The organism is Paraburkholderia sp. SIMBA_054 (genome assembly GCF_046534875.1).
Classification (GTDB): domain Bacteria; phylum Pseudomonadota; class Gammaproteobacteria; order Burkholderiales; family Burkholderiaceae; genus Paraburkholderia; species Paraburkholderia hospita.
The window spans coordinates 56,803-114,473 of the sequence record NZ_JAWRXV010000030.1; the positions used below are offsets into that span (position 1 = coordinate 56,803).

Consider the following 57,671-nt stretch of genomic DNA (forward strand, 5'->3'; position numbering starts at 1 on the left):
CGCAGGAATTCGGCGAACACGCGGTCCTTGTATTCGGCCGCGAAGTTCACCGCTTCGACGTCGATGCCGATCAGATCCGCGACGGAGACGACGTCGATCCAGTCCTGACGCGTCGAACAGTATTCGCTGTCGTCGTCGTCTTCCCAGTTCTTCATGAAGAGGCCGACGACCTCGTAACCCTGTTCCTTCAGCAGCCATGCCGTGACGGACGAATCGACGCCGCCCGACATGCCTACCACCACTTTCTGTTTGCTCATGTGACTCTGCCTGACTGCTCTTTGTCGTGCCGAAGCACGCGTTCTATCGGGAGGGCCCGATCGAATGCGTTTGCACGAAGTCGAGCGGGAAACGCCGGCCTGCGAGGTAATCGTCGATACATTGCATCACGAGCGGCGTGCGATGCCGCTCGGGGCACGCGCGCAATTCGTCAGCGCCCATCCAGACGGTGCGGACGATATCGGGATCGAGCGCGCGGGCCTCTGGAGGTTCGCTAGCCGTCGAGCCGCAATACGTGAAGCGCAGATACGTGACGCCATCCTGCGGGCCGTCGACGGTGTCGGGCCGGCTGAAATGCGTCATGTAGACGCCAACCAGCGCCGCGGGCACGAAGGCATGCGCCGTCTCTTCGAGCGTTTCGCGGATGACGGCTTGCGTCAACGTCTCGCCCGCTTCCAGATGCCCAGCGGGCTGGTTCAGTCGCAGCCCGGCGGGCGTATGTTCTTCGACCAGCAGGAAACGCCCATCGCGTTCGACGACGGCCGCCACCGTGACATGCGGAGCCCAGGTTTCCGGTTTCATGGGACGGCATTTTACCGTTTATGGCCTGGGCTTGCCGGCGCCTGCGAAGAATGGACCGCCTCGCTCTAGCACATATCGATGCAAAAGGCACGGAAAGACACAAGGATCGTGTTCCTGAATACCGGGATCGTTACCAATTTCGATCCGCCCCTAGGTTTCGGTTAAAGTGGACCTCGTGGCTGAAGCCCCAGCCGTGCGTAGCCGTTGCACTTGCCTTTTGCATTGCCGGCGTTGCCCTTCGTCGGCGATTCCAGATTTTCATAACAGGATGGTCGAGGAGGATTCACGATGCACATCGGAGTGCCAGCCGAGACGCGGCCGTACGAAACACGCGTCGCCGCGACGCCCGAGACGGTCAAGAAGTACGTGTCGCAGGGCCACAGGGTTACCGTACAGAGCGGCGCAGGGACGGCCGCGAGCTATCTGGACGACGCGTACGCAGCTGCGGGCGCAGAACTCGTCGATGCGCCGACCGCGTTCGGCGCAGAGATCGTTCTCAAGGTTCAAAGCCCCACCGATTCAGAACTCCCGCTTCTTAAACGCGGTGCGGTGCTGGTCGGCATGCTGGAGCCGTTTAATGCTGAGAACGCATCAAAGCTTGCAGCCGCAGGCATAACTGCGTTCGCGCTCGAAGCCGCGCCACGCACGACGCGTGCGCAAAGCCTCGACGTACTGTCGTCTCAAGCCAACATTGCGGGCTACAAAGCGGTATTGCTCGCCGCCGATCTTTACCCGCGCTTCATGCCGATGCTGATGACGGCAGCAGGCACCGTGAAAGCGGCGCGCGTGCTGATTCTCGGCGCGGGCGTCGCCGGTTTGCAGGCGATCGCGACCGCGAAACGCCTTGGCGCCGTGATCGAAGCGTCGGACGTTCGTCCTGCCGTGAAGGAGCAGATCGAATCGCTGGGCGGCAAATTCCTCGATGTGCCTTACGAAACCGATGAGGAACGCGAAGCGGCCGTTGGCGTCGGCGGCTACGCGCGGCCGATGCCGCCCTCGTGGCTCGCGCGCCAGTCCGCGCTGGTTCACGAGCGGGCGAAGCAGGCCGACATCGTGATCTCCACGGCGCTGATTCCCGGGCGTGCCGCGCCGACCTTGATCTCCGTCGAAACCGTGCAGGCGATGAAACCAGGCACGGTACTCGTCGACCTCGCTGCGGGACGCGGCCCCGAGTATGAAGGGCAGCGTGGCGGCAACTGTCCGCTGACGGAAGCCGACAAGGTCGTCGTCAAGCATGGCGTGACGATCGCGGGGTATACGAATCTCGCTTCGATGGTCGCGTCGGACGCTTCGGCACTGTACGCACGCAATCTGCTCGACTTCATGAAGCTGATCATCACGAAGGAAGGCACGCTCAATATCGATCTCGCAGACGACATCGTCGCGGCCACGCTGGTGGCACGCGACGGCGAAGTCGCGCGCAAGGCATAGCGCACTAACGTGCATGGGACCAGAGTAAGGCGCTAAAGCGCCAACTCGGGTCGACAGAGGAGAAAGGGAATGGAAGTCATCAACCATACCGTGATCAACCTGATCATTTTCGTGCTGGCGATCTACGTCGGCTACCACGTCGTCTGGAACGTGACACCGGCGCTGCATACGCCGCTGATGGCCGTGACCAACGCGATTTCGGCCATTGTCATTGTCGGCGCGATGCTCGCGGCGGGCCTCACGGTCGGCGGCACGGGCAAGTTCTTCGGCACGGTTGCCGTCGCGCTTGCAGCGGTGAATGTGTTCGGCGGGTTCCTCGTCACGAGGCGAATGCTGGAGATGTTCAAGAAGAAGGAGCCGAAGAAGATCACGGCGCCGGGCGGTTTGAAGGAGGGTGCGTAAATGAGCCTCAACGTCGTTACGCTCCTTTATCTGATCGCCTCCGTCTGCTTCATCCAGGCGCTCAAGGGGCTGTCCAATCCGAAGACCGCGCGCACGGGCAACATGTTCGGCATGATCGGCATGGCGATCGCCATTCTGACGACCGTCGCGCTGATCTCGAAGCAGGCGGCCGTGCTCGGCTCGAATCTGTCGCTGGGTCTTTCGCTGGTGTTCGTTGCGCTGGTTGTCGGTGGCGGGATCGGCGCGTTCGTCGCCGCGCGCGTCGAGATGACGAAGATGCCTGAACTGGTCGCGGCGATGCACTCGCTGATCGGTATGGCGGCCGTGTGTATCGCGTACGCGGTGGTGTCGGAACCGGCTGCGTTCGGCCTCGGCGCCGAGGAAGGCATTCCGGGCTTCCTGCCGTACGGCAACCGGATCGAGCTGTTCATTGGCACGTTCGTCGGCGCGATTACGTTTAGCGGTTCGGTGATCGCGTTCGGCAAGCTGTCGGGCAAGTACAAGTTCCGGCTCTTCCAGGGCGCGCCTGTCGTTTATCCCGGTCAGCATCTGATCAACCTGCTGCTCGCAATCGCGATGGTCGGCTTCGGCGTGATCTTCTTCCTCACGCAATCGTGGCTGCCGTTCATCATCATGACGTTGATCGCGTTTGCACTGGGCGTGCTGATCATCATCCCGATCGGCGGCGCGGACATGCCTGTCGTCGTGTCGATGCTGAACTCGTACTCGGGCTGGGCGGCGGCGGGCATCGGCTTCTCGCTGAACAACGCGATGCTGATCATTGCCGGGTCGCTGGTGGGTTCGTCGGGTGCGATTCTGTCGTACATCATGTGCAAGGCGATGAACCGCTCGTTCTTCAACGTGATTCTGGGCGGCTTCGGCGGTGAAGCGAGCGCGGCGACGGTGGGTGGCTCGGCGGAACAGCGGCCTGTGAAGTCGGGGTCGGCGGAAGATGCGTCGTTCATGCTTGGCAATGCCGAAACCGTTGTCATCGTGCCGGGGTATGGTCTTGCCGTGGCGCGCGCTCAACATGCGCTGAAGGAGCTGACCGATGTGCTGATCGAGAAGGGCGTGGATGTGAAGTATGCGATTCACCCTGTTGCTGGGCGTATGCCTGGGCATATGAATGTGCTGTTGGCGGAAGCCGAAGTGCCGTATGAGATCGTCCATGAGATGGAGGACATCAATGGCGAGTTTGGCCAGGTCGATGTGGTGCTCGTGCTTGGTGCGAATGACGTTGTCAATCCTGCGGCCAAGACCGATCCGAAGTCGCCGATCGCTGGTATGCCCATTATTGAGGCCTATAAGGCCCGGACTGTCATCGTGAATAAGCGATCGATGGCGGCGGGGTATGCCGGGCTTGATAATGACCTGTTCTATATGGACAAGACCATGATGGTGTTTGGGGATGCGAAGAAGGTGATTGAGGATATGGTCAAGTCCGTCGATTGAGGTTGGGCTTCACGCGGAGGCGCTTTGTTTTTTTGCGCCTTCGCGGCGCGGGCGTTTCTGGTCTTGGGTGCGTTCGCGGTTTGCTTGGTGGTTCTGGCTTTTTCGCGGGCATCCGCGCTACGGTGTTTGCCGTTCAGGCGTCGCCCCGCACAGGGGCGACGCTTGAAGCACGAAGGCATAACGCGGATGCCAGCGCAAAGGCCAAAACACCAAACGGAGGCGCATGAAGCACGAAGGCAAAGTGCGGAATGCCCGCACAAAAGCCAGAAACACCAACCAAATTGCGAACGCAACCGAAACCACAAACCAGAACGCCCGCGCCGCAAAAGGCGCCACGCAACTGCCACTGCAAAGACAGAGCACCGAAAGGCATCGACCGCGCCGCGAAGGCCCTTACCGAGGCCTCACCCCAATACTCCGCATAAAATCCGCAAGCCGCCTCCCCTCGACATCAGGAAATGGCTCCAGCACATCAAGCTGGTCAATATTCGTAAGCGCGAAATGTCGAAAATCCCCCCGCAATTCGCACCACGCGCCAAGCGTAAACCTCGCCCCCCAGTAAGCGAGTGCAAGCGGCCACACACGCCGCTGTGTCGCGGCGCCGTTCTTGTCTAGATACGCAAAGCTGACAACACGCCGCGAATCAATCGCGCGATGCAGCGTATCGACAATCACCGACACATTCCCATCGACATGAAACGACGGCGCAAAGAACGCCAGCCTATCAATAGTGGCCCGCTTGTCAGCGGGCATAGCCGAAGCAATCTTCGCCAGCGCTCCGCGCGCACCCGCCGCCATACTCTCGCCGCCCCATGATTCGAGCATCCGCGCGCCGGCAGCGAGCGCCGTCAGTTCTTCGGCCGTGAAGGTGAGCGGCGGCAAACTCGCGCTGCGGCTCAAGCGATAACCAATGCCCGGTTCCCCTTCAATCGGCACGCCCGACAACTGCAAATCCTGCACATCGCGATACACGGTGCGCAGCGACACGTGCAGCCAATCGGCAAGTTGCTGCGCGGTCGTGAGCCGCCGGCCGCGCAACAGTTCGGCGATCTGGAACAGGCGGTCGGCGCGACGCGTCATCGTGGGGGTCTCCCGGAAATAGACGGGGAATCTCCCGCGATGATAGCGCCGCACGACGCACTCCCGCCGCGTTGCGCGTCACTTCACTCGTTGGTCTTCGAATGCAGGCCGATACGATTGCCTTCGGTGTCGGTGAAAAAGCCAATCCAACCGATATCGTGCGGCAACTGCACGGCGGGGCCTTCGACCTTGCCGCCAGCGCGCTTCACGCGTTCGAGCGTCGCGTTGACGGTCGGGCGCGCGTCCAGATATACGAGCGAACCCGTCTGCGACGGTTCGAGCGTCGGGCTCTGCACGATGCAGCCGCCCGTCGACGGCTCGTCGTAACTGAAGACGGCCATTGGCATGCCGAAATCTTCGCGGCGTAGTTTCGTATCGAGCGCGGCCTCGTAGAAGCGGACGGCGCGTTCGAAATCGACGGAAGGAATCTCGAACCAGGCAATAGCGCGATTGATTTGTGCTGACATGACGTTCTCCTGTTGATGGCGGTGAGCCGTGTGTGTCGCCGGATGGCGTAGGAGAAGTGTGCGGGCGGGCTACTGACAGCGTTCTGTCAGTAGCGTTGAGGAAATCAGAAACGCGAACAACAAAAAAGCGGGCGTTGAGCCCGCTTCTCTTGCGACCGGCAATCGAAAAACTCGCCGCTTACTCCTTCGGCCCATCCGCCGCCGGCCTTTGCCTGACGCTGCCCGCAATCAGATCAAAGCGGAACAGCCGGCATTCGAGCGCGCCATTGAACAACGGCGTCTTTGTTGACTCCCGCAACCGCATTTGCCCCGGCAGCTTCCGATCCGACGTCAGCACAAACGCATGCCACCCGGTAAAGCGCTTCTTCAGCGCATCCCCGAACGACTGGAAGAACTCCGTCATGTCGGGCGCTTCTTCGCTCTCCACGCGACGGAAGCCGCCTTCTTCGCGCCCAGTATTGCGAATCTCGCCCCGTGGACCTCGCACTTCGATCCGCTCGCCGTAAGGCGGATTCGCAACGAGAATGCCCGCTTCGCCCGCAGGCGGCATCATGTTGCGCGCATCGATCTGCTTCAACGGCAGCGCCGGAAAACCAGCACGTTCGAAGTTCGCGCGCGCCTTCTGGAGCATATTGTCGGAAATATCGCTGCCAAAGATCAGCAGATCGCCGCGGCCCGTGCGTGCCGCACGCTTCGCGTCCTGCGCGGCGACTTTCAGCGTCTGCCATGCCGACACGTCGTACTGCTTGAACTTCTCGAAGCCGAAGCGCCGTTCGACGCCCGGCGCAATGTTCAGCGCGACCTGAGCCGCTTCCGCGAGGAACGTGCCGCTGCCGCACATCGGGTCATACAAAGGCGTGCCGGGCGTCCAGCCCGTCAGCCGCAGGATGCCCGCCGCGAGATTCTCGCGCAGCGGCGCCGCGCCCTTGTCCAGGCGCCAGCCGCGCTTGAAGAGCGGCTCGCCGGAGGTGTCGAGATAAAGCGTGCAGTCGGTGGCCGTCAGGAACGCGAACACGCGTGCGTCGGGCGAGCCCGTGTCGATGCTCGGACGCGCGCCCGTCTTGTCGCGCAGACGGTCGCAAATGGCGTCCTTCACGCGCAGCGTCGCGAATTCGAGGCTGCGCAGCGGCGACTTGATCGCGGTGACGTCTACGCGCAGCGTCTCGTTTGCCGAGAACCACTGCTCCCAGCTCTGCTCGAGCGCGAGGCCGTAAATGTCCTGCTCGTTGCGATACGGACGATGCGCGATCTTCAGCAGCACACGGCTCGCGATCCGCGAATGCAGGTTGGCGGCCATGCCGGCTGCCCAGCCGCCCTTGAAGTGCACGCCGCCGGGCACCTGCGCGCCAGCCGCGAACGGCGCACCGTTCAGATGACGCGCGGCGATCTCGGCGAGTTCGGCGGCGAGCGCGGCTTCGAGGCCGCGCGGGCAGGGAATGAAAAATTCGAAGGACATGGAGATTGCCGCATGGCGTTGATTAAGGCGACATTGTACGCGGTCGCCTCGCCGTGCCTCGCGGCAAGTATCGCGCACGGGCGCGATGCGCTACCCGCGCGGGCCTACGTCCGTCAGCCCTTCGTTGCCGTATTCGAGGCTGACGGCGCGGTTGACGGGGCAGCGGACGGCCCCGAGGTCGATGCCGGACACGTCACAGCCGCGCCGCGCGCCGGGGCCGCCGCGAGATTGCGCACGGCCGCCGCGATCTCCGTCGCAATCCGCTGGACCGCACGCCGATGCCCTTCGGCAAGCGCATCGTAGCCGCCCGAAACAGGCTCGCTGACCACACTGCGGCAAGTCAGCACGGCCTGCGTGCGCACGGCGCGCACGCTCCACACCGCGTCGATCTGCGCGCGCGAGCCGGGCCACGACTCGAAGCGCTGCACGTTCACGCTGACGCGATAGACGGGCACACGGTCGGGATACGGCGAGCCATACACGTCGATCGTGCCCAACTGCTGCGTCAGCGAACTGGACAACGCGCGGCGGATCTCGTCGCCCGGCAGCGACGCCCAGCGTTCCTGTTCGAGCACCTGCACCTGGGTCGGTCCCGTTTGCACGACGAACTGGTTTTTCGCCACTTGCGGCGGCACGTCGACGGGTGGCACTTCGATCAGGAACGCCGGGTTGCTCGCGGTACGCACGGCATCCGGTGACGGGTCGCCTGCGGAGAGCGTGTAGAAGTGGCTCGGCGGCGACGAACAAGCGGCCAGCGCGGCAATCAGCAGGGCAGAAAGCGCGGCGGCGCGCATCGTTCGGGGGACGCGTGCAAACGTCATGGCTTGTCTCCTGATTTACCGCGCAGCAACGATTCGGGATGGCGTTCGAGGTAGTCCGACAGCGCATTCAGCGACTGCAGCGTGCGCGTCAGTTCCTGCAGCGCCTGATGCACATCGGATTGCAGCGGCGAGTCCTGCTGCAGCGTCGCTTCCGCCGAGCCGAACGTTTGTTTCGCGGCCGCAAGCGTGTCGCGCGTCTGAGGCAGCACTTCCTTGTCGAGCTGCGTGAACAGGTGGTCGGCGTTCTTCAGGGCGGCGTTCAGGTTGTTGCCGATCTGATCGAACGGCACCTGATCGAGTTTCTTCGCGATATCGGCGATCTGCAGTTGCAGTTCGTCGAGCGAGTTCGGGATCGTCGGCAGCTCGATCGGGTCGCGCGTGATATCCACGGTTGCCTTCGGCGCTTTCGGGAACAGGTCGATCGCCACATACAACTGGCCCGTCAGCAGGTTGCCCGTGCGCAGCTGGCCGCGCAGGCCGTGATTGACGAGCGCGAGCAGCATTTTCTGGCTTGCTTCCGTGCCGGATTCGGGCACGGGCTGGCCGCGCGAGCGGCGGCGCAGGCGGTCAGGATAGAGATCCATCGTGACGGGCATGTTGAAGTTCTTCGTCTGCGGATCGTATTCGACGCCGATGTTCGTCACCTGGCCGAGCACGATGCCGCGGAAATCGACGGGCGCGCCGACGGACAGCCCGCGCAGCGACTGGTTGAAGTTCATCACGACGCGCACCGGTTCGCCGTCGGGCTCACGCATCGCGTCGGCTTCGTCGGAGCCGAGGCGGAACGTCATGTTGTTCGGCGCCTGCACGCCGACGGCCTGGCCCGGCGGCGACTGGAACGCCAGCCCGCCGACGATCACCGTCGCCAGCGACTGCGTGTTCAGCTTGAAGCCGCCCGAATCGAGCCGCACGTCGACGCCGCTCGCATGCCACCAGCGCGAGTTCGTGCCGACGTACTGGTCGAACGGCGCGCTGACGAACACCTGCACCGTGACGCCCGTGCCGTCCTTGTCGAGCGAGAAGCCCGTCACCTGGCCGACCTGCACGCGCCGGTAGAACACGGGCGAGCCGATATCGATTGAGCCGAGCGATTCGCCGCGCAGCGTGAACTGATGGCCTTTCTGGTCGGCGGTGACGGCGGGCGGCGATTCGAGGCCGACGAACTGCGTCTGGGTTTCCGTCGAGCGTCCACCGTCCACGCCGATGTACGCGCCCGACAGCAATGTGCCGAGCCCCGACACGCCGCTTGCGCCGACGCGCGGACGCACGACCCAGAAACGGCTGTCCTTCACCGCGAAGTCTTCGGCTTCCTTCGTCAACTGTACTTCGACGTTCACGCGCGAGTGGTTCTTCGCGAGCTTGATTGCCTTCACGAAGCCGATGTCGACGTCCTTGTACTTGACCTTGGTCTTGCCGGGCTCGAGCCCTTCCGCGCTGATGAAGCTGATGTTGATGGTCGGCCCTTTTTCGAGCACCGACTTCACGACCAGCCCGACGCCGATCAGCGCCGCGATCAGCGGAATCACCCAGACGAGCGAAGGCAGCCAACCCCGTTTAGTGACGATCTCGGGCTCGGGCACGGGGTCGTTCTTCGGCGGGCCGGAAGGTGGCGTCGGCGCTTGAGGGCTATTCATGTTTCGGGTCCTGAGGTTTTACGGCTTTTCGGCTTGTTTGGGGCGGCGTCGCCAGGGTCTTTGTCCACGTCGTCCCAGATCAGGCGTGGATCGAATTGCATCGAGGCGATCATTGTCAGAATCACGACCGAGCCGAACGCGAGCGCGCCCGGTCCCGCCGTGATGACGGCCAGCGACTTGAAGCGCACCAGCGCGACCGTCAGCGTGATGACGAAGATGTCGAGCATCGACCAGCGTCCGATGCGCTCGACGATCCGGTACAGCTTGGTGCGTTCGAGCGGCCGCCATCGCGAGTGGCGTTGCGCGGTGATGGTCAGCAGCGCCAGCACCGTGAGCTTGAGCATCGGCACGAGAATGCTCGCGACGAACACGATGATCGCCAGCGGCCAGTCGCCCGATGTCCAGAAGTAGACGACACCGCTCATGATCGTGTCGTCCTCCGTGCCGACCAGCGAGGTCGTGTGCAGCACGGGCAGCAGGTTCGCGGGAATGTAGAGCACGGCGGCTGCGATCAGCAGCGCCCAGGTGCGCATCAGGCTATCGGGGTTGCGACGGTGCAGGATCGCGCCGCAGCGCGTGCAGCGCTGCTCTTTGGTGCGTAAGCGCGGCTGCACGCGCGAGCACGCGTGACAGGCGACCAGACCGGCGCGCGAGGCCGTGGTGTATTTCATCGGCCCGTCATCCCCGGTGCGGTGCGGTCGAACCGTCGACGTCCGGTGCGCCTGCCGCGCGATCGTCTCGACCGTCGGGCGTGCCGCCATCCATGTCGCCGCCCGCTTCGTCTTCGCGTGCATGCCGTTCGCGCCGCGCCTGCAGCACGCCGAGTGTTTCGGCAACATCCCACAGCGTGCGCGGGTCGAACGTGACGACCACGACGAACATCAGCGTGAGCGCGCCGAACGCGAACATCGCGGCTTCCGGAATCACGCGCGCGAGGCTCACCATCTTCACGATCGTCACCAGCACGCCGAGCATGAAGACTTCAATCATTCCCCACGGGCGCACGAATTGAATCGCGCGCAGCACCTGGTTGAAGAGCGGCGGCAGATAGCCCGCGCGGATCGACAGCAGCAGATAGAGCAGTGCGAGCAGTTCGGTGAGCGGAAAGAGCGTGGTCGAGCAGAACACGATGATGGCGACGATCTGCATGTTTTCGTCCCACAGCGCGACAATGGCGCCGAGCAGACTCGTCTGCGACGTGATGCCGTTGGTCTCCAGCTCGACGATGGGGAAGCCCTGCGCGATCAGGAACGTGATCAGCGCGGCGACCGTCATCGCCGTAATGCCGTCCAGCCGACCCGATGCGCTCCAGTACAGCATCGCGCCGCACCGCTGGCAGCGCGCAATCCGCCCGCGTCCAAGGCGCGGCTTCTGGAACAGCGCGTCGCATTCGTGACAGGCAATCAGGTGGTCATGTTCCATGCAGGCAATCGGGAAACGATGTTGTTGTCGTGGTTGCGGTCGGTGTCTTACAGATTGTTGCCGCGCAAGTGACTCGCACGTCACGGCCCGGGGGCAATAGTATCAAAGCTCGCTATGGTGACGCCGTACAGGTGGGCGCTTGCGGCCGGGAAGGCGGATGCAGCGATCGGCGGCCCGTCGCAGGCTTTGTCCGACAGATGCGGTGCGCATCGGTTCACGCGGAAATAGCAAGTTCCGCGCCGCGCGTAATGGTGTCGGCCAGTTACCGCCGCTTGCGGTACGATGAGCGCCGCGCAGACCGTTGGCGCCGATGCCGGACGCGAGCGGAATAATGGCATCGCCCGGGTCGTTTAACTTTCATGTTGGCGTCGGATCTGTCATGGCACATACCTCTTCGTTTCATTCGTTTTCCGCGCGCGGTTCGTCATACACATCGACGGCCATCGCGCTGCACTGGCTGATCGCGCTGCTGATCGTCTGCGGATTCGCCCTCGGCTGGGTGATGACGGACATCCCCGGTTTCACGCCGACCAAGCTCAAATACTTTTCGTGGCATAAATGGATCGGCGTGACCGTGTTCGCGCTGGTCATCATCCGCATTCTGTGGCGCGCGACGCATGCCACGCCGCCGATGCCCTCGCACATGCCCAAATGGCAGCGCGGCATCGCGCATCTCACGCACTTCCTGTTGTACGTGCTGATGGTTGCGATTCCCGTGTCGGGATATCTGTATAGCTCCGCGGCGAACGTGCCCGTCGTCTATCTCGGGCTCGTGCCGCTGCCGCGCCTGATCGCGCCCGATCCGCATCTGAAGGAAGTGTTGAAGTCCGTTCACATCACGTTGAACTACACGCTGCTAGTGCTGGTCGTGTTGCATGTGCTGGCGGCGCTCAAGCATCAGATTCTCGATCGCGACGGCCTGTTGTCGCGCATGATCCCTTTCCTCAAATAAGGACAAACATGAAGGTATCGTTCTATCGCTACATGCTCGCCGCGTTTGCGGCGGCGTCGCTGACCGCGTCGGGCGGCGCGTTCGCGCAGGTCGACATGGGCAAGAGCACGGTCACGGCGATCTCGAAGCAGATGAACGTGCCTGTCGAAGGCAAGTTCAACAAGTTCACCGCGCAGATTGCGTTCGATCCGGCAAACCCGGCGGCAGGCAGCGCGCAGGTCACGGTCGATTCGTCGAGCTACGATCTCGGCGACGAAAGCTATAACGAGCAGGTGCGCGGCAAGGAATGGTTCGATTCGAAAGCCTTTCCGACGGCCACTTTCGTCTCGAGCGCGATCGCCCCAGCGGGCAACAACCAGTTCAAGGTGACAGGCAAGCTGACGATGAAAGGCAAGTCGCAGACGGTCGTGGTGCCCGTCACGGTGACGAAGCAGGGCGCCGCGCAGGTGTATGACGGTGCTGTGACCGTCAAGCGGTCGCAGTTCGATATCGGCACGGGGGAATGGAAGGACACGTCGGTGGTCGCTGATGACGTGACGATCAAGTTTCATATCGTCGCCGCAGGCAAGTGAACCGTAGCACCCAGACAGAAAGGAGAATGAATTGAAAACGATGCTCTTGGTGGTGGCTGGCGCGCTGGCGTCGTCGATGGTGGCAGGCGCGTATGCCGCCGATACTTATCAGCTCGATCCGACGCATACCTATCCGAGCTTTGAGGCCGACCACATGGGTGGGGTGTCGACGTGGCGCGGCAAGTTCACGAAAAGCTCAGGCACGGTGACGCTTGATCGTGCCGCGAAGACGGGCACGGTGGATGTCACGGTGGATACGTCTTCGATCCAGACGGGGAATACGAAGCTCGACGAGCATCTGCATTCCGGCGATTTTTTCGATGTGGCGAAGTATCCGACAGCGACCTTCAAAGGGACGGCGATCAAGTTTGATGGCGATACGCCTGTTGCTGTTGATGGTCAGTTCACACTGAAAGGCGTCACGAAGCCGTTGAATCTGAAGATCGAATCGTTCAAGTGTATTCAGCATCCTGTGCTCAAGCGTGAGGTGTGCGGTGTCGAGGCGACGGGGGAGTTTAGTCGCGCTGACTATGGGATGGACTTTGGTACTAAATATGGATTTAGCATGAAGACTGTGCTGCATATTCAGGCTGAAGGGATCAAGCAATAACGGTTTCGGTTTTTTGGCTTTTGCTGCGCAAGCGGTTTGGTGTTTGAGGCTTGGCGCTGGCATCTGCGGTTTGACTTCGTGGCGCGGCTGGTTTGGTTTGCTTGTGGTTTCGCTGGCATCCGCGCTACGGTGTTTGCCATTCAAGCGTCGCCCCTGTGCGGGGCGGCACCTACTTTTCTTTGCCGCCGCAAAGAAAAGTAGGCAAAAGAAAGCGGCTAACACCGCCAACATTTCTCCCTGCCTGAGGACCCCCAACCGGTCCGACACTTCACACGGCAACCTTCCTGTTCGCCTTCGTTGCCAACGCTCTTGCGGTGCGCATCACCCGCTTCACGCGCCCGCAATCCGGCATGCCGTGCCAGATAGTCCAACGCCGCCCAGGTGGCAAACTGTGTGTAGGCCGTCGTACTGCACGCATCTCACTCCAGACCGATAGCGCACGCGTCCCACCATGTAAGAGCGCTAAGCTATACGCTGCGACAACCTACACACAGTTTGCCACCTGGGCGGCATACACCATTCGCTGCCGCTGGCCCGGGTACGGGTATTCGAAGCGGGTGAGGCGTTCATTCAAGCGTTGGCAACGAGCACCAGCCAGGGCACTGCCGTGTGAAGCATGGGGACGTTGGGGGCCCGTGGATAAGAACACGGGCTGGCGGTGTTAGCCGCTTTCTTTTGCCTACTTTTCTTTGCGGCGGCAAAGAAAAGTAGGTGCCGCCCCGCACAGGGGCAACGCTTGAAGCACGAAGGCACATCGCGGATGCCAGCAAAAACCCAGGCAAACCACATCGCGCATGCAATCCCAACCCCATTGCGAACCGCAAAAAACTCCGAGTGCCCTGGCACTTCTCCCCCCTCGTGCAGACTTAATTTTTCCGGTACATATGAACGAATACGCCGGATCGGTTGCGCGCGCATCGAACCGGCAAAATGAAAGGACCGGGCGTCCAACGCCAATCGCCACAATAACGACTACCCGCGCGCACCTGGAGATCCACAATGAGTTCAACACTAGCCGCGAGCACCGCGCAAACCCGCCCCGATACATGGCGCACGGTGGTCGCCGCGTCGATCGGCAACGCGCTGGAATGGTTCGACCTCGTCGTCTACGGCTTCTTCGCTGTCGTCATTTCGAAGCTGTTCTTTCCCGCCGGCAACGACACAGTGTCGCTACTGCTGACGCTCGGCACCTTCGGCGTGTCGTTCTTCATGCGCCCGCTCGGCGCGATCGTGCTCGGCGCCTATGCCGACCGGGCAGGGCGCAAGGCCGCGCTCACGCTCTCGATCCTGCTGATGATGGTGGGCACGCTTATCATCGCGGTCTTGCCGACGTACCAGTCGATCGGTCTCGCGGCCCCGCTGATTCTCGTCGTCGCGCGGCTGATGCAGGGCTTCTCGGCGGGCGGCGAATTCGGCAGCGCAACGGCCTTTCTCGCCGAGCATGTGCCGGGGCGGCGCGGCTATTTCGCCAGCTGGCAGATCGCGAGCCAAGGCCTGACGACGCTGCTCGCCGCACTGTTCGGCATGGTGCTGACAGGCAAGTTGTCGCCGGAACAGATGGCATCCTGGGGCTGGCGTGTGCCGTTCTTCTTCGGCCTGCTGATCGGGCCTGTCGCGTGGTACATCCGCACGCAGCTCGACGAGACCCCCGAGTTCCTCGCCGCCGAAACCACTACCACGCCGATCCGCGATACCTTCGCGAGCCAGAAACTGCGGCTCTTTATCGGCATGGGTATCGTCGTGCTCGGCACGGTATCGACGTATCTCGTGCTGTTCATGCCGACCTTCGCGATCAAGCAGCTGGGTCTCGCGCCATCGGTCGCATTCGCGGCGATTGCGCTGGTGGGCGTGATCCAGCTGGTGTGCTCGCCGATCGTCGGGCATCTGTCCGACCGTCACGGACGCGTACGCATCATGCTCGTGCCCGCCGTGCTGCTGTTCCTGCTGATCTGTCCGGCGTTCAGCTATCTCGTCGCGCATCCGACCTTCGGCACGCTGATCGCCATGCAGATCGTGTTCGGCTTCCTGATGACCGCGTACTTCGGCTCATTGCCGGGGCTGCTGTCGGAAATCTTCCCGGTGCAGACGCGCACGACGGGTATGTCGCTCGCCTATAACATCGCGGTGACGATTTTCGGCGGCTTCGGGCCGTTCATCATTGCGTGGCTGATCCAGGCGACGGGCTCGAAAATCGCACCGAGCTTCTATCTGATGTTCGCCGCCGTGTTGAGCGTGATCGCGCTGATTGCGGCGCGTCGCAAGTTGGGCTTTCGGTGAACCGGGTTACGCGTTAGCGCAGACGCCGTAAACGACAAAGGCCGGTTCATCATCGAACCGGCCTTTTGCTTTCACCTTGCTTCCGAAGTATCAGACGCTTTCGATCAAACCTGCGCGCCCGCGTTCGGATCGCTCGGATCGTGGCGTTCCTTCTTGTCCTTGATCAGGTCTTCACGCTTGACGCCCAACCACATGGCCAGCGCCGCCGCGACGAACACCGACGAGTAGATACCGAACAGAATACCAACCGTCAGCGCGAGTGCGAAGTAGTGCAGCGTCGGGCCGCCGAACAGAAACATCGACAGCACCATCATCTGCGTACAGCCGTGCGTGATGATCGTACGCGACATCGTGCTCGTGATTGCGTGGTTGATGACTTCGATCACGCTCATCTTGCGTTCGCGGCGGAAGGTTTCGCGAATCCGGTCGAAGATAACCACGGACTCGTTCACCGAGTAGCCGAGCACCGCGAGCACGGCAGCCAGCACCGACAGAGAGAACTCCCATTGGAAGAACGCGAAGAAGCCGAGAATGATCACGACGTCGTGCAAGTTTGCGATCACGCCTGCGACCGCGTACTTCCACTCGAAGCGGAACGACAGATAGATCACGATGCCCGCGACCACGCACGCGAGCGCGAGCAGGCCGTCGGTGGCGAGTTCCTTGCCGACCTGCGGGCCGACGAACTCGACGCGCTGCAGCTTCGCGTTCGAATCCTGGCCCGCCAGCGCGGACATCACCTGGTCGCTCTGTTGCGCCGAGCTCAGGCCTCGCTTCAACGGCAGACGGATCAGCACGTCGCGCGAGGTGCCGAAGTTCTGCACCTGAGCGTCGGCGTAGCCGATTTTCGACAGCGTTTCGCGCACCGGTTCAAGCGGCACGGCGCCCGGATACTGCACTTCGATCACGGTGCCGCCCGTGAATTCCACGGACAGATGCAGCCCGCGATGCAGCAGGAAAAACACGGCGGCGATGAACGTCAGCAGCGAGATCGCGTTGAAGATCAACGCGCGCTGCATGAACGGAATGTCTTTACGGATGCGGAAAAATTCCATGTTCTCTTCTCCGGGACTCAGCGGGATGAACCCGGTTTGTTCGTGCCACCCGGCGCGTTGCGGTTGCGCAGCGTCGGCTTGGCAGCCTGGGCTTTCGCGGCACCGGCGGGCGTCTTGGCCTTCGGCGCCGTCGCTGCGGCGATCGCGCGAGCCGTGTCGGTTTCCGTGTCCGCGTTGTCGAGATAAGCCGTTGCGCCCTCGGCGGCAGCGGGCTTCCACACCTGGCCGATCGCGAGCGATTGCAGTTTCTTCTTGCCGCCGTACCACACGTTCACAAGACCGCGCGAGAAGAACACGGCCGAGAACATCGACGTCATGATGCCGATACAGTGCACGACGGCAAAGCCGCGCACGGGGCCCGAGCCGAACGCGAGCAGCGCAAGACCGGCGATCAGCGTCGTCACGTTCGAGTCGAGAATCGTCGCCCATGCATGCGCGTAGCCGTTCTGGATGGCCAGTTGCGGCGGCGCGCCGTTGCGCAGTTCTTCACGCACGCGCTCGTTGATCAGCACGTTCGCGTCGATCGCCATACCGAGCGCGAGCGCGATAGCGGCAATGCCCGGCAATGTCAGCGTGGCCTGCAGCATCGACAGAATCGCGATCAGCAGCAGCAGGTTCACCGACAGCGCGATCATCGAGATCAAACCGAACAGCATGTAGTACGCGATCATGAAGACGGCGATTGCCGCAAAGCCCCACACCACCGAGTGGAAGCCCTTCTTGATGTTGTCCGCGCCGAGGCTCGGGCCGATCGTGCGTTCTTCGATGATGTCCATCGGCGCCGCGAGCGAACCGGCGCGCAGCAGCAGCGCGAGATCGGTTGCGGCTTGCGGCGTGGGCTGGCCGGTGATCTGGAAGCGGTCGCCCAGTTCCGACTGGATCGTCGCGACCGTCAGCACTTCGCCCTTGCCCTTTTCGAACAGCACCATCGCCATCGGCTTGCCGATGTTGTCGCGCGACACGCTGCGCACCGCGCGCCCGCCGGCGGAATCGAGACGGATGTTGACGGACGGACGCTGATGCTCGTCGAAACCCGCCGATGCGTCGATGATGCGGTCGCCCGTGAAGATCACGGACTTGCGCAGCAGCACGGGCGCGGCGTTGCCTTGCGTGAAGAGTTCGTCGCCCGCCGGAACCGGGTCGCCCGGGTTCGGATGCAGGCCGTTCGGGTCAGCAAGGCGCGCTTCGAGCGTCGCCGTGCGGCCGATGATGTCCTTCGCCTTCGCCGTGTCCTGCACGCCCGGCAGTTCGACGACGATGCGGTCGGAGCCTTGCTGCTGGATCACCGGCTCGGCCACGCCGAGTTCGTTGACGCGGTTATGCAGCGTCGTGATGTTCTGCTTGAGCGCCGCGTCCTCGACCGTCTTCTGCACGGCCGGCGTGAACGTGCCCACCACCTGGAAGCCGCCTGCCGGGTTCGGCTGCGTCGCCCACTGGAGCTCGGAGACGGCCGTCGTCAGTTGCTTGCGCGCATTGTCCGCGACGTCCTGGTCCGCCAGATTGATGACCACCGACTGGTTGACGCGGTTCACGCCGCCATCGCGGATGCCCTTGTCGCGCAACAGCGTGCGCGCATCCGATGCGTCCGAATCCAGCTTCTTGTTCAGCGCGCCTGCCATGTCGACCTGCAGCAGGAAGTGCACGCCGCCGCGCAGATCGAGACCGAGGTACATGGGCAGTGCGTGCAGGGCGGTCAGCCAGCGCGGCGACGCACTCTGCAGATTCAGCGCGACGATGTACTGCGGATCGCTCGGGTCGCTATTGAGCGACTTTTGCAGCAGGTCCTTCACGCGCAGCTGCGTGTCGGTGTCCTTCAGACGCACGCGGATGTTCGCGTTCTGCGAGGAATTGTCGAACGTGACGTCGTCCGGCTTGATCTGGCTGGATGCGAGCGCCGCTTCGACCTGCGACAGCGTGGTCGAATCGAGCTTCACCGTTGCCTTGCCGCTCGACACCTGCACCGCCGGCGCTTCGCCGAAGAAATTGGGCAGCGTGTACACGAGGCCGATGACGAGCGCCACCAGCATCACGACATACTTCCAGAGGGGATAACGATTCATGGGGTGGTCCAACGGGAGGTTGGCTTGAAAGCGATGCGTCCGGCGATGAGCGCGGCGGGCAGAAGCATGCGTGGTTTGCTTCGATCGACGCGAGGCCGCGCCGGACGCGAGAGAGCAGGCCTTACAGCGACTTCAGGGTGCCCTTCGGCAGAATGGTCGTCACCGACGACTTCTGCACGGTGATTTCCGTACCTTCTGCGATTTCGACGCCAACGTAGGCTTCGCCGACCTTGGTCACCTTGCCGACGATGCCGCCGTTCGTCACGACTTCGTCGCCCTTCGCCATGGCGGAGAGCATGTTGCGGTGTTCTTTCTGGCGCTTCATTTGCGGGCGAATCATGATGAAGTACAGCACCGCGAACATCAGAATCAGCGGCAGGAAGCTCATCAGGCTCGATTCGGCGCCACCAGCTGCACTGCCTTGCGCGAAGGCATCGGTAATGAACGACACGTTGGTCTCTCCGTTATAACAATCAAAAAAATCAGCCGGTTATTCTACCACCGGCCATTTGCTGGACGGCACCCGGAACGGGTTTTCCTGACGGCTTGTCAAGGGGGTTGCCGATATTCCGAAAGTTAATTGTAATGTCTGATGCGCTATGTGGGAGAACGGTTTTTACGCGCCCTCTGACGCCGCGTTTAACTTTGCTCAGTTCCGCGCGCCCGGTTTTCGTGAAACAGCTTCCTGAAGGCGTCGAACATCTGCGCGTCGATGGCGTCGCGCATCTCCTGCATCAGTTCGAGGTAGTAGTGCAGATTGTGGATCGTGTTCAGCTGCGCGCCGAGAATCTCGCCGACGCGATGCAGGTGGTGCAGATAGCCGCGCGTGAAATTGCGGCACGTGTAGCAGCCGCATTGCTCGTCGAGCGGGCGCACCGAATTCTTGTGCGTAGCGTTGCGGATCTTGATGTCGCCGAAACGCGTGAAGAGCCAGCCGTTGCGCGCGTTGCGGGTAGGCATCACGCAGTCGAACATGTCGACGCCAGCCGAAACGCCCGCCACGAGGTCTTCCGGCGTGCCGACGCCCATCAGGTAGTGCGGCTTGTCGGCGGGCAGCTTCGGGCCGATATGGTTCAGCACGCGCATCATGTCTTCTTTCGGCTCGCCGACGGACAGGCCGCCAATCGCCAGACCGTGGAAGCCGATCTCCGACAGCCCCGCGAGCGATTCGTCGCGCAGGTCTTCGAACATGCCGCCCTGGACGATGCCGAACAACGCATTCGGATTGCCGAGCCGGTTGAATTCGTCGATCGAGCGCGTTGCCCAGCGCATCGACATGCGCATCGAATCGGCGGCGTCCTGGTGCGAGGTCGGCACGCCGTTGGTCGCGTAGGGCGTGCATTCATCGAACTGCATCACGATGTCCGAGTTCAGCACCTTCTGGATCTGCATCGACACTTCCGGCGACAGGAACAGCTTGTCGCCGTTGATCGGCGACGCGAACGTGACGCCGTCTTCGGTGATCTTGCGCAGGTCGCCGAGTGAGAAGACCTGGAAGCCGCCGGAGTCGGTGAGGATCGGCCGCTTCCAGCCCATGAAGCCGTGCAGGCCGCCGTGCGCCGCGATCGTTTCGAGGCCCGGGCGCAGCCACAGATGGAACGTGTTGCCGAGAATGATCTGCGCGTGGATCTCTTCGAGTTCGCGCGGCTGGATCGCCTTGACGGTGCCGTACGTGCCGACGGGCATGAAGATCGGCGTTTCGACCACGCCGTGATTGAGCGTCAGACGGCCGCGGCGCGCCTGGCCGTCGGTTTTGAGCAGCTCGAATTTGAGGCCGTTGTCGGGGCGAACGTGGTCGCCAAGGTAGGCGCCGTGGTCGGCGCGTGCGGTGGTGTTATGACCGTCGGTCATCTTCTGGTACTCCCGTGCAACCGAAGAACAGTCCGGCGCAATTGAAGAACGCCGCCGGAAGGTGTCCGGCGGCGGGTGATGGATTATGCGTTAAGCGCGTCGTCGTGGCGCGTGAGCAGCATTGCGTCGCCGTAGCTGAAAAACCGGTATCGCTCGTCGATCGCATGCCGATACGCCGCGCGGATCGTCTCGATGCCCGCGAACGCCGATACGAGCATCAGCAGCGTCGACTTCGGCAAGTGGAAATTCGTCACCAGCCGGTCGACCACGCGGAAGCGGTAGCCCGGCGTGATGAAGATATCCGTCTCGGCGCTGGTCGCGGCGAGCGGCCTTCCGGCGGTGTCAGCGTCACGTGCGGCGGCTTCGAGCGCGCGCATCGACGTCGTGCCGACCGCGATCACGCGGTTGCCGCGCGCCTTGGTCGCCGCGATTTTATCGACCAGCGATTGCGGCAACTGATACCACTCGCTATGCATCTTGTGTTCGTCGATATTCTCGACGCGCACCGGCTGGAACGTGCCCGCGCCGACGTGCAGCGTCAGCGTCGCGCGCTCGACGCCTTTTGCGTCGAGGCGCGCGAAGATCGAATCGTCGAAATGCAGGCCGGCCGTGGGCGCAGCGACGGCGCCCGGATTCTGAGCGTAGACCGTCTGGTAGCGCGTTTCATCGAACGCGTCGGGGTCGTGCTCGATATACGGCGGCAATGGCAGGCGGCCGAATTGCTCGATCAGCGTCAGGCAGTCGTCGGGAAAATGCAGCGTGTAGAACGGCTCGACGCGTTCGCCGACGGTGACGTCGAACGCATCGGCGAGGCGCAGCGTCGTGCCCGCGGCCGGGCTCTTGCTGGCGCGGATCTGCGCCAGCGCGGTGCGCTCGCCCGTCAGACGCTCGATCAGCACTTCGATCTTGCCGCCACTGGCCTTCTGGCCGATGAAGCGCGCCTTCAGAACCTTGGTATCGTTGAAGACGAGCAGATCGCCGGACTCGAAGCAGTCGGGCAGATCGGCAAAACGGCAATCGGCGAGCGTCGCGGGCGAGGTTTGCCCGTTCACTTCGAGCAGGCGGCTCGCGCTGCGCTGGGGCAACGCGACTTGCGCGATCAACTCGGGCGGCAGGTCGAAATCGAAATCGGAAAGCGTGAACATGCGGACTGGCTTGATGCGGTACTTGACGGGATTGCCCCCGGACGAACGCGCGGCTGATTCAACAGCGTCTACGACAGCGCCCGTCGAGCGGCTATGATTGCGGGACATTGCCGCAGCGGCCCTGCGTGCGCGCATCACTCGCGCGCACTGGCCGTAAAACTTCTGAAGCCGATATTGTACTTGCGAAGCGACTCATGCCTTTGTCCGACACCCGTTCACCTCTCGAAACCGACGACGACAGCGCCCCGAAGAAGCGCCGCGCCGCCCGGAGCAAGGCGGATGCGGATGTGACTCGGGAGCCCGGCGTGCCTGCTGCGGAAGGCGCGGAAGGCACGAAAAAGCCCGCCGCGAAAAAACCCACGCTCGCCAAAACCGCCGACAAGCTCGCCAAGCTGGGCCTCACGCGCGATATCGATCTGGTGCTGCATCTGCCGATGCGCTACGAGGACGAAACTTCGCTCACGCCGATCGGCGAATTGCTGCCGGGCGGCATCGCGCAGACGGAAGGCGTGGTGTACGACAACGAGATCGCGTACCGGCCGCGCCGTCAGTTGCTGGTGAAAATGCGCGACGACGCGGGTGACGAACTGATCCTGCGCTTCCTCAATTTCTACGGCTCGCAGGTCAAGCAGATGTCGATCGGCGTGCGGCTGCGCGTGCGCGGCGACGTGCGCGGCGGCTTCTTCGGGATGGAGATGGTGCATCCGGCCGTGCGCGTCGTCGATGAAGACACGCCGCTGCCACAGGCGCTCACGCCCGTTTACCCAAGCACGGCGGGCGTTTCGCAGGCGTATCTGCGCAAGGCGATCGATAACGCGCTGGCGCGCACGTCGCTGCCCGAACTGCTGCCGGAACCCGTCGAGCGGCAATATCTGAAGCCGCTCGATGTTCCGCAACTGATGGACGCTGTGCGCACGCTGCATCATCCGAATTCGCATTCGGACGAGACGGCGCTGATCGACGGCACGCATCCCGCGTGGACGCGCATCAAGTTCGAGGAACTGCTCGCGCAGCAGCTGTCGCTCAAGCGCGCGCACGAGGAGCGCCGCACGCGCGCCGCGCCCGCGATGCCGCGCCGCGCCGCCACGGATGATGCGTCTCTGGTCTCGCGTCTGCTGCAGACGCTGCCGTTCGCGCTGACCAACGCGCAGCAGCGCGTCTGCGCGGAAATCGCGCAGGACCTGACGCAGCCGCATCCGATGCAGCGCCTGTTGCAGGGCGACGTCGGCAGCGGCAAGACGGTCGTCGCGGCGCTGGCCGCCGCGCAGGCCATCGACGCCGGTTATCAGGCCGCGATGATGGCGCCGACCGAAATCCTCGCCGAGCAGCACGCGCGCAAACTGCGCGGCTGGCTGGAGCCGCTCGGCGTGTCGGTCGCGTGGCTCGCGGGCAGTCTGAAGACGAAGGAAAAGCGCAGCGCGATCGAAGCCGCCGCACTCGGCACCGCGCAACTCGTGATCGGCACGCACGCGATCATTCAGGACGCGGTCGAATTCGCGCGGCTCGGCCTCGTGATCGTCGACGAACAGCATCGCTTCGGTGTCGAGCAGCGGCTTGCGCTGCGCGCGAAGGCGCACAACGCCGCCGACGGCGCGCGCGACTTCCAGCCGCATCAGTTGATGATGTCGGCGACGCCGATTCCGCGCACGCTCGCGATGACTTATTACGCGGACCTCGACGTGTCGACGATCGACGAACTACCGCCCGGCCGCACGCCGATCTTGACCAAGCTCGTCTCCGATGCGCGGCGCGAAGAAGTGATCGGCCGCGTGCGCGAGGCGGCACTGACGGGCCGCCAGGTGTACTGGGTGTGTCCGCTAATCGAGGAAAGCGAGACGCTGCAATTGCAGACGGCCGTCGAAACGTACGAGACGCTCGTCGCCACGCTGCCGGAACTGAAGGTCGGGCTGGTCCATGGGCGCCTCACGCCCGTCGAGAAAGCCACCGTCATGGACGCTTTCAGCCGCAACGAAGTGCAGTTGCTGGTCGCGACGACGGTGATCGAAGTGGGCGTCGATGTGCCGAATGCGTCGCTGATGGTGATCGAGCACGCGGAGCGCTTCGGCCTTGCGCAGCTGCATCAGTTGCGCGGGCGGGTGGGGCGCGGCAGCGCGGCGTCCGTGTGCGTGCTGATGTACGCCGGACCGCTGTCGATGACAGCCCGCGCGCGGCTGCAAACCATGCGCGAAACCACCGATGGCTTCGAAATCGCCCGTCGCGACCTCGAAATTCGCGGTCCGGGCGAGTTTCTCGGCGCACGGCAGTCGGGCGCCGCGATGTTGCGTTTCGCCGATCTGGAGAACGACGGCTGGCTAATCGAGCCAGCGCGCGAGGCGGCGGGGACGCTGCTCGCGCAATATCCGAACGTCGTCACGCAGCATCTTTTGCGCTGGCTGAACACGCGCGAACAGTATCTGAAAGCGTGATGAAGGCCGCGGGTGGAAGCGCTTGCGCGCCGCACAACGGCTGAAATCCGGCTAGAAGGTTGGCGAATTGGCCCCATAGGTGTATAACAGAAACCTATCGAATCCATCGCCCTGATTGGTCCCCAATGACCCTCACCGAACTGAAATATATCGTCGCGGTTGCGCGAGAGCGCCACTTCGGCCGCGCGGCAGAAGCGTGTTTTGTGAGCCAGCCGACGTTGTCCGTCGCAATCAAGAAGCTCGAAGACGAGCTGACCGTGCAGATTTTCGAGCGCGGCACGAGCGAAGTCAGCGTCACGCCGATTGGCGAGCAGATCGTCACGCAGGCGCAACGCGTGCTCGAACAGACGCTCGCCATCAAGGAAATCGCCAAGCAGGGCAAGGACCCGCTGCTTGGGCCGCTGCGGCTGGGCGTGATCTATACGATTGGACCGTACCTGTTGCCCACTCTGGTCAAACAGATGATCAAGCGCGTCCCACAGATGCCGCTGATGCTGCAGGAAAATTACACGCTCAAGCTGATCGAGCTGCTGAAGCAAGGCGAGATCGACGTCGCGATCATGGCGCTGCCGTTTCCGGAAACGGGCCTGATGCTGCGCCCGCTGTACGACGAGCCGTTCGTCGTCGCGCTGCCGTCGGGCCACGCGTGGGAGTTGCGCAGCAAGATCGATCCGAGCGATCTCAAGCAGGAAACCATGCTGCTGCTCGGCAGCGGCCATTGCTTCCGCGATCACGTGCTCGGCGTGTGCCCGGAACTGATGCGCTTCTCGCAGAACGCGGACGGCATCCAGAAGACCTTCGAAGGGTCGTCGCTGGAAACGATCCGGCATATGGTCGCGAGCGGCGTGGGCATTACCGTGCTGCCGCGTATGTCGGTGCACGAGGTGAAGCCGCACGCGGGCGGCGTCGATTCCGGGCTGCTCAGCTACGTGCCGTTCGACGAGCCGGTGCCGGACCGCCGCGTCGTGCTGGCCTGGCGCAAGAGTTTCACGCGGATGCCCGCCATCGACGCGATCTGCGACGCCATCGCGGCCTGCGATCTGCCGGGCGTGAGGAAGCTGGATTTGCCCGCTGCCGTCAACTAATTAACGGCCTTTGCCGCGACGCACGGGCAGCCGATGCTGCCGCTGCGTCGCCTGCCGCCTTCTGCATGAGGCGGCGCCTATCGAATATATAAAATTAATCAAATCGCTGTTTTCGATAGTTTTCAATAAGATCTCCTCCATGGATCCCAGCGATCCACCACTACAAACGGAGGAAATCATGCAGCCATCCACGTCGTCGCTGTTCAAGTCTGTTTCCCCATCGCCGCAGCAAGCGGCATCGAGCGGTAGCAACGCGTCCGGCTTCAGGACCATCGCGTTCTCGCTGCTCGTCGATCGCGCACTGTCCGCCTGATGGCGCGCCGCACGTCTCGTTCCCATTCGAAGTAGCCAAAACCGAATCAGCAGGACCGCATTCCTTAGGATCACCCGGAGAATAACTATGTCTGAACGCAACCTCACCACCGCCTCGGGCGCACCCGTCGCCGACAACCAGAACTCGCTGACGGCTGGCCCGCGCGGCCCCGTCGCGCTGCAGGACGTGTGGCTGATCGAAAAGCTCGCGCACTTCGACCGCGAAGTGATTCCCGAGCGCCGCGTTCACGCGAAGGGCTCGGGCGCGTTCGGCACGTTCAAGGTGACGCACGACATCTCGCGCTATACGAAGGCGAAGGTGTTTGCGGAAGTCGGCAAGGAAACGCCGCTGTTCATGCGGTTTTCGACTGTGGCGGGCGAGCGTGGTGCCGCCGACGCCGAACGCGACGTGCGCGGCTTCTCGATCAAGTTCTATACGGAGGAGGGCAACTGGGACGTGGTCGGCAACAACACGCCCGTGTTCTTCATCCGCGATCCGTTGAAGTTTCCGGACTTCATCCACACGCAAAAGCGCGATCCGTACACGAACATGCGCAGCGCGACGAATGCGTGGGACTTTTTTGCGCATCATCCGGAGTCGCTGCATCAGGTGACGATCGTGATGAGCGATCGCGGCATTCCGAAGAATTATCGGCAGATGCACGGCTTCGGCTCGCACACGTATTCGTTCATCAATGCCGACAACGAGCGCTTCTGGGTGAAGTTCCACTTCAAGTCAATGCAGGGCATCGAGAACTACACCGACGAAGAGGCCGCGCAAGTGGTCGCGCGCGATCGTGAAAGCGGGCAGCGTGATCTGGTCGGATCGATCGACGAGGGCAACTTCCCGAAGTGGCGTTTTCAGATTCAGGTGATGCCCGAAGCGGACGCGGCGACGTATCGCTACAACCCGTTCGATGTCACGAAGGTCTGGCCGTACAAAGACTATCCGCTGATCGACGTCGGCGTGATCGAATTGAACCGCAACGCGCAGAACTACTTCTCGGATGTCGAGCAGGCAGCATTCACGCCGGCCAACGTGGTGCCGGGCATCGGCTTCTCGCCGGACCGTCTGTTGCAAGGGCGTTTGTTCTCGTACGGCGACACGCAGCGCTATCGCCTCGGCGTGAATCACCATCTGATTCCCGTGAACGCGTCGCGCGCGCCGAATGTGCGCTCGTTCCATCGCGACGGCGGCATGCGAGTGGACGGCAATCTTGGTGGCAACGTGAACTACGAGCCGAACCGTTTCGGCGACCTCGCGCAGGACCGTAACGCGATCGAGCCGCCGCTCGCGGCAGGCAATGTCGATCACTACAACCATCGCGAGGACGACGACTACTACAGCCAGCCGGCCGCGCTGTTCCGGATCTTCGACGACGCGCAGCGTGGGCGTCTGTTCGGCAACATCGCGCGGGCGATCGAAGGCGTGCCCGCCGATATCGTCGCGCGCCAGGTCGAGCACTTCCGCAAGATCGACCCGGCGTATGCCGATGGCGTGATCGCGGCAATCGAGGCGCTCGCAAAAGCGAACGCGAAGTAACGTATCAGTTCGTGGACGGTGGCAAGGTGCTGTCGTCCACGCGGAGAAAGATCATGGTTCAGATGGTGATGAACGCAGTCGGTTTTCAGGCAGGCAACGCGGGTGACACCCCCAGCGTCGCGCAACAGGTGAACGGCCCTGTGCTTTTCCGGAAGCTCGTGGGTTTCGCGATCCTCGGCAGTGGCTATGTGACGATCGTCGCGAGTCTCGTGCACGCAGTTCACGGATGACGAATCGCGCATGGCCATGCGTGGTCTGGAAGGCATGAGCAGCGCGGCGTTGGGTCTCGCGAACGGTTGTCAGTTCTACGATAAACTGGCGGGCGTTCGAGCGTTGAACGATTGCACACGCGCAGTTCCGGGCATGCAGACCGGTTCGTATCACTCTTAAAAGGAGTCATCATGGCCAAGAAAGAAGCCGTACAGCACGTCAACATTGGTATCAGCGACAAGGATCGCAAGAAAATCGCAGAAGGTCTCTCGCGTCTTCTCGCCGACACGTACACGCTATATCTGAAGACCCACAACTTCCACTGGAACGTGACGGGTCCGATGTTCAACACACTGCATCTGATGTTCGAAACGCAGTACACGGAACTGGCCTTGGCCGTCGATCTGATCGCCGAGCGCATCCGCGCGCTGGGCGTCGCGGCGCCGGGCAGCTACAAGGAATTTGCGAAGCTGTCGTCGATCGCTGAAGCGGACGGCGTGCCGGCCGCGGAAGACATGATCCGCCAGCTGGTGGAAGGCCAGGAATCCGTAGTGCGCACCGCGCGCGCGATCTTCCCGGTGACGGACGCTGCTCACGACGAGCCGACGGCCGACCTGCTGACGCAACGCATGCAGACGCACGAAAAGAACGCGTGGATGCTGCGTTCGATGCTGGCGTAATCGCTGTCACAGCGTAGCGCGGGAGCTGGTTTGAAGCGCCTGCTGCCGCGCTGCAGATGTGGCAAAGAAAGCCCGGCGGGTTAGATTCCGCCGGGCTTTTGCTTTGTGCCTGCGCGTTCGAAAGAGGTTGCCGCGCGCGCTGCTCTAAAATACGGGAATCGTATCTCCGCGCACCGCCATGTTCGCCCGACTCCCGCTCTATCTGCGCCTTGTCCGCATGGACAAGCCGATCGGCAGCCTGCTGCTGCTGTGGCCCACTCTCAACGCGTTGTGGATTGCGTCGGATGGTCATCCGTCGCTGTCCTTGCTGGTGATCTTCGCGCTCGGCACGATACTGATGCGCTCGGCCGGCTGCGCGATCAACGACTACGCGGATCGCGACTTCGACCGCTATGTGAAGCGCACCGAAAACCGGCCGATCACGTCGGGCAAGATCAAGGCATGGGAAGCGGTGGCGCTGGCAGCGGGGCTTTCGCTTATCGCGTTCCTGTTGATCCTGCCGCTCAATGCGCTGACGAAGGAGCTGTCGGTAGCCGCGCTGTTCGTCGCCGGCACGTATCCGTTCACGAAGCGCTTTTTCGCGATTCCGCAGGCGTATCTGGGCATCGCGTTCGGCTTCGGCATTCCAATGGCGTTCGCCGCCATCCAGAATCAGGTGCCGCTGCTCGCGTGGGTGATGCTGATTGCGAACGTGTTCTGGTCGGTCGCGTACGACACCGAATACGCGATGGTCGATCGCGACGACGATATCAAGATCGGCATTCGCACGTCTGCATTGACGTTCGGCCGCTTCGACGTACTCGCGATCATGCTCTGCTACGCGGTGACGCTCGGCATCTACGTCGGCATCGGCGTTGCACTGAGCTTTGGCGTGCTGTACTGGATCGGTCTTGCCGCGGCGGCGGGCTGTGCCGTCTATCACTACACGCTGATCAAGGACCGTGAACGCATGCCGTGTTTCGCGGCGTTCCGGCATAACAACTGGCTCGGCGGCGCGTTGTTCGCCGGCATTGCCGCACATTACGCGGCGCAGGCGTTCTAGACGCTATTCGCTAGTGTCCGGCGAGACGAAGCACGCGCATCGCTGCTTCGTCCGCCCGTGCCATTCAGGCAAGCGACATCACTGTTTGCCGAATTCCTCGCCCATTTCACGCGCGCGCGCGTCCGCAGCCAGCGCGCCGCGCACGATTGCGTCCTTCACGCCTTGCGCGTCGAACGCGGCGAGCGCGGCGGCCGTCGTGCCGCCCTTCGACGTCACCCGCTCGCGCAGCACGCTTGCCGGTTCGCCCGACTGCGCAGCGAGTTGCGCCGCACCCGTGAACGTCGCGACGGCCAGTGCGCGGCCTTGCTCTTCGTCCATGCCGAGCTGACGCGCTGCTTCCTGCATCGCCTCGATGAAATAGAACACGTAGGCCGGGCCGCTGCCGGAGATCGCGGTGACGGCGTCGATCTTCGCTTCGTCGTCGAACCACACTGTCTGGCCGACCGCGCCGAGCACCTGCGAGGCCAGCTCGCGTCCCGCTGCATCGACGCCTTCCGCGACGAGTCCTGTCACGCCCATGCCGATCAGCGCAGGCGTGTTCGGCATGGTGCGCACGAGACGCGCGTGACCGCCGAGCCAGCGCCCGAGGTCCGCGCCGCGAATCCCCGCGACGATGCTGATGACGAGTTGCGACGCTGACAGATGCGGCGCGAGCGCTGCTGCGACGTCCTTGACGATCTGCGGCTTCACGGCGAGCACGATCGCCTCGAACGATTGCAGCGACGCATCCGCCGAAGCGCTCGTGGCGATGCCGAATTGCTGCTCGCTGCGCTTGCGCGCGTCTTCGTTGGGGTCGATTGCGCGGATATCCGACGGCGCAACGCCACGCTTGATCAGACCGCCGATGAGTGCAGCGGCCATGTTGCCGCCGCCGATGAAGGCAATTTTCATGATGTTCGGAAGTTCAGTGAGAGTAATCGCGGGCGCCGAAGATGGCGGTGCCAATACGCACGATGGTCGCGCCTTCGAGCACGGCTGCTTCGAGATCGCCCGACATGCCCATCGACAGCGTGTCGAGTTCGAGACCTTCCGCGCGCAGTTTTTCGAACAGCTCGCGCAACGCGCGATGCGGCGCGCGTTGCTGCTCGACGTCGCCCGCCGGTTCGGGAATCGCCATCAGGCCACGCAGACGCAGCCTGGGCAGCGAGGCAATCTGGCGCGCGACATCGGCGGCTTCGTCTGGCATCACGCCGCTCTTCGATGCCTCGCCGCTGATGTTCACCTGCAGGCAAACATTGAGCGGCGTCAGCGCATCGGGCCGCTGCTCCGACAGACGCTGCGCGATCTTCAGCCGGTCGACGGAATGCACCCAGTCGAAGTTTTCGGCGACGGGACGCGTCTTGTTCGATTGCAGCGGCCCGATGAAATGCCAGTCGAGCGATGCGCGCAGGTCGGACAACGCCTCGATTTTCGTCAGCGCTTCCTGCACGTAGTTTTCGCCGAACGCGCGCTGGCCCGCGGCATGCGCGGCGCGAACGTCTTCGGCGGGAAACGTCTTGGAGACGGCCAGCAGCGCAATGGAACGCGGATCGCGGCCCGCGACCTGCGCGGCGAGGGCGATGCGCTGATGCACTGCGTCGAGATTGTGAGCGAGAGCGGGCATGAAACGTTGAGTACCGATGCGAGGGGCGACGAATCGAATTATACGGACGCCGCCCGCGCGTCACGACCTGGCCGAATGGCCAGGTTGCGCGCAACCCGTCCGTAACCGATCCTGTCGATCAGGACGCGAGCATGTGCTCGACGAGCTCGACCCAATGCACGACAGGCGTGGAGGTACCGCTTTGTAGATGCGCAATGCAGCCCACATTCGCAGACACGATGATCTGTGGCTCCTGTGCCTTCAGCTTTTCCAGCTTCTGGTTGCGTAATGCGTACGAAAGCGCGGGCTGCGTGAGCGAATAGGTGCCGGCCGAGCCGCAACACAGATGGCTATCGGCGGGCAGCCGGACGTCGATGCCGAGCGCGTTCAGCAGGTGCTCGACCTTGCCGCGAATCTGCTGGCCATGTTGCAGCGTGCAGGGCGCGTGATACGCCACGGTGTGTATCGCGCGGCGGCGCGTGAGGGGCGTCAGCGCTTCTTCGAAGTCCGGCAGGATTTCACTGATGTCGCGCGTCAGTTCGACAATGCGTTTCGCTTTTTCCGCATAGGCGGGGTCGTTGCGCAGCAGGTGCGCGTATTCCTTGACCGTTGCGCCGCAGCCCGAGGCGTTCATCACGATCGCCTCAGCGCCCTGTTCGACATGTGGCCACCACGCGTCGATGTTTTGCCGCACATCGTCGAGCGCCTCGTCGTTGTAGCCGAGGTGCAGGCGGATCGCGCCGCAACAGCCTGCTTCCGGCGCAATCACGGTCTGAACGCCGAGCGCGTCCAGCACGCGCGCCGTCGCAATGTTGACGTTCGGCATCATCGAAGGCTGCACGCAGCCTGCCAGCATCAGCATCTTGCGCGGATGCGTCGCCGTCGGCCATTCGAGCTGGCGCTGGCGTTGCGGTACCTTGTCCCGCAGTTTCTTCGGCAGCAGCGGGCGGAAGTGCTGGCCAAGTCGCATCGCGGGCGTGAACAGCGTGCTGTTCGGCACGAAGCTCGCCAGCATCCGGCGCATCAGGCGCTGGCCGAACGGGCGCGGCACTTTCTCTTCGGTGAGCTTGCGGCCTATCTCGATGAGCTTGCCGTACTGCACGCCGGAAGGGCAGGTCGATTCGCAGCTGCGGCACGTGAGGCAACGGTCCAGATGCAGCTGCGTGCTGCGCGTGACGGGCGCGCCTTCCACCATCTGCTTGATCAGATAGATGCGCCCGCGCGGACCGTCGAGCTCGTCGCCGAGCAACTGATAGGTCGGGCAGGTGGCCGTGCAAAAGCCGCAATGCACGCATTTGCGCAGGATGGCGTCGGCTTCTTCACCGTCTGGCGTGTTGCGCATGAAGTCGGCGAGATTGGTTTGCATCAGGCGCTCAGAAGTCGGAGTACAACCGGCCGCGGTTGAAGATGCGGGCCGGGTCGAAGGCAGCTTTCAGGCCGCGATGGATCTTCATCAGCGGTGCGGGCAGCGGCGTGAACACGCCTGCGCCGCGGTCGTAGCCGAGGCCGGTGCGGAAGATCGTCGCGTGGCCGCCCGCCTGTTTCGCGCTGATGCGCACGGTCTGCGCGTCGGCGTCGGTGATCCACCAGCGTTGCGCGCCGCCCCATTCCATCAGTTGCGCGCCGGGCAGTTGCAGCGGCTCGGTGATGGTCGGCAGCGCGAGGCGCCAGAGCGCGGATTTCGGCGCGATCGCCGCGAAGAACGGATCGGTCTGTTCGCGCAGGCCCGCCCAGAAGCGTTCGGCTTCGACGGCATCGACCACCTCACCGCCCAGCGACGTGCGCGCCGACTTGACGGCCGCCTCGGCGCCGCCAAGCCGCACGGCGAGCGTGCCGTGTCGCCACGCGCTGCCCGTGATGGGAAGCGGGCGGCCGCCCCATTCGTTGAGCTTGCGGACGGCGTCGGTGCCGTTCATGTCGAACTTGAGCGTCGCTTCGGCCTTCGGGCGCGGCAACACCTTGACGGACAACTGGAGAATCAGCCCGAGCGTTCCTAGAGAACCCGCCATCAGCCGGGATACGTCGTAACCGGCAACGTTTTTCACGACTTGGCCGCCGAATGTCAGCACCTGGCCCTGGCCGTTCATGACGACGGCGCCGAGCACGAAGTCCCGGGCCGCGCCCGCCGAATGACGGCGCGGACCAGCAATGCCAGCCGCAATGCAGCCGCCAAGCGTCGCTTGCGGGCCGAAGTGAGGCGGCTCGAAAGCGAGCATCTGGTCGTGTTCAGCAAGCGCCGCTTCGATTTCGAGGAGCGGCGTGCCGGCGCGCGCCGTGATGACCAGTTCGGCCGGATCATAGGCGATGACGCCGCGATGCGCGCGCGTGTCGAGGACCTCACCCTGCAATGACTGGCCGTACCAGTCCTTCGTGCCACCGCCACGGATGCGGATCGGCTGCTGCGCGGCCGTGGCAGCGCGAACCCGTTCCGACCACGCGGCGACGATGTCGTCCTCTTTCATGGTGCGTTGCTTCGTTGTAGTGCTTTCGATTGTACCGAGGCAAGCCGCGCTCGCAACCCGGTTCGGACCCGTATGAAACGTACTGCTGCGCTTATGCGTTATGTTGTTTCAAAGGCGCGCATGGTCCGGCGGCGCAAGGGGTGCTCAAAAACGGGTACTCAAAAACGAGGTATATCGGGATGAGGCAGTAGCCCTCCGCGCACATGCATCTTGCCGTACTCGGCGCAGCGGGCGCGCGTCGGGATGCCCTTGTCGGGATTGAGCAGGCAGGCGGGATCGAAGGCGCGCTTGACCGCGTGGAACGCATCGCGTTCTTCCGGCGAAAACTGCACGCACATCGAATTGATTTTCTCGATGCCCACGCCATGCTCGCCCGTCACCGTTCCACCCAGTTCGACGCATGTTTCGAGAATGTCGCAGCCGAATGCCTCGGCACGGTGCCACTCGTCGAGATCGTTGCCGTTGAACAGGATCAGCGGATGCATGTTGCCGTCGCCCGCATGGAACACGTTGATGCAGCGCAGGTTGTACTTCTTTTCCATCTCTTCGATGCGTGCGAGCAGCGGCCCGATGCTGCGGCGCGGCACGGTGCCGTCCATGCAGTAGTAGTCGGGCGAAATACGGCCGGCAGCCGGGAACGCATTTTTGCGGCCTGACCAGAAGCGCAGCCGTTCGGCCTCGGTGCGCGAAATCTGGATGCGCGTGGCGCCGTGCTCGCGTAATACCGCCGTCATCCGGACGATTTCTTCGCTCACTTCCTCGGGCGTGCCGTCCGACTCGCACAGCAGGATGGCCGCCGCGTCGAGGTCGTAGCCCGCTTGCACGAATTCCTCGACGGCGCGCGTGGCTGGCTTGTCCATCATTTCCAGGCCGGCGGGGATGATGCCCGCGGCGATGATGCCCGCGACGGCGTCGCCGCCTTTCACGACGTCGTCGAAACTCGCCATGATGACCTGCGCGGCCTGTGGCTTGGGAATCAGCTTGACCGTGACTTCCGTGACGATCGCAAACATGCCTTCGCTGCCGATCACGACAGCGAGCAGATCGAGGCCCGGCGCGTCCGGACTGAGCGAGCCGAACTCAACGATTTCGCCTTCCATCGTGACCGCGCGCACGCGCATCACGTTATGGACGGTCAGTCCGTACTTCAGGCAGTGCACGCCGCCGGAATTTTCCGCGACGTTGCCGCCGATCGTGCAGGCGATCTGCGACGAAGGGTCGGGCGCATAGTAGAGACCATAAGGCGCGGCCGCTTCGGAGATCGACAGGTTGCGTACGCCCGGCTGCACGGTTGCCGTGCGCGCATACGGGTCGACTTCGATGATCTTGCGAAAGCGCGCGAGCGACACGACGACGCCATGCCGGATCGGCATCGCGCCGCCCGACAGGCTCGTGCCCGCGCCGCGCGGCACGATCGGCACGTTCAACCGGTGGCAGATCTGCACGATGCGCTGCACCTGAGATTCCGTCTCGGGCAACGCGACGGCCAGCGGCAAGCGCCGATACGCGGCCAGACCGTCGCACTCGTACGCGACGGTGTCTTCTTCGCGATACAAAAGGCAATGCGTTGGCAGCACGGCCATCAACGCCTGCACGACTTCGCGCTGACGTTGCGCAAGCATCTCGGGCGACAGCTCGGGGGACAGCTCGCCGGGTGCGTTCATGGAATGTCTCCTCCATCGACGGCCGCGCGCGTCGTTGCGCTGCGCAGCCAGCTCTACGGTTATGCCCGGCCTAGGCCCACGTAAAGATCTTGCCCGGATTCATCAGGTTGCGCGGATCGAGCGAATGCTTGATCGAGCGCATCACGTCGACGGCAACGGGGCCGTGTTCTTCAACCAGAAAGCCCATCTTGTGCAGGCCCACGCCATGTTCGCCCGTGCAGGTGCCGTCCATGCGGAGCGCGCGCTGCACGATGCGATGATTCAGGCGCTCGGCTTCCTCCAGTTCTTCCGGCTTGTTCGGATCGATCAGCATCGCGACGTGGAAGTTGCCGTCGCCGACGTGCCCGACGATCGGGCAGGGCAGCGGCGAGGCTTTCAGGTCTTCTTCCGTTTCGACCACGCATTCGGCAAGCCGCGAGATGGGCACGCAAACGTCGGTGGTGACGGCGCGGCTGCCGGGCTTGAGTTGCAGCATCGCAAAGTACGCGTTGTGACGCGCGTTCCACAGACGGCTGCGGTCTTCCGGACGCGTCGCCCACTCGAAGCCTTCGCCGCTGTTCTGCGCGGCGATTTCCTGCACCAGCCCGGCTTGTTCCTTCACGCTGGCTTCCGTGCCGTGAAACTCGAAGAACAGCGTGGGCGCTTCGCGCAGCGTCAGGTTCGAATGACGGTTGATCGAGCGGACGGCGAGCGAATCGACGAACTCGACGCGCGCGATCGGCACGCCGATCTGGATGGTTTCGATCACTGCGCGCACGGCATCGCCCATTGAAGGGAACGTGCAGACAGCCGCCGATACCGCTTCGGGCTGCGGGTACAGGCGCACGGTGATTTCGGTGATCACGCCGAGCGTGCCTTCCGAGCCGACGAACAGGCGCGTGAGGTCGTAGCCCGCCGACGACTTGCGCGCGCGCGTGCCCGTCTGGGTCACGCGGCCATCCGCGAGCACGACGGTCAGGCCGAGTACGTTTTCGCGCATCGTGCCGTAGCGCACGGCGTTCGTGCCCGACGCGCGCGTCGCCGACATCCCGCCGATGCTCGCATCGGCGCCGGGGTCGATGGGGAAGAACAGACCGGTGTCCCGCAACGCTACGTTCAACTGTTTGCGCGAAATGCCGGGCTCGACGGTGACGGTCAGATCTTCCGCGTTGATCGACAGCACGCGGTTCATTCCTGAAAGATCGATCGACACGCCGCCTTGCACGGCGAGCAGATGGCCTTCGAGCGAAGAACCGTTGCCATACGGAATGATGGGCACGTCGTATTGACCGCACAGCTTGACGATGTTCTGTACGTCTTCGGTACTGTGCGCGAAGACGACGGCATCGGGCAGTTGCGGATCGAATGGCGACTCGTCGCGGCCGTGATGGGTTCGGACGGCTTCGGACGTGGATACGCGTTCGCCGAATGCCGACTTGAGCGCAGTGAGAAGTTCAGGAGGAAAGGGGCGGCGCACGGGGGCGGGCGGCACGGGATGGTTCACCTGCGTCTCCTGTTGGCGAATATTCTGATGGTTGATGCCCATTTTACGCCCATCGACCGCTGGCGCGGCGCCATGCTTGCAGACGGGCGCGGCAAGGGTTAGCCCCATCATCCTTATAATGGATCGATGCTGAACGGCATGCTGCGATATATCCGGACGGATGCATCGCGGAACATTATGAGGACACGGACATCATGGGCAACCGCTTGAGCAAGATCGCGACGCGCACTGGCGACGACGGCACCACAGGTCTCGGCGACGGCAAGCGTGTGCGCAAGGACGACGCGCGCATTGCCGCAATCGGCGACGTCGATGAATTGAACTCGAACATCGGCGTGCTGCTGTGCGAAACCTTGCCCGACGATGTCCGCGCCGCGCTCACGTCGATCCAGCACGATCTGTTCGATCTCGGCGGCGAACTATGCATCCCGGGCCATTCGATGATTACCGATACCCATCTCGCGCAACTCGATGCGTGGCTTGCCGAATACAACGCGACGCTGCCGCCGCTCAAGGAATTCATTTTGCCGGCAGGCACGCGCGCCGCTTCGCTTGCGCATGTGTGCCGCACCGTTTGCCGGCGCGCGGAACGCGCGATCGTCGCGCTCGGCGTTGTCGAGACGATCAACGATGCGCCGCGCCGGTATGTGAACCGGCTGTCCGATCTGCTGTTCGTGCTGGCACGCGTGCTGAACCGCGTGGACGGCGGCAGCGACGTGCTATGGCGGCACGACCGCGGCGCGAACAGGCCGGACACGCAGCGCGGCGAATAGCGGTGCGACCTGCAAGGACGCTCAGCCAACCGCGAGCGTCACAGGCTTACCGATACGGCTCATCATTTCGACGAGGGTATCAATGGTGAATTTGGCCGTCTTCTTGTTGACGACATCCGACACGCGCGGCAGCGACACCATCAGGATTTCCGCAGCTTCAGACTGCATAAGATGATGCTGCTTGATCCACGCAAACACCGGAACGAGATTTGAAGGTACCGAAAGGGAGGAGGAAATTCGATTCGGCCGAATGGCCAAAAAAAAGCCCGGCTGCATGAGCCGGGCGCGACATGTGTATGAGAGAACCGCAGCGTTCAGTTGCCGCTGCCGCGCGCAATGCGGCGCTGCTTGACGGCATCCGCGAGACCTTCCAGCACGCCGATGCTGTCGTCCCAGCCGATGCAGGCGTCCGTGACGCTCTGGCCGTAGGTCAACTCGCAGCCTTCCTGCAGGTCCTGACGGCCCGCGACGAGATGCGATTCGACCATCACGCCGACGATGCGCTCGTCGCCCGCCGCGATCTGACGGCCGATATCCGCGCACACGGGAATCTGGTTCTCGTGCTTCTTCGAGCTGTTTGCGTGGCTCGCGTCGATCATCAGGCGCGCTGCAAGGCCGGCCTTGCCGATGTCGCTGCACGCGGCGTTCACGCTGTCGGCGTCGTAATTCGTCGTCTTGCCGCCGCGCAGGATGATGTGGCAGTCCTCATTGCCTGCCGTCGAAACGATCGCCGAGTGGCCACCCTTGGTCACCGACAGGAAATGGTGCGGCTGCGATGCCGCCTTGATCGCGTCGACGGCGATTTTCACGTTGCCGTCGGTGCCGTTCTTGAAGCCGACCGGGCACGACAGGCCCGACGCGAGTTCACGATGCACCTGGGACTCCGTCGTGCGTGCGCCGATCGCGCCCCACGAGATCAGATCGGCGATGTACTGCGGGCTGATCATGTCGAGGTATTCGGTGCCGGCGGGCAGCCCCAGCTCGTTGATCTTCACCAGCAGTTCGCGCGCGGCGCGCAGGCCGTCGTTGATCTTGAAGCTGTTGTCCATGTACGGGTCGTTGATGAGGCCCTTCCAGCCCACCGTCGTGCGCGGCTTTTCGAAGTACACGCGCATCACGACTTCCAGTTCGCCCGCGAAACGCTTGCGCTGCTCGATCAGGCGGCCGGCGTATTCCATCGCGGCCTTCGTGTCGTGAATCGAGCAAGGCCCGACGATGACGATCAGGCGGTCGTCCATGCCGTGCAGGATCCGATGCATCGACTGGCGCGCGTTGAAGATCAGGTCCGACACCTTCTCGTCGCACGGGAATTCGCGGATCAGGTGCGCGGGCGGCGTCAGTTCTTTCAATTCGCGGATGCGGACATCGTCGGTATTGTGCGGGGGCATGGGTTTCTCCTCGATTCGTTTAGTAGCGCGGTTCAAGCGGTTTGCTATCTGACGACGGCGCCGCAGCGAACAGGTCAACAGGCTAAAAAGGTCACAGTCAAAGTTGTTAGGGACGAAAAAAAAACCGCCAGACTCGCTGGCGGTTTTTTCGGGAATTTCAGGTGCTTATGTACGTTCACACCCCTCTCGATCCGCCAGCGGTCTGAGATGCCCAAAAGAAATAAAAATAAAACTTGGCGGACATGGCGAAAAAGGGATGGCTCGTCAAAAAGGTTGATTGGCTTTATAACCCGAGGTTTGCTCGGCTGGCAAGCTGCAGGCCCTAAAAATGCGGAAAATCCGCACGTTTCGCGCTCTTAATGCGCGAAACGTGCGGGACAACAAGAATCACACCGTTCCGCCGACCGTCATCTTGTCGATGCGCAGCGTAGGCTGACCGACTCCGACGGGCACGCTCTGGCCTTCCTTGCCGCACACGCCGACGCCCGTATCCAGCGACATGTCGTTACCGATCATGCTCACATATTTGAGCGACTCCGGGCCGCTGCCGATCAGCGTCGCGCCCTTGACGGGATACGTGATCTTGCCGTTTTCGATCATGTACGCCTCGGATGCCGAGAACACGAACTTGCCGTTCGTGATGTCGACCTGGCCGCCGCCGAAGTTCACCGCATACAGGCCGTTCTTCACGGACGCGATGATTTCCTGCGGATCCTTGTCGCCGTTGAGCATGTACGTGTTGGTCATGCGCGGCATCGGCAGGGCGGCATACGATTCGCGGCGCGCGTTGCCCGTCACGGGCATTTTCATCAGGCGCGCGTTCAGCGTGTCCTGGATGTAGCCCTTCAGGATGCCGTCTTCGATCAGCGTCGTGCACTGCGTCGGGTTGCCTTCGTCGTCGATGTTGAGCGACCCGCGGCGATTCGGCAGCGTGCCGTCGTCGACCACTGTGACGCCTTTCGCCGCGACCTGCTCCCCAATGCGCCCGGCGAACGCCGACGAGCCCTTGCGGTTGAAGTCGCCTTCCAGACCGTGGCCGATCGCTTCGTGCAGCAGAACGCCGGGCCAGCCCGGTCCGAGCACGACCGTCATCGCGCCGGCAGGGGCCGGACGCGCGTCGAGGTTCACCAAAGCCGCGTGCACAGCGTCGTCGACGTACTTCGACAGAAGTTCATCCGTGAAATAGCCGTAGTCGTAACGTCCGCCGCCGCCGCCGCTGCCGATTTCGCGACGGCCGTTCTGCTCGGCGATCACCGTCACCGACACGCGCACGAGCGGGCGGATGTCCGCCGCCAGCGCGCCGTCGCTGCGCGCAACCAGCACGACGTCGTATTCACCCGCGAGGCCGGCCATCACCTGCGTGATGCGCGGATCGCGGCCGCGCGCCATCTGTTCGATGCGCTCGAGCAGCTTGACCTTCGCGGTGGCGTCGAGTGAATGCAGCGGATCGGACGGCAGATACAGATCGCGCCCGGACACGCCCGTCAGCGTCGATGCCGCCTTGATCTTCTGCTTGCCGCCGCCCGCTTTCGCGATTGCGCGCGTGGCGATCGCGGCCTGGCGGATCGCTTCGGGCGACAGGTCGTCCGAATATGCGAACGCCGTGCGGTCGCCCGACACGGCGCGCACGCCGACGCCCTGGTCGATGCTGAAGCTGCCCGATTTGACGATGCCTTCCTCGAGGCTCCACGCTTCGCTGCGCGTGGCCTGGAAATAGAGGTCCGCGTAGTCGACGCGATGCGTGAAGATTTCGGCGAGCGTGCGGGTCAGCACGCCTTCGTCGAGGCCGTACGGCGTGAGGAGTACGTCTTTGGCCGTCGCGAGATTACGGATGCTGGGTTCGATGATGTTCATGCGAAGTTCGCTCGATTCAGGGTATTCGGTGGGTGCACGCCAGTCACATGGGTGACTTTGGCGGCACTTTCAATACGTGCGGTTCATGTCAAACGTAATCAGCTGAGCACGCGGTGACGCCAGGCCGGCAGACTCTGCCGGACTTCGTCGATACGTGAGCGCTCGATATTGCCCGCGACGACGCCCGCGCCTTCGTCGCGCACGTCGATGATTTCGCCCCACGGGTCGATCAGCATGGTGTGGCCCCACGTGCGCCGGCCGTTCTCATGCTTGCCGCCCTGCGCAGCGGCCAGCACGTAGCACTGATTCTCGACAGCCCGCGCGCGCAGCAGCGTTTCCCAGTGCGCGCGGCCCGTCGTGTACGTGAAGGCGGACGGCACGACGATCAGCGCGCAGTCGCCCATGCGCCGGTACAGCTCGGGAAAGCGTAGATCGTAGCAGACGGACAGGCCGACGCGCCCGAACGGCGCGTCGAACGTGCGGACGGTGTCGCCGGGGCGGATCGTGCGCGCCTCGTCGAACGATTCCTCGCCTTTCTCGAAGTTGAACAGATGGATCTTGTCGTAGCGCGCGGCCTCGTTGCCCTGCGGATCGAACACGAGCGTCGTGTTCAGCACGCGCGTTTCTTCAGGCGCCGTCAAAGGCAGCGTGCCGCCGATCACCCAGACCTTGTGCCGGCGCGCGGCGTCGGCGAGAAAGCGCTGGATCGGGCCGTCGCCGTACGGTTCGCGCACGGTGAGCTTGTCGGTGTCCTTGTAGCCCATGAAGCAGAAGTACTCGGGCAGCAGGACGAGCTGCGCGCCGTCGGCGGCGGCTTGCGCGATCAGGTGGTCGGCATCGGCGAGATTGCGGTCGCGGTCCGGCGTGCTCACCATTTGCAGCGCGGCGACGCGGAAGGGACCAGCGTGGGGAAAGGACTTCGCGGACTGCGTGTTCAGGTCGCTCATAGGCGTTCGAAAGACTCCTGCAATGGGCAGTACGGACAGCGGACGGCGGCGTTCGCGCCCGATTCATAGGGCGCGCCAGCCATCGCCAGAAACCTCGGAACCGCGGTTCGGCCCTCAGTTCGGCGTCGCGATGGCGGCCGGCGCGTTCATATTACCGCTATCTCCATGTACCCGCTCGACGTGCGGTTTGGCCCATGAGCCCGTGATCGAGTAATCGCGTGCGAACGCATGTTCGATCGAATGCGACAACGCAAAATCGCCGACCAGCGCGGCAATGCCGAGCAGCGGATTGATGATGGCCGCCGCGACGACGCCCGCGCCCGCGCTGATGGTCGGCACGACATGGACGTTCAGATTCTGCGTTTCGGTCGTCATGTCGACGCTGCCTTTCATTTCGGCGCGCGCGGGCGCTGTCACCAGTTCGAAGTTGTTCGTCGAGCCGATGCCGTTCACGACCTGCGCGGTCCCCGTGACGTGCTCGAACGGCAGCCCTTCGCCGATCACGTCACGGAAATTCATCGACGCGTAGCGCGCAAGGCTTTGCAGGCTCAGCACGCCGAGCAGCTTCGCGACGCCCGGATCGACCTTGAGAATCTGCCCGTGCCGCAGATCGACGGCGAGATTGCCGTTGAGCGTCGGATAGTCGGGCTTGGTCGGGCCGCCGCGCCAGCCGAGTTTGCCCGCCAGCGACCCTTCGCCCGCCTTCAGCGTGCGAGGCAGGCCGGCGCGTTCGAGCAGCAGACCTGCGTCCTTGATGTCCAGCTTGAAATCGAGCTCGGTGCTCCGCTCGGCTTCGTCGTCCTGGTTCGCGCCGTAATTTCGGCCCGTGCGCCAGTTCGCGGTCGCCTTCAATGCGGCGGCCGGGTTGCTGATTTCGAGCGAATCGAGTTGCCAGACGGGCGTGCCGTTGTCCTCGAAGTTATGCGCGTTGACTTCGAGCTTGCCGATGTTGCGCTCGCGCACGATCAGCTCGTTGACGACGAGATCGATCGACGGAATGTTTTGCGCGGGCTGGTTGATCGCGGGGCCAAGCAGATCGTTCTCGGTCGCGGACGGAATCACGAGCCGCGCGAGCCGCGCCTGCAGCGTGCCCGGCGATCCCGGCTGCGCGCCCGGCACCCACGACACGTGACCCGACACCTGATTCGACGCGATATTCGCCTGCCACTGGCGGTCGTTGTGCGAGGCACCGACCACCACGCTTTCCCAGTGACGCTTGAGCAACGTCAGCGTGCCGATGTGGATCGCGAAGCGGTTCGGCGTGAACTGCGCGGCCGTCGCGCTGGGCGGCACGGGCGCGACACCTTCGTTGGCCTTGCGCATCTGCAGGAAGAGGGCGCGCCACGCGTCGGCGTCGAGCGCGTCGATGTCCACTGCGGCGATCACGCCTTCCGACGGCAACTCGGCCGTCCGGTTCACGCCGACCGTGCCGCGCACGACTTCGGGCGGCTGGCCGGGCGTGTGCCGCAGCAGATAGGTTGCCGCAATCGGGCCGAACGTGAGGTCGGCGCGTTGCAGGCCATTACTGTTCGCGCTGTCGTTGCCGTTCTGGCCGCCGTTGCCGGCGTCCACGCTGCTGTTGCCGTTCCCGACAGTCGGCCGGAACGTGAAATCGAGCGGCATCGGCGTGCCGATTGGCTTGTTGAACGGCGCAGGGAAATTGAGCGCGAGCCCCGTCAGGTCCGAGTGAACGGCGACGTCGGGCAGACGGCCTTTCGCGCCGCGCACGCTGATGTCATAGGGCGCGCTGCCGTTCATCCGCGTCAGCACCTGCGCGGGCAGGCCGCGCAGGTTCAGGCCGCGCGCGGCTTCGACGGCGACCTGGCCTGACAGATTGAGCGCATAGGCGCCGTTGTCGTTTAGCCCGCCTTTCGCGCGCACCTCGCCTCCCATGAATTGCCCCGTCAGCCCGTCGACCTGCGCGGTGCGCTCGGTGAAGTGCACTTTGCCGCGCAGTTGCGACAGCGGCGGGACGTTGTCCACGGCAAGCCGGTCGTTCTCGAACGCGAGCGAGCCTTCCACCGCGACACGCAGTTTCGGCGGTGTGACGCCCAGCGGCGTGGGCGGGTTGCGCGGCACGGTCAGCTTGAGCGCGAGCGCGGCGGGGCCTTCGGCATGAATCTTTTCTGTTTCATGCTTCGCCATCCCGCCGAGCGCGCTGTTGTTCACGTAGTCGAGCATGTCGGCGAGCGGCCCGTGTCCGTCGCCCGCGATGATGAGGCTCGATGCGCGGTTGCCGAGGTCGTCGATCTTGCCCGTCACCTTGCGCATGGCGACGCCCTTGTAATGCGCGCGGTCGACGTCGAAGCGCAGCAGTTTCTCTTTCAGCTGGAACGTGCCGTCGATGCCGTCGAGCGCCGGCCACACGTTCGGTGCGCCGTTTTTCAGCGTGCGCGGCGGATACGGCGACGGGTCGAAGCGCCCGCCCTTGAACGGCGCGACGATTCTGAACACGCCCGCGCTCGGGTCGCGCGAGTAGGGGAATTTCTCAAGATTGCCGTGAATTTCGATCGTGCCTCCGCGCGACACGCCCGCCTGCAAGCCGTGGGTCAGATAGACTCGCAGCTTCTCGCTGATGCTGGTCGGCAGGTAGCGCGTGATGCGCGTGACCTTTGCGCGCTCGAAGTCGGCCTTCAGGTCCAGCGAGCCACGCCCGCTGCCGACGTTCGAGTAGCTGGCCGTCGCCTTTGCCGCCGTATCCGCATTCGACACCTTCAGTTCCGACACATCGACCTTGAACGCCTTGTGCCGCTGGCCCGGATCGATGACGGACGCGATCGTCCACGTGCCTTTGCCGCTCAGATGGTCGAACGTGAGTCGCGGGTCGTCGAATACGCCGGGCAGCGTGAGCGCGGCGTTGGCTGTATCGATGGAAATCGAGCCGTGCTTTTCGTCGGCGTCGATCGTGCCCCACAGATTCTCGATGCCCGGAATGCCCGCGCGCGGGTGGTTCCTCGCGGTCAGCCCCGGCGGCGGCTCCTGCGCGGCGACGCTGATGCCCTGCAGATCGCCCTTGAAGCGATACCGCACGATGGGTTCCGCGCCCGGCTCGCGATGCTCGGTGGCGGCCTGGCCCGAATCGGGCTTGCCGCGCTCGACCTCGATCGTGTAGTTCGCTACCAGCCCGCGCGGGTCGAAGCGCACGAGATTGTTCAGAATGCGCTTGGGCAGCGGCAGCGCGCGGCTGAATTCCACGAGCACGCCGAGATCGACGCGATCGCCTGAAATGCTGATCAACTGGCCGTGCTGGACGCTCGGCATCCGGTAGCGGCTCGACAGCGTGTGCAGCGCGAGGATGCGGGCCACGGGCGTGCCGTCGTCGAGCGGCGGCTGACCGAGTTCAGCGCGCAGGTTGTTCAGGTCGAGCGTCCACTCGTCGCCGTCGTGCGCGACAGCCCACGAAAAGTTCGCGACGGGCACGTCGAGCTTCGGCTGCGTCGGCTTCACGCGCAGCGCGATGTTGTTGCCTGACAGTTCGCCCGAGGCCGAGCGCACGCGGCCCTGCGTGAACTGCAGCCAGATCGCGTTGTCGACGCGGCCCGCATAGGTTTCGATCGGGAAGTCCATGTAGCGGGCGAGCGTCGGCAGATCGACGGGACCCGCCGATATATAGGCCTCGCCCGTCCAGTTGATCGGTTTGCCCATCGCCGCGAGGCGCGTGTGCCGGAAGTGCGCGCGAAAGTCGAGCGAGCCGAACAGCAGCTTGCCGTTGGGCGGCGCCTGCAGGGCGAGGCGGTGATCGTAGCCGTCGCTGAGGATTGCGAGGCGGATGTCCCGCAGCGCGATCTCGGGCGCGTCGCGACGCGCGTCGTGCCAGCGCAGCGTGCCGCCGCGCAGGATCATCGCCTCCTGGCGCAGCAGCCACGTGCTGAAGGTGTCGTTGCCTGAATGCGTGGTCGGCACCATCACGCCCGCGACGGTCAGCGAGCCGTCCGTTTCACGCTCGATCAGCACATCCGGTTTGTCGACGATCACGCTCGACAGGATCGGCGCGAGCTTCCAGACGGACGACCACGAGACGGTCGCGCTCGCATGCGGAATGTTCAGCGCGACCTTGCCGTCGCGGTTGGTGATGGTGACGTCGGTGACTTCGAGGCCGGGCTGGAAGCCCGTCCAGTGCGGCGCGATCTTGCCGATCTTGAGCTGGGCGTGAATTTTTTCGGAGACGACCGCCTCGATTTTCGGCCGGAACGAATCGGCGTGAGGCAGCACGATGTAGCGCAGGCCGAGCACGGCCAGCACGACAACGAAATACAGGAACAGCGCAATGCCAAGGAGGACCCGCAGCGTGTGCCGCAGCACTGCGTGATCGTGCCCGCCTACGGGCTTGACGCGTCCAGCTTCGTGCGGGTCGGCGGATGAGTTTCGCTCGGACATGCTGCGACGGGGTCGGCGTATGTTAGTTTTGCGGTCTAATCACGAAATGTATCACACGGGCCAGCGGCCACGGACTTAAGGTGCGGCCTGTGTGGACAAGGCCACACGGGGTGTCGGCAGCGTGAGCGAGCTACGGCTGCGACGGCCCGAGGCAGGAACCCAAGCAACCAGCGAGCCAGATCTTTGATGACCGAACCATCCCTGTTGAGTTCCAGCTATTCGTACTACGCGTCGCGTGCCTATGCGGCGCACGACGGTCTCGCGTCGCGCGTCGCGGCGCTGGCGGGGGCGCCCATCAGCCGCGAGCGGATCGACGAGCGCCTCGACGCGCTGACGGACGCGCTGCGCGCGACGCCCGATGCGCAACTATCCGAAGACGCACTGAAAAAGGCGCTGCGCCAGCTTCGCGCAGAAGTGTTCTGCGCCGTGATGGAGCGCGACCTGTCCGGCGCAGCCGACGTGGCGGAAGTGACGGGCACAATGACCGATCTCGCCGAAGCGACGGTCCAGCGCGCGATGGCTGTAGTCAGCGCCGATCTCGAAGCACTTTATGGCGAGCCGCGCGGCACGCAGGGCGAGCGTTTGTCGCTGGGCGTGGTCGGCATGGGCAAGCTGGGCGGGCGCGAGCTGAACGTGTCGTCGGATATCGATCTGATCTTCGTCTACGAGGACGACGGCGAGACGACGGGCGGCCAGCGTTCGCCCATTGCCACCCAGGACTTCTTCACGCGCGTCGGCAAGCGGCTGATCGCGGCGCTCGCCGAGGTGACAGCGGACGGCTACGTGTTTCGCGTCGACATGCGGCTGCGGCCGAACGGCGACTCGGGGCCGCTCGTGTGCAGCCTCGGCATGCTCGAAGAGTATTTCTACGTGCAGGGCAGGGAATGGGAGCGCTACGCGTGGATCAAGGGCCGTCTCGTGTCCGAGCACGCCACCAATTCGGCGCGCCGGCTGTCGAAGCAGCTCGACGCGATCGTGAAGCCGTTCATCTACCGGCGCTATCTGGACTTCGGCGTGATCAGCGCGATCCGTTCGCTGCATCTGCAGATTCGCCAGGAGGCGCAGCGGCGCGCGTCGATGCGCCCCGACAAGGCCGACGATATCAAGCTCGGCCGCGGCGGTATCCGCGAGATCGAATTCAGCGCGCAGGTGTTCCAGTTGATACGCGGCGGCCAGGACGCGGGCTTTCGCGTGCGGCCGACGCTCGTCGTGCTGCGCCACGCGGCGGCGCGCGGTCTTATTTCGCCGGGCGTGTGCGCGGACCTGACGAGCGCGTATCTGTTTCTGCGCGACCTCGAGCACCGTCTGCAATATAGAAACGACGCGCAAACCCACGCAATGCCCGTCGATCCGACCGAGCGCGTGCATCTCGCGCAGGCGATGGGTTTCGACGATTACGCGTCGCTGATGACGAAGCTCGAAGCGCATCGCGAACTGGTCGAGCAGCAGTTCGACCAGATATTCGCCGACAAGGTGAGTGGGCAAGGCGGCTGCGGCGCGCGCGAAGACGGCGCGGCCGTGTGGGTCTGGAGCAGCGCGCTCGCCGACGACAGCGCCGATGAAGCGCTCGCCGCGCGGCTCGTCGAGCTTGGCATCGAGCACCCCGCCGAGTTGCTCGCGCGCCTGAAGGCTGTGTGGCAGTCGTCGCGCTATGCGGGGCTTGCGGAGCGCAGCCGCCAACGCTTCGACATCGTCGCGCAGCGCGCGCTCGAGGCTGCGCACACGCTGGAGCCTGCCGAGCGGCGCGGCGATATTCTCGTGCGCCTGTTCGATCTGCTCGAAGCCATCGGGCGGCGCGGGGCCTATCTTGCGCTGCTGACAGAATATCCGCAGGCGCTGCACCGCGTGCTGTCGGTACTGGGCGCGTCGCGCTGGGCGGCGGGCTACCTGATCCGCCATCCGCAACTGCTCGACGAACTGCTCGACGACGAAGCGATGGCGAGCCCGTTCGACTGGCCGGAGTTCAAGCGCACGCTGCGCGCGCGGCTCGCGGCCGCCGACGGCGTCGAGCAGCAGATGGATCTGCTGCGTCACGCGCATCAGGCCGAGGTGTTCCGCATTCTGCTGATCGATCTGGCTAGCAAGCTGAGCGTCGAGCATGTCAGCGACCGCCTGTCCGAACTCGCGGATGCCGTGCTCGACGCGACCATCGAGGCCGTCTGGAACCAGTTGGCCAAGCGCCATCGTGCGGTGCCGCGCTTTGCGATCATCGCGTACGGCAAGCTGGGCGGAAAGGAGCTCGGCTACGCGTCAGACCTCGACCTGATCTTCCTGTACGACGATCCGGACGACAACGCATCCGACATCTACGCGACCTTCACGCGCCGCCTGATCACGTGGCTCACGACGGCGACGGGCGCGGGCACGCTGTTCGACGTCGACTTGCGGCTGCGTCCGAACGGCGAATCGGGCCTGCTCGTGACCGATCTCGACGCGTTCCGCCGCTATCAGCTGCGCGAGGGCGATGCCGCCAATACGGCATGGGTCTGGGAACACCAGGCGCTGACGCGCGCCCGCTACTGTGCGGGTGATCCCGCTGTCGGCGCGCAGTTCGAGGCGATCCGCGAACAGGTGCTGACGACGCCGCGCGACGCCGCGACGCTCGCCGCCGAGATCGTCGACATGCGGCGGCGCGTCGAGGAAGGCCATCCGAACCGGACCGAGCTGTTCGATCTGAAGCACGATCGCGGCGGCATGGTCGACATCGAGTTCACCGTGCAGTACTGGGTGCTGCTGCACGCGGCGCGCGATCCCGAGCTAATCCGCAATACGGGCAATATCGCGCTGTTGCGCGAGGTGTCGCGCTTCGGGCTGATGAGCGGCGAGGAGGCCGATACCGTGGGCGCGGCTTACCGGACGTATCGGAAGCTGCAGCACAAGCTGCGGCTCGACGGCATGGAGAAGGCTCGCGTCGAGCCTCACGCCGTCGAGAACGAACGCGAGGCCGTGCTGCGGCTGTGGCGGCGGGTGTTTGGATGAGGTTGCGCGCTGGCGCGGAGTGTTGAAGCCCGCGCCGCGCCATGACGGGCGTTTCACGCCGTCGTGAGCATTTCCTTCGCGTGCTTGCGCGTGGTGGCCGTGATTGCCAGGCCGCCGAGCATGCGCGCGACTTCTTCGATACGGCTCGTCTTGTCCAGCGATGTCACCGTGCTGACCGTGCCGTTCTTGCCCTTGCTGCTTTTCGCGACCTGGAAGTGGTGATCGCCGCGCGCCGCGACTTGCGGGAGGTGCGTCACGCATAGCACCTGGCGCTGCTCGCCGAGCTGATGCAGGAGGCGCCCGACCACTTCCGCGACACCGCCGCCGATCCCCGTGTCCACTTCGTCGAAGATCAGCGTCGGCGTTGGGCTGGCCGCGCTCGCGATCACCGAGAGCGCGAGACTGATACGCGCGAGTTCGCCGCCCGAGGCCACCTTCGCCAGCGGCCGCAACGGCACGCCCGCATGGCCCGCGACGCGGAATTCGATCTGTTCCATGCCATGCGCGCCACCGTCGGGCAGCGGCACGAGCGCGACTTCGAAGCTGCCGCCCGCCATCGACAGTTCCTGCATGCCCGTCGTCACCGCAGCGCCCAGCGCCTTCGCGGCTTTCGCGCGCGCCTTCGACAGCACCTTGGCGTCGGCGAGATACGCGTCTTTCGCCTTCGCCTCGGCGGCGCGCAGCGCGTCGAGATCGGCGGCGGCGTCGAGTTTCGCGAGCTGCTCGCGGCGCTCTTCATGTTCTTGCGGCAAGGTTTCCGGTTGCAGCCGGAATTTGCGAGCCGCCGAATGCAGCGCGTCGAGGCGCTTCTCGACCTGGGCGAGCCGGTCGGGATCGAGTTCCAGCCGCTGCGCGTAGTGGCTCAGCGAGTACGCGGCTTCCTGCAACTGGATTTCGGCGGGTTCGAGCGCGGCGAGGGCGTCGTTCAGCGCGGGATCGATCTCGGCGAGATCGCGCACCTTGGAGATGACGGACGACAGATGACCGAGCATCGCTTCGTCCGATTCGGACAGCGCGGACAGCGCTGCCTGCACGCCGTCGATCAGATTTGCCGAATGCGACAGCCGCCGGTGCTCGACGTTGACCTCTTCCCACTCGCCGGGCTGCGGCGAGAGCTTGTCGAGTTCCGCGAGCTGCCATGCAAGACGCTCGCGTTCGAGTTGCAGTTCGCGGTCCTTGCTCTGCGCGGTTTCGACGGCCTGCGCCGCATCGCGCCAGGTGCGCCATGCGCGGGTCACGGCGGCCTTCGTGTCGAGCAGCCCGGCATGCGTGTCGAACAGTTCGCGCTGCGCATCGGGCCGCATCAGCAGTTGATGCGCGTGCTGGCCGTGAATATCGACGAACATTTCGCCGAGTTCGCGCAATTGCGTGAGCGTCGCCGCCGTGCCGTTGATGAAAGCCCGCGAGCGGCCGTTGCCGTCGACCACGCGGCGCAGCATCACCGTATTGCCGTGCTCCGTCTCGATGGCGGCAAGCGCCTGTTCATCGAGCCATGCGTCGACGTCCGGATGCGTGTCGAACTCGGCCGTGATGTCCGCACGCGCCTCGCCGTTGCGCACGACGCTCGCATCGGCGCGTGCGCCGAGCGCCAGCGCAAGCGCGTCGATGAGAATGGATTTGCCGGCACCCGTTTCGCCGGAAAAGACTGTGAAGCCGCTGTCGAATTCAAGATCGAGCGCGGCGACGATGACGAAGTCGCGTATCGAGAGGTGGCGGAGCATGGCTCGTCTGTGTGGCGTGGCTGGCGTGAGTTGGTGTGGTGTGTTGTCGTTACGCTCGGGCCTGGCAGCAGGCGGCGCTGGCGAGAATTCAGTCGCGTGGATCGTCTTCGTGCGACGGATACTCGTTCCAGTGCAGCTTCTTGCGCAACGTCGCGTAATAGCTGTAGCCGACGGGATGCAGGAAAGGCACCGTATGGCGCGAGCGGCGCACGTCGATCGTGTCGTTCAGTTCGAGCGCGGTGAACGACTGCATGTCGAAGTTCACGTTGACGTCGCGGCCCGAGATGATCTGGATGCTGACCTTGGAGTCGTCCGGTATCACGATAGGGCGGTTCGACAACGCATGCGGCGCGATCGGCACGAGCACGAGGCCTTGCAACTGCGGATGCAGAATCGGCCCTTGCGACGACAGCGCGTAAGCTGTCGAGCCCGTCGGCGTCGCGACGATCAGCCCGTCCGAGCGCTGGTTGTACATGAAGCGGCCATCCACGGAAACGCGCAGTTCCGCCATGCCCGAAAAGCCCGAACGGTTCACGACGACGTCGTTGAAGGCGAGCGCATGGTAAATGGGCTGGCCGTCGCGCATGATCCGCGATTCAAGCAGCGTGCGCTCTTCGCGCTCGAAGGTGCCCGACAGCATCTGCGGAATGATCTCGCGCATGTCGGTGAACGGGATGTCGGTGATGAAGCCCAGCCGCCCGTGATTGATGCCGATCAGCGGCGTCCTGTACGGCGCCAGTTGCCGGCCGATGCCCAGCATTGTGCCGTCGCCGCCGAGCACGATGGCAACGTCCGCGCGCGCGCCGATTTCTGCCACGCGCAGCGCAGGCCATTGCGTCGCGCCGATTTCCTGCGCGGTTTCCGCCTCGAACACGACGTCGAAGCCGAGCTTCCCGATGCACGCGGCGAGCGCGGTCAGCGGTTCCCCGATGCCCGGCGTATTGCTGCGCCCGACGAGCGCAACGGTCTTGAACTGGCTGTTAGCTTGCATGCCGGCATTACACCATAGGTGCGACGTGAAAAGAACCGTCGAAGGCGGCGCCACGCCCGTCGGGGCTGACACGCGACGGCCGCGCGATGCCGGCCAGCCTTCGCCCGATTGTCGTTAGAATGGTGAAGTCCTCATGACAGATGTGACGACTGTCTGGATCCATGCGATGCGGCTTGTGCGCGGGCGGGGTGCCGCGCAGGGCGCGCACGGCTGTCAAGCCGCCGCGCCGCGTGCCGCCGCGCGCTCGCCGCGATGCGGTGGTTACGCTAAAATTTTTCGCCATGCTAGATCCTCGCGCACAAACCCTTCTGAAAACGCTGATCGAGCGGTATATCGCCGAAGGTCAGCCGGTCGGCTCGCGCACGCTTTCGCGGTACTCCGGGCTCGAACTGAGCCCGGCGACGATCCGCAACGTGATGTCCGATCTGGAGGAGCTGGGGCTCGTCATCAGTCCGCATACGTCGGCGGGACGCATTCCCACGCCGCGAGGCTACCGGCTTTTCGTCGACACGATGCTCACCGTCGAGTCGGCCGCCGACGAGGACGCCGTGATGCGCGCGGTGAAGACCACGCTGCAGCCGGGCGAGCCGCAGAAGGTGGTCGCGGCCGCCGCGAGCGTGCTGTCCAACCTGTCGCAGTTCGCGGGCGTGATCCTGACGCCGCGCCGCAGCCACGTGTTCAAGCAGATCGAATTTCTGCGCCTGTCCGACAAGCGCATCCTGCTGATCATCGTGACGCCGGAAGGCGACGTACAGAACCGCATCATGGCGACGCAGCGCGATTTCTCGCCGTCGCAGCTCACCGAGGCAGCCAACTACATCAACGCGCACTTCGCGGGCCTGTCGTTCGACGAGGTGCGCCTGCGTCTGCGCGAAGAAATCGACGAACTGCGCGGCGACATGACGACGCTGATGCACGCAGCCGTCACCGCGAGCACGGACATCACCGATACAGGCGAAACCGTGCTGATTTCCGGCGAGCGCAATCTGCTCGAAGTGGCCGACCTTTCGTCGGACATGGCGCGGCTGCGCAAGCTGTTCGATATATTCGATCAAAAGACGAGTCTCCTTCAGTTGCTCGATGTGTCGAGCCACGCGCAAGGCGTGCAGATTTTCATTGGCGGCGAGTCGAACCTCGTCCCGATCGAGGAAATGAGCGTGGTGACCGCGCCGTATGAAGTGAACGGCAAGATAGTGGGCACGCTCGGCGTGATCGGCCCGACGCGCATGGCCTACAACCGCGTGATTCCCATCGTCGACATCACCGCGCGCCTGCTTTCGATGACGCTCAGCCAAGGGTAGCGTCGAGCTCGGCATGGTGTTCATCATGCGCGGCGTTTTTCGCCGTGCCAATTGGCCGAACGGCCAGGTATCGGCGGCAGACCGCGCCGCTATAATGGGCTTCCCGATTCATTACGTGCCGCGCGCTTGCACGGCTCTTCCCTTTGCCTATGCGCTTCGACCTCGAGCGGCCCTCGCAGAATGCTGCGGCACATCGTGTCGCCGTGTTGCTGATCAATCTCGGCACGCCCGATGCGCCGACGCCTCGCGCCGTCCGGCGCTATCTCGCGCAGTTTCTGTCCGATCCGCGCGTGGTCGAGATTCCGTCGTTCGTGTGGCAAATCATCCTGCGTCTGTCGATCCTGCCCTTTCGCGGCGTCGCCTCGGCGAAGAAGTACGCGGCCGTGTGGATGCCTGAAGGCTCGCCGCTGCGCGTGCATACGGAAAAGCAGGTGGAAGGGTTGCGGCATCTGCTGCACCTGAACGACTACACGGTGATCGTCGACTACGCGATGCGCTATGGCACGCCCGGCATTCCCGCCATGCTCAACCAGCTGAAGCTGGCGGGCGCCGAACGCATCCTGCTGATGCCGATGTATCCGCAGTATTCGTCGTCGACCACGGCCACGGCTTTCGACGACGCGTTCGCCGCGCTCAAGCGGATGCGCAACCAGCCGGAAATCCGCACCGTTCGCCAGTACGCGGATCATCCCGCCTATATCGCGGCGCTCGCGGCGCAGGTGAACCATTACTGGCATGCGCACGGCCGCCCGGACTTCGCGGCGGGCGACAAGCTGGTGCTGAGCTTTCACGGCGTGCCCAAGCGCACGCTCGACTTAGGCGATCCGTATCACGAGCAATGTCAGCAGACGGCGTCGCTGCTGATGCACGCGCTCGGGCTCACAACTGTGGAATGCCGCGTGACGTTTCAGTCGCGCTTCGGTAAGGCCGAATGGCTGCAGCCTTATACGGCGCCGACGCTCAAGGAGCTCGGCGCGGCGGGTGTGCATCGCGCGGACGTGTTCTGTCCGGGCTTTACGGCGGATTGTCTGGAGACGATCGAGGAAATCGGCATGGAAGTGCGCGACGAATTCGTGCACGCGGGTGGGAAAGTTTTTCACGCCATTCCCTGCCTGAACGCGTCGTCCGCGTGGATCGCGGCGCTCGGCGAGATCGTCGCGCAGCATCTGCAAGGCTGGCCGGTGCAGGTGAGCGCGCCGCAAAGCGCGTCCGTTGCGTGAATTTTTCCGTATCCGGCATGCAATCTGCATTCGTGTATCGGCTCATGGCGTCTGGAAGCGCCTGAAGAAGGACTGATGAACTACAAGATTTCTACCGAACCGGGCGCTCGTTTGCGCATCGACAAATGGCTGTGGGCGGCGCGCTTCTTCAAGACGCGTTCGCTGGCAACCGATGCCGTCGAGAAGGGCCGGGTGCGGATCGGCGGCGCGACGGTGAAGCCGGCCAAAGATGTGCGGGTCGGCGATCTGGTCGAGATCGAGATCGAACGGATTGTGTGGCAGATCCAGGTGCTCGGCGTGTGCGACGTGCGCGGGCCAGCGAGCGTCGCGCAGACGCTTTACGTGGAAACCGAAGAGGGCAGGCAGAAACGCCAGCAGGAGAACGAGCGGCGCAAGACCTATCGCGAGCCAGCCGCCGAATTGCAAGGGCGGCCGACCAAGCGCGACCGGCGCGTCATGGACAAATTTTCGCGTGAGGGTTGAACAGCTGTTCCATCGTCGCATGAACGCCACCATATTCGGTGGTGTGTTCGTTGACGACGCCCGACATGCAGATGGTCGTGGTGCCTGCGATGAGTACCAATGCGACCACCGATATAGCGAAGGTCAGTTTCACGGTACTCCCCCATGGAGATTGCAAGCGGAAACGGGCGATTCAGCTGGTAGTAAGCCGTACGTCAGATTAGGGTTAACGTGCCTTTTCGGACGCTTTAGTTGAGTTTAAGACACTCGCGCAGCGCGCTCAATCTCAATATGATGTCGCGCTCGAAATGCTTGTTAGGCCAGATTTCCGGGCCCCTGCAAGGTGCAAAAAGCATCGGCGGGAGCCTTGAAATACGGCGTACGCACCCTTACTTGGACCGTTGATGCGCGGCCGGCATGTTGTATCGGCACCACGCTCATCGCGCGAGTCCCGTTAAACTGCCGCCGTTTCTTGGCCATATCTATTTGAATTTCAGCGACATGGAAAACACGCAAGAGAATCCGACGAGCCAGAATCCCACGCCCGCCGACGAAGTCGCGCGCCAGGCCGCAGAGGCCGCATCGGGCGAGCCGCAGGCTCAGGCGCAACAGCCCGACGCAACTGCCGGCGCACAGCAAGCCGAAACGTCTGGCGTCGAAGCCGCGCTGGCCGAAACGCAGGCGAAGCTGGCCGAAATGCAGGAAAACTTCCTGCGCGCCAAAGCGGAGACGGAGAACGTTCGCCGCCGCGGTCAGGAAGACGTCGCGAAGGCGCACAAGTTCGCCATCGAGAGCTTTGCCGAACATCTGCTGCCCGTCGTCGACAGCCTCGAAGCTGCCGTCACGCACTCCTCCGACGATCTCGTGAAGGTCCGCGAAGGCGTCGAGCTGACGCTGCGCCAGCTGACGGGCGCGCTGGAGAGGGGCAAGGTTGTTGCTCTCAATCCCGTTGGCGAGAAGTTCGATCCGCATCGCCATCAGGCCATTTCGATGGTCCCGGCCGACCAGGAGCCGAACACTGTGGTCGCCGTGCTGCAAAAGGGCTATGTGATCGCCGACCGCGTGCTGCGTCCGGCGCTGGTCACGGTCGCGGCGCCGAAGTAAGCGGCGCTCGCACCGCCATGGCCGGCATTCCCGTCGACAGCACTGCGTTCGCGGACTTCGACATGCAGGTACTCACGGCAGATACCTTCGACGCCGGCATTCAGTCGGTGGGCGACGACCTGGCCGTGGTGTTCTTCTGGGGGCTGGACTGCTTCAACTGCGAAATCGCGAAGAAGGCGATGCTCGCGCAGCCGGACGCGATCCGCGCGCTCGGGCTGCGCTGGTTTCACAGCAATGTGTACGAGCATCGCGAGCTGGGCCGGCGCTTCCAGCTGCATGGCGTGCCGACGTGGTTCTTCTTTCACCGGGGCAAGCGTCTCGGGCGGGCGACGGGCTGGCATGGGCTGGCACAATTCGAAGCGGCCGTCGCCGCGGCGCGTGAGAAAATCCGCGCGGCTGCGGTAGGGGCGGCCGGCGTCGGAGCGAGTGGCGAAGACGCAATCGGCGGCTAGTCGATTGAAAAAATTTAATGACCGCATCGCATTAAGGGTCTTGAAAACGATGCGACTGCACTTATGTTGAGTGCAGGATGAATTTCAGGGCGGGACGCCCGGTGGCCGGATCGGCCAGCCAGCGATGCCCGCAGCGATCAAAGTCAGGAGATTAGTAAAAATGGGCAAAATCATCGGCATCGACCTCGGCACCACGAATTCGTGCGTGGCGCTGATGGAAGGCAATCAGGTCAAGGTGATCGAGAACTCGGAAGGTGCGCGCACCACGCCGTCGATCATCGCTTACATGGACGACAACGAAGTCCTCGTCGGCGCGCCCGCCAAGCGTCAGTCGGTCACCAATCCGCGTAACACGCTGTATGCGGTCAAGCGCCTGATCGGCCGCCGCTTCGAAGAAAAAGAAGTGCAAAAGGACATCGGCCTGATGCCCTACAAGATCGTCAAGCACGACAACGGCGATGCCTGGGTCGAAGCGCATGGGCAAAAGCTCGCGCCGTCGCAGATCTCGGCGGAAGTGCTGCGCAAGATGAAGAAGACGGCTGAAGACTACCTCGGCGAGGAAGTCACGGAAGCTGTGATCACGGTTCCCGCGTACTTCAACGACAGCCAGCGTCAAGCCACGAAAGATGCAGGCCGCATTGCCGGTCTGGAAGTGAAGCGGATCATCAACGAACCGACGGCTGCTGCGCTCGCCTTCGGCCTCGACAAAGCCGAAAAGGGCGACCGCAAGATTGCGGTGTTCGACCTGGGCGGCGGCACGTTCGACATCTCGATCATCGAAATCGCGGACGTCGACGGCGAAATGCAGTTCGAAGTGCTGTCGACGAACGGTGACACGTTCCTCGGCGGTGAAGACTTCGACCAGCGCATCATCGACTACATCATCGGCGAGTTCAAGAAAGAGCAAGGCGTCGATCTGTCGAAGGACGTGCTCGCGCTGCAACGCCTGAAGGAAGCGGCTGAAAAGGCGAAGATCGAACTGTCGTCGGGTCAGCAGACGGAAATCAACCTGCCGTACATCACGGCGGACGCATCGGGTCCGAAGCACTTGAACCTGAAGATCACGCGCGCCAAGCTGGAAGCGCTGGTCGAGGACCTGATCGAGCGCACGATCGAACCGTGCCGCGTCGCGATCAAGGACGCAGGCGTGAAGGTGAGCGACATCGACGACGTGATTCTCGTCGGCGGCCAGACGCGTATGCCGAAGGTGCAGGAGAAGGTCAAGGAATTCTTTGGCAAGGAACCGCGCCGTGACGTGAACCCGGACGAAGCCGTTGCTGTCGGCGCGGCGATCCAGGGCCAGGTGCTGTCGGGCGACCGCAAGGACGTGCTGCTGCTGGACGTGACGCCGCTGTCACTGGGCATTGAAACGCTCGGCGGCGTGATGACGAAGATGATCAACAAGAACACCACGATCCCGACGAAGCACGCTCAGGTGTACTCGACGGCGGACGACAATCAGGGCGCCGTGACGATCAAGGTGTTCCAGGGCGAGCGCGAAATGGCAGCGGGCAACAAGCTGCTGGGCGAGTTCAATCTGGAAGGCATTCCGCCCGCACCGCGTGGCGTGCCGCAGATCGAAGTGAGCTTCGACATCGACGCGAACGGCATTCTGCACGTCGGCGCGAAGGACAAGGCGACGGGCAAGGAAAACCGCATCACGATCAAGGCGAACTCGGGTCTGACCGAAGCCGAAATCGAAAAGATGGTGAAGGACGCGGAAGCGAACGCGGAAGAAGATCACAAGCTGCGTGAACTGGCCGACGCCCGCAACCAGGGCGATGCGCTGGTGCACAGCACGAAGAAGGCGCTCACCGAGTACGGCGACAAGCTGGACGCGGGCGAGAAGGAAAAGATCGAAGCCGCGCTGAAGGACCTCGAAGAAACGCTGAAGAGCGGTTCGAGCGACAAGGCTGCGATCGAAGCGAAGATCGAGACGGTTGCAACGGCCTCGCAGAAGCTCGGCGAAAAGATGTACGCCGACATGCAGGCGCAAGGTGCAGCGGGCGCGGCAGGTGCGGGCGCAGCCGGTGCGGAAGCAGCGGCCGGCCAAAGCCAGCAGGCCGACGACGTCGTCGACGCCGAGTTCAAGGAAGTAAAGAAGGACTAAGCCGGGTTGCTATCTGAC

50 protein-coding genes and 1 pseudogene (1 of these 51 running past the window's edge) are annotated in these 57,671 nt (G+C 63.7%); 22 read left to right on the plus strand and 29 right to left on the minus strand.

Features of this window, described 5'->3' with window-relative positions:
* Together mnmA and SB822_RS31335 are read right to left on the minus strand one after the other, a co-directional pair.
* Positions 1-368: the beginning of a tRNA 2-thiouridine(34) synthase MnmA gene (gene mnmA, locus SB822_RS31330; RefSeq protein ID WP_410856400.1), read on the minus strand. The gene continues 895 nt to the left of window position 1, outside the view; 368 of the gene's 1,263 nt are visible here — the first part of the coding sequence; the start codon lies at positions 366-368; its stop codon lies off the left edge, out of view.
* Positions 301-798, minus strand: coding sequence for an NUDIX hydrolase (locus tag SB822_RS31335; RefSeq protein WP_410856368.1), 498 nt, complete (start codon positions 796-798; stop codon positions 301-303). The genes mnmA and SB822_RS31335 overlap by 68 nt, the downstream gene beginning before the upstream one ends.
* 288 nt (positions 799-1,086) lie before the next feature.
* Here SB822_RS31335 and SB822_RS31340 point away from each other — a divergent pair, with 288 nt between their 5' ends.
* From SB822_RS31340 to SB822_RS31350, 3 genes are all read left to right on the plus strand, one after another.
* Positions 1,087-2,229, plus strand: coding sequence for a Re/Si-specific NAD(P)(+) transhydrogenase subunit alpha (locus SB822_RS31340; RefSeq protein ID WP_007588625.1), 1,143 nt, complete (start codon positions 1,087-1,089; stop codon positions 2,227-2,229).
* Between the two features lie 69 nt (positions 2,230-2,298).
* The gene (locus tag SB822_RS31345; protein WP_410856369.1) at positions 2,299-2,631 is read left to right on the plus strand and encodes an NAD(P) transhydrogenase subunit alpha; all 333 of its coding nucleotides are present in this window, start codon (positions 2,299-2,301) and stop codon (positions 2,629-2,631) included.
* Positions 2,632-4,083 (plus strand): NAD(P)(+) transhydrogenase (Re/Si-specific) subunit beta, encoded by a 1,452-nt coding sequence (locus tag SB822_RS31350; protein ID WP_007588623.1) that lies wholly within the window; start codon positions 2,632-2,634, stop codon positions 4,081-4,083.
* A gap of 393 nt (positions 4,084-4,476) precedes the next feature.
* On the opposite strand, the gene SB822_RS31355 is transcribed toward SB822_RS31350, so the two are convergent.
* From SB822_RS31355 to SB822_RS31385, 7 genes are all read right to left on the minus strand, one after another.
* Positions 4,477-5,163, minus strand: a complete 687-nt coding sequence (locus SB822_RS31355; RefSeq protein ID WP_090835934.1) for a helix-turn-helix transcriptional regulator — start codon at positions 5,161-5,163, stop codon at positions 4,477-4,479.
* 83 nt (positions 5,164-5,246) lie between these two features.
* On the minus strand, positions 5,247-5,630 hold the full coding sequence (locus SB822_RS31360) for a VOC family protein (protein ID WP_007744596.1): 384 nt from the start codon (positions 5,628-5,630) through the stop codon (positions 5,247-5,249).
* 178 nt (positions 5,631-5,808) lie between these two features.
* Complete coding sequence (locus SB822_RS31365) at positions 5,809-7,086, minus strand: class I SAM-dependent RNA methyltransferase (RefSeq protein WP_410856370.1); 1,278 nt, start codon at positions 7,084-7,086, stop codon at positions 5,809-5,811.
* A 113-nt stretch (positions 7,087-7,199) separates the two neighbouring features.
* Positions 7,200-7,907 (minus strand): membrane integrity-associated transporter subunit PqiC, encoded by a 708-nt coding sequence (locus tag SB822_RS31370; RefSeq protein WP_007744599.1) that lies wholly within the window; start codon positions 7,905-7,907, stop codon positions 7,200-7,202.
* Positions 7,904-9,541 (minus strand): intermembrane transport protein PqiB, encoded by a 1,638-nt coding sequence (locus SB822_RS31375; RefSeq protein ID WP_410856371.1) that lies wholly within the window; start codon positions 9,539-9,541, stop codon positions 7,904-7,906. Before SB822_RS31375 ends, SB822_RS31370 begins: the two co-directional genes overlap by 4 nt.
* On the minus strand, positions 9,538-10,212 hold the full coding sequence (locus SB822_RS31380) for a paraquat-inducible protein A (RefSeq protein WP_410856372.1): 675 nt from the start codon (positions 10,210-10,212) through the stop codon (positions 9,538-9,540). Before SB822_RS31380 ends, SB822_RS31375 begins: the two co-directional genes overlap by 4 nt.
* 7 nt (positions 10,213-10,219) lie before the next feature.
* On the minus strand, positions 10,220-10,963 hold the full coding sequence (locus tag SB822_RS31385; protein ID WP_086909628.1) for a paraquat-inducible protein A: 744 nt from the start codon (positions 10,961-10,963) through the stop codon (positions 10,220-10,222).
* Between the two features lie 379 nt (positions 10,964-11,342).
* Between SB822_RS31385 and SB822_RS31390 the strand changes: the two genes are divergently transcribed.
* The 4 genes from SB822_RS31390 to SB822_RS31405 all read left to right on the plus strand — a co-directional run bounded on the left by SB822_RS31390 (position 11,343) and on the right by SB822_RS31405 (position 15,374).
* Complete coding sequence (locus tag SB822_RS31390; protein ID WP_007744607.1) at positions 11,343-11,915, plus strand: cytochrome b; 573 nt, start codon at positions 11,343-11,345, stop codon at positions 11,913-11,915.
* A gap of 8 nt (positions 11,916-11,923) precedes the next feature.
* Positions 11,924-12,487 carry a YceI family protein gene (locus SB822_RS31395; protein WP_410856373.1) on the plus strand — a complete coding sequence of 188 codons (564 nt, stop codon included), beginning with the start codon at positions 11,924-11,926 and terminating at the stop codon, positions 12,485-12,487.
* 40 nt (positions 12,488-12,527) lie between these two features.
* Positions 12,528-13,097 carry a YceI family protein gene (locus SB822_RS31400; protein WP_410856401.1) on the plus strand — a complete coding sequence of 190 codons (570 nt, stop codon included), beginning with the start codon at positions 12,528-12,530 and terminating at the stop codon, positions 13,095-13,097.
* 999 nt (positions 13,098-14,096) lie between these two features.
* Positions 14,097-15,374, plus strand: coding sequence for an MFS transporter (locus tag SB822_RS31405; RefSeq protein WP_410856374.1), 1,278 nt, complete (start codon positions 14,097-14,099; stop codon positions 15,372-15,374).
* 104 nt (positions 15,375-15,478) lie between these two features.
* Here the strand turns inward: SB822_RS31405 and secF are convergent, their stop codons facing one another.
* The 5 genes from secF to queA form a co-directional block, all read right to left on the minus strand.
* Positions 15,479-16,429: a protein translocase subunit SecF gene (gene secF / locus SB822_RS31410; RefSeq protein WP_007740261.1), complete on the minus strand. Its 951-nt coding sequence runs from the start codon at positions 16,427-16,429 to the stop codon at positions 15,479-15,481.
* 17 nt (positions 16,430-16,446) lie between these two features.
* Entirely contained in the window at positions 16,447-18,489 is a 2,043-nt protein-coding gene (gene secD, locus SB822_RS31415) for a protein translocase subunit SecD (RefSeq protein WP_410856375.1), read from the minus strand.
* Positions 18,490-18,610: 121 nt separating this feature from the next.
* On the minus strand, positions 18,611-18,940 hold the full coding sequence (gene yajC, locus SB822_RS31420) for a preprotein translocase subunit YajC (RefSeq protein WP_007578638.1): 330 nt from the start codon (positions 18,938-18,940) through the stop codon (positions 18,611-18,613).
* 188 nt (positions 18,941-19,128) lie between these two features.
* Complete coding sequence (gene tgt / locus SB822_RS31425; RefSeq protein ID WP_007578636.1) at positions 19,129-20,340, minus strand: tRNA guanosine(34) transglycosylase Tgt; 1,212 nt, start codon at positions 20,338-20,340, stop codon at positions 19,129-19,131.
* 83 nt (positions 20,341-20,423) lie between these two features.
* Complete coding sequence (gene queA, locus SB822_RS31430) at positions 20,424-21,485, minus strand: tRNA preQ1(34) S-adenosylmethionine ribosyltransferase-isomerase QueA (protein ID WP_410856402.1); 1,062 nt, start codon at positions 21,483-21,485, stop codon at positions 20,424-20,426.
* Between the two features lie 194 nt (positions 21,486-21,679).
* Here queA and recG point away from each other — a divergent pair, with 194 nt between their 5' ends.
* The 7 genes from recG to ubiA all read left to right on the plus strand — a co-directional run bounded on the left by recG (position 21,680) and on the right by ubiA (position 28,783).
* Positions 21,680-23,911 carry an ATP-dependent DNA helicase RecG gene (recG, locus tag SB822_RS31435; RefSeq protein WP_410856376.1) on the plus strand — a complete coding sequence of 744 codons (2,232 nt, stop codon included), beginning with the start codon at positions 21,680-21,682 and terminating at the stop codon, positions 23,909-23,911.
* A gap of 125 nt (positions 23,912-24,036) precedes the next feature.
* Positions 24,037-24,996: a LysR substrate-binding domain-containing protein gene (locus SB822_RS31440; RefSeq protein WP_086908952.1), complete on the plus strand. Its 960-nt coding sequence runs from the start codon at positions 24,037-24,039 to the stop codon at positions 24,994-24,996.
* 178 nt (positions 24,997-25,174) lie between these two features.
* Complete coding sequence (locus SB822_RS31445) at positions 25,175-25,309, plus strand: hypothetical protein (RefSeq protein ID WP_007740270.1); 135 nt, start codon at positions 25,175-25,177, stop codon at positions 25,307-25,309.
* Positions 25,310-25,396: 87 nt separating this feature from the next.
* On the plus strand, positions 25,397-26,851 hold the full coding sequence (locus tag SB822_RS31450) for a catalase (RefSeq protein ID WP_410856377.1): 1,455 nt from the start codon (positions 25,397-25,399) through the stop codon (positions 26,849-26,851).
* 53 nt (positions 26,852-26,904) lie between these two features.
* Positions 26,905-27,081 (plus strand): hypothetical protein, encoded by a 177-nt coding sequence (locus tag SB822_RS31455; protein WP_410856378.1) that lies wholly within the window; start codon positions 26,905-26,907, stop codon positions 27,079-27,081.
* Positions 27,082-27,252: 171 nt separating this feature from the next.
* On the plus strand, positions 27,253-27,741 hold the full coding sequence (locus SB822_RS31460; protein ID WP_007578627.1) for a Dps family protein: 489 nt from the start codon (positions 27,253-27,255) through the stop codon (positions 27,739-27,741).
* A 178-nt stretch (positions 27,742-27,919) separates the two neighbouring features.
* Entirely contained in the window at positions 27,920-28,783 is an 864-nt protein-coding gene (gene ubiA, locus SB822_RS31465; RefSeq protein ID WP_007578625.1) for a 4-hydroxybenzoate octaprenyltransferase, read from the plus strand.
* A 78-nt stretch (positions 28,784-28,861) separates the two neighbouring features.
* On the opposite strand, the gene proC is transcribed toward ubiA, so the two are convergent.
* The 6 genes from proC to SB822_RS31495 form a co-directional block, all read right to left on the minus strand.
* Positions 28,862-29,674, minus strand: a complete 813-nt coding sequence (gene proC, locus SB822_RS31470; protein ID WP_410856379.1) for a pyrroline-5-carboxylate reductase — start codon at positions 29,672-29,674, stop codon at positions 28,862-28,864.
* A gap of 13 nt (positions 29,675-29,687) precedes the next feature.
* Positions 29,688-30,386, minus strand: coding sequence for a YggS family pyridoxal phosphate-dependent enzyme (locus tag SB822_RS31475; protein WP_410856380.1), 699 nt, complete (start codon positions 30,384-30,386; stop codon positions 29,688-29,690).
* A 118-nt stretch (positions 30,387-30,504) separates the two neighbouring features.
* Positions 30,505-31,731 (minus strand): glycolate oxidase subunit GlcF, encoded by a 1,227-nt coding sequence (gene glcF, locus SB822_RS31480; RefSeq protein WP_410856381.1) that lies wholly within the window; start codon positions 31,729-31,731, stop codon positions 30,505-30,507.
* Positions 31,732-31,738: 7 nt separating this feature from the next.
* Positions 31,739-32,827 carry a glycolate oxidase subunit GlcE gene (gene glcE, locus SB822_RS31485; RefSeq protein ID WP_114221287.1) on the minus strand — a complete coding sequence of 363 codons (1,089 nt, stop codon included), beginning with the start codon at positions 32,825-32,827 and terminating at the stop codon, positions 31,739-31,741.
* A gap of 158 nt (positions 32,828-32,985) precedes the next feature.
* Positions 32,986-34,491, minus strand: a complete 1,506-nt coding sequence (locus SB822_RS31490) for an FAD-linked oxidase C-terminal domain-containing protein (RefSeq protein ID WP_318228457.1) — start codon at positions 34,489-34,491, stop codon at positions 32,986-32,988.
* Positions 34,492-34,561: 70 nt separating this feature from the next.
* Entirely contained in the window at positions 34,562-35,974 is a 1,413-nt protein-coding gene (locus SB822_RS31495) for an FAD-binding oxidoreductase (protein WP_410856382.1), read from the minus strand.
* Positions 35,975-36,168: 194 nt separating this feature from the next.
* On the opposite strand from SB822_RS31495, the gene SB822_RS31500 reads away from it, so the two are divergent.
* Positions 36,169-36,747 carry a cob(I)yrinic acid a,c-diamide adenosyltransferase gene (locus tag SB822_RS31500; RefSeq protein ID WP_410856383.1) on the plus strand — a complete coding sequence of 193 codons (579 nt, stop codon included), beginning with the start codon at positions 36,169-36,171 and terminating at the stop codon, positions 36,745-36,747.
* A gap of 21 nt (positions 36,748-36,768) precedes the next feature.
* On the opposite strand, the pseudogene SB822_RS31505 reads toward SB822_RS31500, so the two are convergent.
* The 5 genes and pseudogenes from SB822_RS31505 to SB822_RS31525 form a co-directional block, all read right to left on the minus strand.
* Positions 36,769-36,936, minus strand: a pseudogene (locus SB822_RS31505) (helix-turn-helix domain-containing protein); the annotation flags it as partial.
* 125 nt (positions 36,937-37,061) lie between these two features.
* Positions 37,062-38,135, minus strand: coding sequence for a 3-deoxy-7-phosphoheptulonate synthase AroG (gene aroG / locus SB822_RS31510; protein ID WP_410856384.1), 1,074 nt, complete (start codon positions 38,133-38,135; stop codon positions 37,062-37,064).
* A 387-nt stretch (positions 38,136-38,522) separates the two neighbouring features.
* A complete protein-coding gene (gene tldD, locus SB822_RS31515) occupies positions 38,523-39,989 on the minus strand; it encodes a metalloprotease TldD (RefSeq protein WP_007578605.1) in 1,467 nt (488 codons plus the stop codon).
* 98 nt (positions 39,990-40,087) lie between these two features.
* Entirely contained in the window at positions 40,088-40,936 is an 849-nt protein-coding gene (locus tag SB822_RS31520; RefSeq protein WP_007578603.1) for a carbon-nitrogen hydrolase family protein, read from the minus strand.
* Positions 40,937-41,050: 114 nt separating this feature from the next.
* Entirely contained in the window at positions 41,051-45,313 is a 4,263-nt protein-coding gene (locus SB822_RS31525; RefSeq protein ID WP_410856385.1) for a YhdP family protein, read from the minus strand.
* A gap of 186 nt (positions 45,314-45,499) precedes the next feature.
* Here SB822_RS31525 and glnE point away from each other — a divergent pair, with 186 nt between their 5' ends.
* Entirely contained in the window at positions 45,500-48,292 is a 2,793-nt protein-coding gene (gene glnE, locus SB822_RS31530; protein WP_410856386.1) for a bifunctional [glutamate--ammonia ligase]-adenylyl-L-tyrosine phosphorylase/[glutamate--ammonia-ligase] adenylyltransferase, read from the plus strand.
* Positions 48,293-48,345: 53 nt separating this feature from the next.
* Here the strand turns inward: glnE and recN are convergent, their stop codons facing one another.
* From recN to SB822_RS31545, 3 genes are all read right to left on the minus strand, one after another.
* The gene (recN, locus tag SB822_RS31535; protein ID WP_079486903.1) at positions 48,346-50,013 is read right to left on the minus strand and encodes a DNA repair protein RecN; all 1,668 of its coding nucleotides are present in this window, start codon (positions 50,011-50,013) and stop codon (positions 48,346-48,348) included.
* Positions 50,014-50,101: 88 nt separating this feature from the next.
* Entirely contained in the window at positions 50,102-51,004 is a 903-nt protein-coding gene (locus tag SB822_RS31540; RefSeq protein ID WP_410856387.1) for an NAD kinase, read from the minus strand.
* A gap of 7 nt (positions 51,005-51,011) precedes the next feature.
* A complete protein-coding gene (locus SB822_RS31545; RefSeq protein WP_144267849.1) occupies positions 51,012-51,287 on the minus strand; it encodes a hypothetical protein in 276 nt (91 codons plus the stop codon).
* Between SB822_RS31545 and hrcA the strand changes: the two genes are divergently transcribed.
* The 3 genes from hrcA to SB822_RS31560 all read left to right on the plus strand — a co-directional run bounded on the left by hrcA (position 51,286) and on the right by SB822_RS31560 (position 54,008).
* Positions 51,286-52,305 (plus strand): heat-inducible transcriptional repressor HrcA, encoded by a 1,020-nt coding sequence (hrcA, locus tag SB822_RS31550; protein ID WP_007578598.1) that lies wholly within the window; start codon positions 51,286-51,288, stop codon positions 52,303-52,305. The two genes, SB822_RS31545 and hrcA, sit on opposite strands and share 2 nt — an antisense overlap.
* 149 nt (positions 52,306-52,454) lie before the next feature.
* Positions 52,455-53,525, plus strand: a complete 1,071-nt coding sequence (hemH, locus tag SB822_RS31555; RefSeq protein ID WP_410856403.1) for a ferrochelatase — start codon at positions 52,455-52,457, stop codon at positions 53,523-53,525.
* Positions 53,526-53,600: 75 nt separating this feature from the next.
* Complete coding sequence (locus SB822_RS31560; protein ID WP_410856388.1) at positions 53,601-54,008, plus strand: RNA-binding S4 domain-containing protein; 408 nt, start codon at positions 53,601-53,603, stop codon at positions 54,006-54,008.
* Here the strand turns inward: SB822_RS31560 and SB822_RS31565 are convergent.
* Positions 53,980-54,141 (minus strand): hypothetical protein, encoded by a 162-nt coding sequence (locus SB822_RS31565; protein ID WP_410856389.1) that lies wholly within the window; start codon positions 54,139-54,141, stop codon positions 53,980-53,982. The genes SB822_RS31560 and SB822_RS31565 overlap by 29 nt on opposite strands.
* Before the next feature lie 347 nt (positions 54,142-54,488).
* Here SB822_RS31565 and grpE point away from each other — a divergent pair, with 347 nt between their 5' ends.
* From grpE to dnaK, 3 genes are all read left to right on the plus strand, one after another.
* The gene (grpE, locus tag SB822_RS31570; protein ID WP_410856390.1) at positions 54,489-55,091 is read left to right on the plus strand and encodes a nucleotide exchange factor GrpE; all 603 of its coding nucleotides are present in this window, start codon (positions 54,489-54,491) and stop codon (positions 55,089-55,091) included.
* A gap of 17 nt (positions 55,092-55,108) precedes the next feature.
* A complete protein-coding gene (locus SB822_RS31575; RefSeq protein ID WP_410856391.1) occupies positions 55,109-55,543 on the plus strand; it encodes a thioredoxin family protein in 435 nt (144 codons plus the stop codon).
* 160 nt (positions 55,544-55,703) lie between these two features.
* Complete coding sequence (dnaK, locus tag SB822_RS31580; protein WP_007578592.1) at positions 55,704-57,653, plus strand: molecular chaperone DnaK; 1,950 nt, start codon at positions 55,704-55,706, stop codon at positions 57,651-57,653.
* Positions 57,654-57,671 lie beyond the last annotated feature (18 nt).

Bases quoted from the DNA above. Each gene is read 5' to 3' on its own strand.
- SB822_RS31340 (WP_007588625.1), top strand. From the start codon at position 1,087: ATGCACATCGGAGTGCCAGCCGAGACGCGGCCGTACGAAACACGCGTC.
- secF (WP_007740261.1), bottom strand. From the start codon at position 16,429: ATGGAATTTTTCCGCATCCGTAAAGACATTCCGTTCATGCAGCGCGCG.
- SB822_RS31525 (WP_410856385.1), bottom strand. From the start codon at position 45,313: ATGTCCGAGCGAAACTCATCCGCCGACCCGCACGAAGCTGGACGCGTC.
- glcF (WP_410856381.1), bottom strand. From the start codon at position 31,731: ATGCAAACCAATCTCGCCGACTTCATGCGCAACACGCCAGACGGTGAA.
- grpE (WP_410856390.1), top strand. From the start codon at position 54,489: ATGGAAAACACGCAAGAGAATCCGACGAGCCAGAATCCCACGCCCGCC.
- recN (WP_079486903.1), bottom strand. From the start codon at position 50,013: ATGCTCCGCCACCTCTCGATACGCGACTTCGTCATCGTCGCCGCGCTC.
- SB822_RS31380 (WP_410856372.1), bottom strand. From the start codon at position 10,212: ATGAAATACACCACGGCCTCGCGCGCCGGTCTGGTCGCCTGTCACGCG.
- SB822_RS31445 (WP_007740270.1), top strand. From the start codon at position 25,175: ATGCAGCCATCCACGTCGTCGCTGTTCAAGTCTGTTTCCCCATCGCCG.
- hemH (WP_410856403.1), top strand. From the start codon at position 52,455: ATGCGCTTCGACCTCGAGCGGCCCTCGCAGAATGCTGCGGCACATCGT.
- SB822_RS31490 (WP_318228457.1), bottom strand. From the start codon at position 34,491: ATGAACGCACCCGGCGAGCTGTCCCCCGAGCTGTCGCCCGAGATGCTT.
- SB822_RS31355 (WP_090835934.1), bottom strand. From the start codon at position 5,163: ATGACGCGTCGCGCCGACCGCCTGTTCCAGATCGCCGAACTGTTGCGC.
- SB822_RS31545 (WP_144267849.1), bottom strand. From the start codon at position 51,287: ATGGCGAAAAATTTTAGCGTAACCACCGCATCGCGGCGAGCGCGCGGC.
- proC (WP_410856379.1), bottom strand. From the start codon at position 29,674: ATGAAAATTGCCTTCATCGGCGGCGGCAACATGGCCGCTGCACTCATC.
- tgt (WP_007578636.1), bottom strand. From the start codon at position 20,340: ATGACCGACGGTCATAACACCACCGCACGCGCCGACCACGGCGCCTAC.
- SB822_RS31400 (WP_410856401.1), top strand. From the start codon at position 12,528: ATGCTCTTGGTGGTGGCTGGCGCGCTGGCGTCGTCGATGGTGGCAGGC.
- SB822_RS31440 (WP_086908952.1), top strand. From the start codon at position 24,037: ATGACCCTCACCGAACTGAAATATATCGTCGCGGTTGCGCGAGAGCGC.
- hrcA (WP_007578598.1), top strand. From the start codon at position 51,286: ATGCTAGATCCTCGCGCACAAACCCTTCTGAAAACGCTGATCGAGCGG.
- secD (WP_410856375.1), bottom strand. From the start codon at position 18,489: ATGAATCGTTATCCCCTCTGGAAGTATGTCGTGATGCTGGTGGCGCTC.
- SB822_RS31575 (WP_410856391.1), top strand. From the start codon at position 55,109: ATGGCCGGCATTCCCGTCGACAGCACTGCGTTCGCGGACTTCGACATG.
- SB822_RS31475 (WP_410856380.1), bottom strand. From the start codon at position 30,386: ATGCCCGCTCTCGCTCACAATCTCGACGCAGTGCATCAGCGCATCGCC.
- SB822_RS31365 (WP_410856370.1), bottom strand. From the start codon at position 7,086: ATGTCCTTCGAATTTTTCATTCCCTGCCCGCGCGGCCTCGAAGCCGCG.
- recG (WP_410856376.1), top strand. From the start codon at position 21,680: ATGCCTTTGTCCGACACCCGTTCACCTCTCGAAACCGACGACGACAGC.
- SB822_RS31390 (WP_007744607.1), top strand. From the start codon at position 11,343: ATGGCACATACCTCTTCGTTTCATTCGTTTTCCGCGCGCGGTTCGTCA.
- dnaK (WP_007578592.1), top strand. From the start codon at position 55,704: ATGGGCAAAATCATCGGCATCGACCTCGGCACCACGAATTCGTGCGTG.
- SB822_RS31500 (WP_410856383.1), top strand. From the start codon at position 36,169: ATGGGCAACCGCTTGAGCAAGATCGCGACGCGCACTGGCGACGACGGC.
- glcE (WP_114221287.1), bottom strand. From the start codon at position 32,827: ATGAAAGAGGACGACATCGTCGCCGCGTGGTCGGAACGGGTTCGCGCT.
- tldD (WP_007578605.1), bottom strand. From the start codon at position 39,989: ATGAACATCATCGAACCCAGCATCCGTAATCTCGCGACGGCCAAAGAC.
- glnE (WP_410856386.1), top strand. From the start codon at position 45,500: ATGACCGAACCATCCCTGTTGAGTTCCAGCTATTCGTACTACGCGTCG.
- SB822_RS31455 (WP_410856378.1), top strand. From the start codon at position 26,905: ATGGTTCAGATGGTGATGAACGCAGTCGGTTTTCAGGCAGGCAACGCG.
- ubiA (WP_007578625.1), top strand. From the start codon at position 27,920: ATGTTCGCCCGACTCCCGCTCTATCTGCGCCTTGTCCGCATGGACAAG.
- SB822_RS31375 (WP_410856371.1), bottom strand. From the start codon at position 9,541: ATGAATAGCCCTCAAGCGCCGACGCCACCTTCCGGCCCGCCGAAGAAC.
- queA (WP_410856402.1), bottom strand. From the start codon at position 21,485: ATGTTCACGCTTTCCGATTTCGATTTCGACCTGCCGCCCGAGTTGATC.
- SB822_RS31405 (WP_410856374.1), top strand. From the start codon at position 14,097: ATGAGTTCAACACTAGCCGCGAGCACCGCGCAAACCCGCCCCGATACA.
- SB822_RS31460 (WP_007578627.1), top strand. From the start codon at position 27,253: ATGGCCAAGAAAGAAGCCGTACAGCACGTCAACATTGGTATCAGCGAC.
- SB822_RS31520 (WP_007578603.1), bottom strand. From the start codon at position 40,936: ATGAGCGACCTGAACACGCAGTCCGCGAAGTCCTTTCCCCACGCTGGT.
- SB822_RS31450 (WP_410856377.1), top strand. From the start codon at position 25,397: ATGTCTGAACGCAACCTCACCACCGCCTCGGGCGCACCCGTCGCCGAC.
- aroG (WP_410856384.1), bottom strand. From the start codon at position 38,135: ATGCCCCCGCACAATACCGACGATGTCCGCATCCGCGAATTGAAAGAA.
- SB822_RS31395 (WP_410856373.1), top strand. From the start codon at position 11,924: ATGAAGGTATCGTTCTATCGCTACATGCTCGCCGCGTTTGCGGCGGCG.
- SB822_RS31370 (WP_007744599.1), bottom strand. From the start codon at position 7,907: ATGACGTTTGCACGCGTCCCCCGAACGATGCGCGCCGCCGCGCTTTCT.
- SB822_RS31385 (WP_086909628.1), bottom strand. From the start codon at position 10,963: ATGGAACATGACCACCTGATTGCCTGTCACGAATGCGACGCGCTGTTC.
- SB822_RS31540 (WP_410856387.1), bottom strand. From the start codon at position 51,004: ATGCAAGCTAACAGCCAGTTCAAGACCGTTGCGCTCGTCGGGCGCAGC.
- SB822_RS31560 (WP_410856388.1), top strand. From the start codon at position 53,601: ATGAACTACAAGATTTCTACCGAACCGGGCGCTCGTTTGCGCATCGAC.
- SB822_RS31345 (WP_410856369.1), top strand. From the start codon at position 2,299: ATGGAAGTCATCAACCATACCGTGATCAACCTGATCATTTTCGTGCTG.
- SB822_RS31350 (WP_007588623.1), top strand. From the start codon at position 2,632: ATGAGCCTCAACGTCGTTACGCTCCTTTATCTGATCGCCTCCGTCTGC.
- SB822_RS31335 (WP_410856368.1), bottom strand. From the start codon at position 798: ATGAAACCGGAAACCTGGGCTCCGCATGTCACGGTGGCGGCCGTCGTC.
- SB822_RS31360 (WP_007744596.1), bottom strand. From the start codon at position 5,630: ATGTCAGCACAAATCAATCGCGCTATTGCCTGGTTCGAGATTCCTTCC.